General features: G+C 73.2%; 39 protein-coding genes (1 of these 39 cut by a window edge). 28 read left to right on the top strand and 11 right to left on the bottom strand.

The features are described from left to right. Positions 1-86: 86 nt before the first annotated feature. Positions 87-1295: a lytic transglycosylase domain-containing protein gene (locus tag OCU29_RS09215; protein ID WP_261819675.1), complete on the bottom strand. Its 1209-nt coding sequence runs from the start codon at positions 1293-1295 to the stop codon at positions 87-89. A gap of 309 nt (positions 1296-1604) precedes the next feature. Between OCU29_RS09215 and hemL the strand changes: the two genes are divergently transcribed. Genes hemL through ccsB form a run of 6 tightly spaced genes read left to right on the top strand, consistent with a single transcriptional unit; the run spans position 1605 to position 7569 of the window. Further along, the gene (gene hemL, locus OCU29_RS09210) at positions 1605-2939 is read left to right on the top strand and encodes a glutamate-1-semialdehyde 2,1-aminomutase (RefSeq protein ID WP_261819674.1); all 1335 of its coding nucleotides are present in this window, start codon (positions 1605-1607) and stop codon (positions 2937-2939) included. Then, the gene (locus tag OCU29_RS09205; protein ID WP_261819673.1) at positions 2936-3616 is read left to right on the top strand and encodes a histidine phosphatase family protein; all 681 of its coding nucleotides are present in this window, start codon (positions 2936-2938) and stop codon (positions 3614-3616) included. The genes hemL and OCU29_RS09205 overlap by 4 nt, the downstream gene beginning before the upstream one ends. Further along, on the top strand, positions 3613-4209 hold the full coding sequence (locus OCU29_RS09200; protein ID WP_261819672.1) for a TlpA disulfide reductase family protein: 597 nt from the start codon (positions 3613-3615) through the stop codon (positions 4207-4209). The genes OCU29_RS09205 and OCU29_RS09200 overlap by 4 nt, the downstream gene beginning before the upstream one ends. Continuing rightward, complete coding sequence (locus tag OCU29_RS09195) at positions 4206-4961, top strand: cytochrome c biogenesis CcdA family protein (RefSeq protein WP_261819671.1); 756 nt, start codon at positions 4206-4208, stop codon at positions 4959-4961. The genes OCU29_RS09200 and OCU29_RS09195 overlap by 4 nt, the downstream gene beginning before the upstream one ends. Next, positions 4958-6547: a cytochrome c biogenesis protein ResB gene (locus OCU29_RS09190; RefSeq protein WP_261819670.1), complete on the top strand. Its 1590-nt coding sequence runs from the start codon at positions 4958-4960 to the stop codon at positions 6545-6547. The genes OCU29_RS09195 and OCU29_RS09190 overlap by 4 nt, the downstream gene beginning before the upstream one ends. Then, entirely contained in the window at positions 6544-7569 is a 1026-nt protein-coding gene (ccsB, locus tag OCU29_RS09185; RefSeq protein WP_261819669.1) for a c-type cytochrome biogenesis protein CcsB, read from the top strand. The genes OCU29_RS09190 and ccsB overlap by 4 nt, the downstream gene beginning before the upstream one ends. 150 nt (positions 7570-7719) lie before the next feature. Here the strand turns inward: ccsB and OCU29_RS09180 are convergent, their stop codons facing one another. Then, positions 7720-7947, bottom strand: coding sequence for a hypothetical protein (locus OCU29_RS09180; RefSeq protein WP_261819668.1), 228 nt, complete (start codon positions 7945-7947; stop codon positions 7720-7722). A 44-nt stretch (positions 7948-7991) separates the two neighbouring features. Here OCU29_RS09180 and OCU29_RS09175 point away from each other — a divergent pair, with 44 nt between their 5' ends. Next, positions 7992-8252 carry a DUF4229 domain-containing protein gene (locus OCU29_RS09175; RefSeq protein WP_179614446.1) on the top strand — a complete coding sequence of 87 codons (261 nt, stop codon included), beginning with the start codon at positions 7992-7994 and terminating at the stop codon, positions 8250-8252. Positions 8253-8255: 3 nt separating this feature from the next. Here OCU29_RS09175 and OCU29_RS09170 read toward each other — a convergent pair whose 3' ends face one another. From OCU29_RS09170 to OCU29_RS09160, 3 genes are all read right to left on the bottom strand, one after another. Continuing rightward, a complete protein-coding gene (locus OCU29_RS09170; protein ID WP_258017105.1) occupies positions 8256-8390 on the bottom strand; it encodes a hypothetical protein in 135 nt (44 codons plus the stop codon). 104 nt (positions 8391-8494) lie between these two features. Then, positions 8495-9367 carry a 1,4-dihydroxy-2-naphthoate polyprenyltransferase gene (locus OCU29_RS09165; protein WP_261819667.1) on the bottom strand — a complete coding sequence of 291 codons (873 nt, stop codon included), beginning with the start codon at positions 9365-9367 and terminating at the stop codon, positions 8495-8497. A 29-nt stretch (positions 9368-9396) separates the two neighbouring features. Next, complete coding sequence (locus OCU29_RS09160; protein WP_261819666.1) at positions 9397-10683, bottom strand: MFS transporter; 1287 nt, start codon at positions 10681-10683, stop codon at positions 9397-9399. A 36-nt stretch (positions 10684-10719) separates the two neighbouring features. Here OCU29_RS09160 and OCU29_RS09155 point away from each other — a divergent pair, with 36 nt between their 5' ends. The 4 genes from OCU29_RS09155 to OCU29_RS09140 are packed head-to-tail and all read left to right on the top strand — an operon-like array spanning position 10720 to position 16265. Then, positions 10720-11766, top strand: a complete 1047-nt coding sequence (locus tag OCU29_RS09155; protein WP_261819665.1) for an AMP-binding protein — start codon at positions 10720-10722, stop codon at positions 11764-11766. Then, positions 11766-12737, top strand: coding sequence for an o-succinylbenzoate synthase (locus OCU29_RS09150; protein WP_261819664.1), 972 nt, complete (start codon positions 11766-11768; stop codon positions 12735-12737). Before OCU29_RS09155 ends, OCU29_RS09150 begins: the two co-directional genes overlap by 1 nt. Continuing rightward, positions 12730-14364: a 2-succinyl-5-enolpyruvyl-6-hydroxy-3-cyclohexene-1-carboxylic-acid synthase gene (gene menD, locus OCU29_RS09145; RefSeq protein WP_261819663.1), complete on the top strand. Its 1635-nt coding sequence runs from the start codon at positions 12730-12732 to the stop codon at positions 14362-14364. The genes OCU29_RS09150 and menD overlap by 8 nt, the downstream gene beginning before the upstream one ends. A gap of 38 nt (positions 14365-14402) precedes the next feature. Beyond that, positions 14403-16265, top strand: coding sequence for a Na+/H+ antiporter (locus OCU29_RS09140; RefSeq protein ID WP_261819662.1), 1863 nt, complete (start codon positions 14403-14405; stop codon positions 16263-16265). 18 nt (positions 16266-16283) lie between these two features. On the opposite strand, the gene OCU29_RS09135 is transcribed toward OCU29_RS09140, so the two are convergent. Together OCU29_RS09135 and OCU29_RS09130 are read right to left on the bottom strand one after the other, a co-directional pair. Then, positions 16284-17510, bottom strand: coding sequence for a cytochrome P450 (locus tag OCU29_RS09135; protein ID WP_261819661.1), 1227 nt, complete (start codon positions 17508-17510; stop codon positions 16284-16286). Further along, entirely contained in the window at positions 17507-18004 is a 498-nt protein-coding gene (locus tag OCU29_RS09130; RefSeq protein ID WP_306799015.1) for a GNAT family N-acetyltransferase, read from the bottom strand. Before OCU29_RS09130 ends, OCU29_RS09135 begins: the two co-directional genes overlap by 4 nt. Before the next feature lie 66 nt (positions 18005-18070). Here OCU29_RS09130 and OCU29_RS09125 point away from each other — a divergent pair, with 66 nt between their 5' ends. Continuing rightward, positions 18071-18715, top strand: coding sequence for an MBL fold metallo-hydrolase (locus OCU29_RS09125; RefSeq protein ID WP_261819660.1), 645 nt, complete (start codon positions 18071-18073; stop codon positions 18713-18715). Between the two features lie 150 nt (positions 18716-18865). On the opposite strand, the gene OCU29_RS09120 is transcribed toward OCU29_RS09125, so the two are convergent. Further along, positions 18866-20161, bottom strand: a complete 1296-nt coding sequence (locus OCU29_RS09120; RefSeq protein ID WP_261819659.1) for an isochorismate synthase MenF — start codon at positions 20159-20161, stop codon at positions 18866-18868. A 94-nt stretch (positions 20162-20255) separates the two neighbouring features. Next, positions 20256-21137, bottom strand: a complete 882-nt coding sequence (locus OCU29_RS09115; RefSeq protein WP_261819658.1) for a L,D-transpeptidase family protein — start codon at positions 21135-21137, stop codon at positions 20256-20258. Between the two features lie 128 nt (positions 21138-21265). Between OCU29_RS09115 and OCU29_RS09110 the strand changes: the two genes are divergently transcribed. The 16 genes from OCU29_RS09110 (at position 21266) to OCU29_RS09035 (ending at position 38990) form a co-directional block, all read left to right on the top strand. Continuing rightward, a complete protein-coding gene (locus tag OCU29_RS09110; protein WP_179614436.1) occupies positions 21266-21955 on the top strand; it encodes a demethylmenaquinone methyltransferase in 690 nt (229 codons plus the stop codon). Between the two features lie 207 nt (positions 21956-22162). Further along, a complete protein-coding gene (locus tag OCU29_RS09105) occupies positions 22163-22522 on the top strand; it encodes an NADH-quinone oxidoreductase subunit A (protein ID WP_179614435.1) in 360 nt (119 codons plus the stop codon). Positions 22523-22551: 29 nt separating this feature from the next. Next, a complete protein-coding gene (locus OCU29_RS09100) occupies positions 22552-23106 on the top strand; it encodes an NADH-quinone oxidoreductase subunit B family protein (RefSeq protein ID WP_179614434.1) in 555 nt (184 codons plus the stop codon). Beyond that, complete coding sequence (locus tag OCU29_RS09095) at positions 23103-23867, top strand: NADH-quinone oxidoreductase subunit C (RefSeq protein ID WP_179614433.1); 765 nt, start codon at positions 23103-23105, stop codon at positions 23865-23867. Before OCU29_RS09100 ends, OCU29_RS09095 begins: the two co-directional genes overlap by 4 nt. Continuing rightward, positions 23867-25240 carry an NADH-quinone oxidoreductase subunit D gene (locus OCU29_RS09090; protein WP_261819657.1) on the top strand — a complete coding sequence of 458 codons (1374 nt, stop codon included), beginning with the start codon at positions 23867-23869 and terminating at the stop codon, positions 25238-25240. The genes OCU29_RS09095 and OCU29_RS09090 overlap by 1 nt, the downstream gene beginning before the upstream one ends. After that, on the top strand, positions 25237-26043 hold the full coding sequence (gene nuoE / locus OCU29_RS09085) for an NADH-quinone oxidoreductase subunit NuoE (protein ID WP_179614431.1): 807 nt from the start codon (positions 25237-25239) through the stop codon (positions 26041-26043). The genes OCU29_RS09090 and nuoE overlap by 4 nt, the downstream gene beginning before the upstream one ends. A gap of 1 nt (position 26044) precedes the next feature. Further along, entirely contained in the window at positions 26045-27355 is a 1311-nt protein-coding gene (gene nuoF, locus OCU29_RS09080; RefSeq protein ID WP_179614430.1) for an NADH-quinone oxidoreductase subunit NuoF, read from the top strand. After that, positions 27352-29805 carry an NADH-quinone oxidoreductase subunit G gene (locus OCU29_RS09075; RefSeq protein WP_261819656.1) on the top strand — a complete coding sequence of 818 codons (2454 nt, stop codon included), beginning with the start codon at positions 27352-27354 and terminating at the stop codon, positions 29803-29805. Before nuoF ends, OCU29_RS09075 begins: the two co-directional genes overlap by 4 nt. Continuing rightward, positions 29802-31094 carry an NADH-quinone oxidoreductase subunit NuoH gene (gene nuoH / locus OCU29_RS09070; RefSeq protein ID WP_179614428.1) on the top strand — a complete coding sequence of 431 codons (1293 nt, stop codon included), beginning with the start codon at positions 29802-29804 and terminating at the stop codon, positions 31092-31094. Before OCU29_RS09075 ends, nuoH begins: the two co-directional genes overlap by 4 nt. Before the next feature lies 1 nt (position 31095). Next, positions 31096-31686 carry an NADH-quinone oxidoreductase subunit NuoI gene (gene nuoI, locus OCU29_RS09065; protein ID WP_179614427.1) on the top strand — a complete coding sequence of 197 codons (591 nt, stop codon included), beginning with the start codon at positions 31096-31098 and terminating at the stop codon, positions 31684-31686. After that, a complete protein-coding gene (locus OCU29_RS09060; RefSeq protein ID WP_261819655.1) occupies positions 31683-32549 on the top strand; it encodes an NADH-quinone oxidoreductase subunit J in 867 nt (288 codons plus the stop codon). The genes nuoI and OCU29_RS09060 overlap by 4 nt, the downstream gene beginning before the upstream one ends. Next, positions 32549-32851, top strand: coding sequence for an NADH-quinone oxidoreductase subunit NuoK (gene nuoK / locus OCU29_RS09055; RefSeq protein WP_179614425.1), 303 nt, complete (start codon positions 32549-32551; stop codon positions 32849-32851). Before OCU29_RS09060 ends, nuoK begins: the two co-directional genes overlap by 1 nt. Before the next feature lie 13 nt (positions 32852-32864). Then, on the top strand, positions 32865-34796 hold the full coding sequence (nuoL, locus tag OCU29_RS09050) for an NADH-quinone oxidoreductase subunit L (protein WP_261819654.1): 1932 nt from the start codon (positions 32865-32867) through the stop codon (positions 34794-34796). Further along, positions 34796-36385 (top strand): NADH-quinone oxidoreductase subunit M, encoded by a 1590-nt coding sequence (locus OCU29_RS09045; protein WP_261819653.1) that lies wholly within the window; start codon positions 34796-34798, stop codon positions 36383-36385. Before nuoL ends, OCU29_RS09045 begins: the two co-directional genes overlap by 1 nt. Further along, entirely contained in the window at positions 36385-37971 is a 1587-nt protein-coding gene (gene nuoN / locus OCU29_RS09040) for an NADH-quinone oxidoreductase subunit NuoN (protein WP_261819652.1), read from the top strand. Before OCU29_RS09045 ends, nuoN begins: the two co-directional genes overlap by 1 nt. Beyond that, positions 37968-38990 (top strand): polyprenyl synthetase family protein, encoded by a 1023-nt coding sequence (locus OCU29_RS09035; RefSeq protein ID WP_261819651.1) that lies wholly within the window; start codon positions 37968-37970, stop codon positions 38988-38990. Before nuoN ends, OCU29_RS09035 begins: the two co-directional genes overlap by 4 nt. A gap of 36 nt (positions 38991-39026) precedes the next feature. Here the strand turns inward: OCU29_RS09035 and rarD are convergent, their stop codons facing one another. Both rarD and OCU29_RS09025 read right to left on the bottom strand, forming a co-directional pair. After that, positions 39027-39935 carry an EamA family transporter RarD gene (rarD, locus tag OCU29_RS09030; protein WP_179614420.1) on the bottom strand — a complete coding sequence of 303 codons (909 nt, stop codon included), beginning with the start codon at positions 39933-39935 and terminating at the stop codon, positions 39027-39029. A 3-nt stretch (positions 39936-39938) separates the two neighbouring features. Beyond that, a protein-coding gene (locus OCU29_RS09025) for a 2-oxoacid:ferredoxin oxidoreductase subunit beta (protein WP_370463664.1) crosses the window boundary here: on the bottom strand, positions 39939-40791 show its 3' portion. Its footprint extends 278 nt past the window's final position; only the last 853 of its 1131 coding nucleotides appear in the window; the start codon falls outside the window, past its right edge — the gene reads right to left on this strand; the stop codon is at positions 39939-39941.

Genomic DNA, 40791 nt, shown 5'->3' with positions numbered 1-40791 from the left:
TGTAGCCCACGGCGCCCCCGCCGTAGAAGGTGGCGGCGTCGGGCTCGTTGATGGCCCCTCGCACGTGGTAGTGGGGGTGGGGGGGGCTACTTGCCCATGTAGTCCTTCACGCACTTGTCGAAGGGGTCGTTGCTGCTCAGGATGTTGTCGACGTAGCCGTCGAGGGTGCACTGCAGCACCGCCTGGGCGTAGCCGAGCACCTCGTCGACGACCGAGACGCTGGTCGAGGGCAGGGCCGGCAGCGTCGGGGTGGGCGCGCCGGGGATGCCCAGGCCGCCGCCGGAGCCGCCGTTGCCGCCGCCGACCGGGCCGCTGGGCTCGGCGGGGGAGGTGGGCTCGGGCTCGGGAGCCGGCTCGGAGGAGCCGCCGCCGGGAGGTGTGGCCGGCTGCTGCTGGCCGCCCTGCTGCGGGCTCTTGGTGGGCTTGGGCGGCTTGGGCGGGGTGTACGACGGGTCGGGCGCGAAGGTGGCGGCGGCCAGGGTGTTGGTGGGCACCGAGGTGTAGTCGCCGGACATGTAGGCGTCCATGATCGAGAGGACCAGGTCGACGTACTCGGTGGAGTTGTTGTAGCGGAAGACCGCCTTCTCCTGGCCCGCCGTGGTCGACAGGTCGTCCTCGCCGGAGCAGAGGTAGACGGCCGAGCCGAGCGCGGCGTCGTCGATGTCCTGGGGGTTGCGCTGGCCGTCGCCGTCGGCGTCGACGCCCACGACCGACCAGGTCGAGGGGATGAACTGCATCGGGCCGATGGCCCGGTCGAAGGTGGTGTCCTTGTCGAACTGGCCGGCGTCGGTGTCGCGGATCAGCGCGGTGCCGCGCTTGCCGTTGAGGGCGATGCCGTAGATGCCGGGGCGGGCGACGCCCTCGTCGTCGAGCACGTTGCCGCCGTAGCGGCCGTGGTCGGACTCGACGCGACCGATCGCCGCGACCAGCTGCCAGGTGATGTTGCAGGACTTGTCGGCCTCGTTGATGACCGTCTCGGCGCGCTGGTAGGCGGCCAGGGCGGCGGAGGGGATGTCGGCGTTGGAGGCGGTGGCCACGACGCGCTGGGCGTTCTTGCCGCGCAGGCCGGCGGCGACGACGTCGCCGGTCGACACGCTCGCGGGGGCCTCGATCGCCTCGGTCGGCACGCTGCTGCCGTCGGGCAGCGCGGAGACCTCGGGGGCCTCGACCTCCTCGGAGGCGTTGACCGTCGCGGGGGAGACCCCGACCAGGCTGGCGGTCACTGCCGCCGACAGCAGACCGAGCGGCACCAGGGCCGTCGCCTTCTGCAGGCGTCCCAAACGCTGTGCGGACATCGAGTCTTCTCCCCTTGGTTCTGCCGGTGGATCTGCTGATGGGCCGTGCTCCCTCAAGCACTCTGTGACCGACCTAACGATCCTCCCATACCGACGTTACGGGCACTGCCGTTCGCCGGAGGTGGGCCGGGAGGCCCGCGGCCCCCCGGTCCTCCACCATGCCCCCAGGTCAGCGGGCACAAACCAGCGTCCCGGACCGGCGCACGGCGTCGGGGGCCGCGCGTGGGCCGCAGTGGGCTGGACCACCCCCGCCCCGGCGCGGGCGGGCACCGGCGTGACGGGCTTGTGGGGCATGAGGACAATGGCCGGGTGAGCCAAGGTCTGCAGCCCGTGACGACCGACGCCTCGGCGGAGATGTTCCGCCGGGCCCACCGCGTGACCCCCGGTGGGGTGAACTCGCCGGTGCGCGCGTTCAACGCCGTCGGCGGCACCCCCCGCTTCATCCGCTCCGCGCAGGGCGCGTGGCTGCACGACGTCGACGGCAACGCCTACGTCGACCTGATCTGCTCGTGGGGCCCGATGCTGATGGGCCACGCCCACCCCGAGGTGCTCGAGGCGGTGCAGGCGGCGGTCGCGCGCGGCACGTCGTACGGCACCCCGACCGAGCCGGAGGTGGAGCTGGCCGAGGAGATCGTCGAGCGCACCTCGGTCGAGAAGGTCCGCTTCGTCTCCTCCGGCACCGAGGCCACCATGTCGGCGATCCGCCTGGCGCGCGGCTTCACCGGCCGTGACGTCGTGGTGAAGTTCGCCGGCTGCTACCACGGCCACGTCGACGCGCTGCTGGCCTCGGCCGGCTCGGGGCTGGCCACCTTCGCGGTGCCCGGCACCCCCGGCGTGCCGGCGTCCTCGACGGAGCTGACGCTGGTGCTGCCCTACAACGACCGGGCCGCGGTCGAGGCGGTCTTCGCCGAGCACGGCGACCGGATCGCCTGCCTGGTCACCGAGGCCGCCCCCGGCAACATGGGCGTGGTGCCGCCGGAGCCGGGCTTCAACGAGTTCCTGGCCGCGACCTGCGCGCGCCACGGCGCGCTGTTCGTCAGCGACGAGGTGATGACCGGCTTCCGGGCCTCGCGGCAGGGCCAGTGGGGCCTCGACGGGGCGGTCGAGGGCTGGCGCCCCGACCTGGTGACCTTCGGCAAGGTGATGGGCGGCGGCTTCCCGGCCGCGGCCTTCGGCGGTCGCGCCGACGTGATGGGCCACCTCTCGCCGGAGGGGCCGGTCTACCAGGCCGGCACGCTGTCGGGGAACCCCGTCGCCACCACCGCCGGCCTGGCCACGCTGCGGCTGGCCACCCCCGAGGTCTACGACCACCTGAACCGCACCGGCGAGACCATCAAGACCGCCGCCGCCGAGGCCCTCACGGCCGCCGGCGTCGCGCACACGATCCAGTCGACCGGCACCATGTTCTCCGTCTTCCTCGCCGAGGGCCCGGTGCGCGACTTCGACGACGCCTCGCGCACCGACACCGCGGCGTACGGCGCCTTCTTCCACGCCATGCTCGAGCGCGGTGTCTACCTGCCGCCCTCGGCGTACGAGGCCTGGTTCCTCTCCGCCGCCCACGACGACCGCGCCGTGCAGACCGTGCTCGACGCGCTGCCCGAGGCCGCCCGCGCGGCCGCCGCGACCGAGAGGCCCCAGCGATGACCGGCACCCCCGACACGATCGTCCACCTGCTGCGCCACGGCGAGGTGCACAACCCCGAGGGCGTGCTCTACGGCCGCCGCGACGGCTTCCACCTCTCCGACCTGGGCCGGCGGATGGCCGACCGCGTCGCCGAGCAGATCGGGCACCGCGACATCGTGCACGTGCGCTCCTCGCCGCTGGAGCGCGCCCAGGAGACCGGCCGCCCGCTCGCCGCGGCGCTCGGGCTCGACATCGTCACCGACGAGCGGGTCATCGAGTCGGCCAACGTCTTCGAGGGCGAGCAGTTCGGCCCCGGCAAGAACGCGCTGAAGAAGCCGTCGACCTGGCGGCACCTGTGGAACCCGTTCAAGCCGTCGTGGGGCGAGCCCTACAAGGAGATCGTCGAGCGGATGATGGCCGCGGTGCACGAGGCCCGCGAGGCGGCCACCGGCCACGAGGCCGTGCTGGTCTCCCACCAGCTGCCGATCTGGACGACCCGCCTGGCCGCCGAGGGCCGCTCCTTCCTGCACGACCCCCGCAAGCGCCAGTGCACGCTGTGCTCGCTGACCTCCTTCCACTTCGTCGGCGAGCGGCTCGCGCAGGTCTCGTACTCCGAGCCCGCGGGCGACCTGATCCCCACCGGGGACCGCTCCGCGCCGTTTTCGGCAGGCGGGGCCCCGGAGGAGAAGCGGCCTTGACCCCTCGCCCCCGCCGGGCCGCCCTCGCGGCGGCCCTGCTGCTGCCGCTCGCCGGCTGCTCGTCGCTGGCCGGCACCAACGACGCCGGCTACGTGCCCGGCGACGGCCAGGTCGTCGAGTACGAGGTCGGCGACCGCGAGGGCCCCATCGAGCTCTCCGGCGAGACCGTCGACGGCGGCCGCTACGACCTCGCCGAGCAGCGCGGCAAGGCGGTCGTGGTCAACGTGTGGTGGAGCGGCTGCGGGCCGTGCATCAAGGAGATGCCGATGCTCACCGAGGCCGCCGACGAGCTCGGCAACGACGTCGCCTTCGTCGGGATCAACATCCGCGACAACTCCGCGGCCGACGCGCAGGTCTTCGAGGACCGGCTCGGCGTCGACTACCCCTCGATCTACGCCCCCGACGGGCAGGCCCTGCTGGCCTTCCCCGGGCGCACCTCGCCCAAGGCGACCCCCTCGACGCTCGTGCTGGACCCCGAGGGCCGGGTGGCGTCGGTGATCAGCGGGGAGATCCCGTCGAAGACGACGCTGCTGACCCTGGTCGAGTCGGCCCAGGAGACGGCCCAGGAGTCGGGCCAGGAGTCGGGCCAGTGACCGACTGGCTCCAGCAGACCGCCTCGTCGGGCTCGCTGGCCCTCGCGGTGCCCGTGGCCGTGCTGGCCGGGCTGGTCTCGTTCTTCAGCCCCTGCGTGCTGCCGCTGCTGCCGGGCTACTTCTCCTACGCCACCGGCCTCTCGGGCGCCGACATCGCCGAGGGCCGCGGCAGCCGCGGCCGGATGGTCGCCGGCTCCGTGCTGTTCGTGGCCGGCTTCGGCGCGGTCTTCGTGACGCTCGGGGCGCTGGCGGGCTCGGTGAGCACCTGGCTACGCGTCAACCAGTCGACGCTGAGCTTCTGGCTGGGGCTGTTCACGATCGTGCTGGGCCTGACCTTCGTCGGGCTCGTCCCGTGGCTGCAGCGCGACCTGCGGGTGCACAAGGTGCCCGCGGTGGGCCTGGGCGCCGCCCCGGTGCTCGGCTTCCTCTTCGGCCTGGGCTGGACCCCCTGCATCGGCCCGACGCTGGGCGTGATCCTCGGGCTCGGCTACAGCGAGGGCACCGCCGGGCGCTCCGCGCTGCTGCTGGCCTTCTACACCCTGGGCCTCGGCGTGCCCTTCGTGCTCGCCGGGCTGCTGTGGCGCCGCGCCCTGGGCGCCTTCGCCTGGGTGCGCCGCCACCAGGCGTGGGTGACCCGCGCCGGCGGAGTGATGATGGTGGCGGTCGGGGTGCTGCTGGTCACCGGCTGGTGGGACTACGCGGTGACCTGGTTGCAGGGCGAGCTGGTCTCCGACTTCGAGGTGGCGATATGACCGACGCTCCTCCCGAGGTGCGCCCCGAGGGCCGCCGTACCGCCGGCGAGCTGACCCCGCGCGAGCTGGGCCGCTGGGCCTGGCGCCAGCTGACCTCGATGCGCACCGCGCTGATCCTGCTGCTGCTCCTGGCCCTGGCCGCCGTGCCGGGCTCGATCGTGCCGCAGCAGGGCGTCGACGCCCTCGCCGCGTCGCGCTGGCGCGAGGACCACCCGCGCCTGACCCCGGTCTACGAGTGGCTCGACCTCTTCGACGTCTACGGCTCGGTCTGGTTCGCGGCCATCTACGTGCTGCTGATGGTCAGCCTGGTGGGCTGCATCATCCCGCGCACCCTCGTCTACGCCCGCAACATCCGGGCGGTCCCGCCCGCGGCGCCGCGCAACCTGACCCGGCTGCCCGACCACGCGTCGTACGACAGCGACGAGGGGGTCGAGGAGGTCCTCGAGCAGGCGCGCGCCGAGCTGCGCCGCCGCCGCTACCGGTTGCGCCCCGCGGACCCCGACGGCCCCGGGGCCGGCGCCGTCTCCGCGGAGCGCGGCTACCTGCGCGAGGTCGGCAACCTGGTCTTCCACCTCTCGATCATCGTGGTGCTGGTGGGCTTCGCGATGGGCAGCCTGCTCGGGTACAAGGGCGGCGTGATCGTGCTGGTCGGCAACGGCTTCTCCAACAACCTGACCCAGTACGACGACTTCGTGCCCGGCTCCGCGTTCTCCGCCGACGAGATGGAGCCGTTCTCCTTCGACGTCGAGGACTTCGAGGTCGAGTGGCTCACCGAGGGCCGCGCCCAGGGCCAGGCCCGCAACTTCGTGGCCCAGCTGCGCTACCGCGAGGAGCCCGGCGCCGAGGAGCGGGACTACGCCCTGCGGGTCAACCACCCGCTGCAGATCGGCGACTCCGAGGTCTTCCTCGTCGGCCACGGCTACGCACCGGTGATCACGGTGCGCGACGCCGAGGGGAAGGTGGTGGCCAGCGGGCCGCGGATCTTCCTGCCCCAGGACCAGAGCTTCCTGTCCTTCGGCGTCATCAAGGCGCCCGCCGCCGAGCCCGACGGCCTCGGCCTCGAGGGGCTGTTCTACCCGACGTTCGTCAACATCGGCGGCGACCCGGTCAACGTCATGGGCGACACCCTCAACCCGGCGATCTCGATGCTGGTCTACCGCGGCGACCTGGGTCTCGACGACGGCACCTCGCAGTCGGTCTACATCCTCGAGAAGGACGGCACCGAGCAGGTGACGAAGGCCGACGGCAGCCCGCTGCGCGTCGACCTGCAGGTCGGGGCCACCCAGGAGCTGCCCGACGGGCTCGGCAGCGTCACGTTCGAGGGCGTCCAGCCGTGGGTGCGGGTGCAGGTCAGCCAGAGCCCCGGCAAGGTCGTGGCGCTCGTCGGCGTCGTGGCCGCCCTGCTCGGGCTGCTCGGGAGCCTGTTCATCCGGCCCCGCCGGGTCTGGGTGCGGGCGCGTCGCGAGGACGGGCGCACCGTGGTCGAGCTGGCCGCCCTGGACCGCTCCGGCGGCGGGGACGTGGCGTTGGTGCTCGCCGATATCGTGGAGGCGCTGCGACCCGCGGCGCAGAAGGAGCTGAGATGACCGACCCGTCCTGGGAGGCGTTGAGCCAGCAGGCCGTCGCCGCCGCCGGTGCCGTCTACTTCCTGGCGATGCTGTCGCACCTGGTGGAGTGGAGCCTGCTGCGCAAGGTGCCTGCCTCGGCCGAGGTCGCCCGCGTCTCGGCCGGTGCGGGTGGCGCCGTGGCCGCCGACGAGGCGGCGCCCACCGCCGGCCCCACCTCCGGCGACGTCGACGACGCCCACGAGCGCCGGGTGCTGATGGCCGGCCGCCTCGGGCTGCTGCTGACCTGGCTGGGCGCCGGCGTCCACCTGGTCGCCCTCGTGGGGCGCGGCATGGCCGCCGACCCCAACCGGGTGCCGTGGGGCAACATGTACGAGTTCACGCTCTCGGGCACGTTCGTGGTCGCCGCGCTCTACCTGGCCACCCGCCGCCGCTTCGGCCTCGGCTGGATGGCCCCCATCGTCGTCTCCACCGTGCTGGTGCTGATGATGGTCGCCGAGATCTGGCTCTACGCCCCGGTCTCGCCGCTCACCGAGGCGCTGAACTCGCCCTGGCTGGTCATCCACGTCGTCTCCGCCGTGATCGCCACCGGCGCCTTCACCCTCGGCGGGATCACCTCGGTGCTCTACCTGCTCAAGGAGCGCGCCCAGGCCAAGCACCCCGAGCGCACCACCGGCTACCTCGCCCGGGTGCCCGCACCCGCCGTGCTCGACCGGGTCTCCTACCGCATGCACGCCTTCGGCTTCCCGGTGTGGACCTTCGCGGTGCTCATCACCGGCCCGATCTGGGCGCACGAGGCGTGGGCGTCGTACTGGAACTGGGACCCCAAGGAGGTCTGGGCCTTCATCACCTGGGTCGTGTACGCCGCCTACCTGCACGCCCGCTCGACGGCCGGCTTCAAGGGCCGCAACGCCGCGATCATCGCCCTCGTCGGCCTGGCCACCCTGTGGTTCAACTTCATCGGGATCAACTTCTTCTCCAGCAGCTCCCAGCACTCCTACGCCGACGCCTCCAGCGCCGTCGTCTCCCCGCTCGAGCGCTGAGGCCGGCCGAGCAGTCACTTTCGAACCACCCACCGGTCACTTTCGAACCACCCACCGGTCACTTCTGCACCACCCAGCGGTCGCCGGGCGAGCGGGCGTGGTCCGCGACTGACTGGTCGATGGTGCAGAAGTGACCGCTCGGCCGGGCTGTCAGGTGGTGGGGGTGTCGGGGTCCTCGGGGTGGCGGCGCTTGCGCTCGAGGTCGCGCAGGAAGTCCTCGTCGTCGTCGGGGGCGACCATCCGCGGCTTCGGCTTGGGGCCGGGCAGCGGGCGGCGTACGCCCTGGGAGCCGCCGCCGGGCAGCCGACGCTGCATCAGGCGGATGGCCAGGTAGGTGACGACCGCGACGAACGCCACGACCAGCAGGAACTTCAGCACCCCTCCAATGTAGGCGCTCCCCGGTGACGACCTACCCTGGAGGGGTGAAGGAGTTCGCCGTCTACACCGCCCTGCGCATCCTGCTCTTCCTCGCCTCGCTGGGCGTGGTGAGCGGTCTCTGGCTGCTCGTGGCCGGTGAGGCCAACCTGCTCGGGGTCTTCGTGATCGCCTTCGTGCTCAGCGGGATCGGGTCCTACTTCCTGCTCAACGGCCCCCGCGAGGCGCTGGCGCGGCGCGTCGACGCCCGGGCCCGCGCGGCCGGGCAGCGCTTCGAGGAGCGCAAGGCGCGCGAGGACGTCGACTGAGGCTCAGCGCTTCCGGCGGTTCAGGTGCCGGTCGACCCGGCTCGAGGACTGGCCCAGCACCTTGCCCAGCAGCACGCTGCGCATGCGCCAGGCGGCGACGACGGCCACGATCACGAGGATGAGCAGCAGGAACTTCATGCCCCGAGCCTAGCCCGGTCGCCGTGGCGCGGGTGCCGGTCATCGACCGCTCGGTGGTTCAAGAGTGACCGGTCGCTGGTTCGAAAGTGACTGCTCGGCTGGCATCAGCGGACGAGCAGCGGCGCGGCGACCAGCACCGACCAGACCAGCTCGGCCGAGCCGGTGGCCTGCAGCACCGGGACGAGCCCCGGGCCGGTGGCGCCGCCGCCGACCACGCGCAGGCCCGGCAGGGCCGCGACCAGGAAGCCGAGGCCCAGCAGCGCCCACCAGGTCGTCAGCGCGGCCACGCCGAGCACGGCCAGCGCGGCGACCGCGACCAGGGCGGCGTACAGGGTGCGGGTGCGGGGGTCGCCGAGCAGCACCGCGAGGGTGCGCTTGCCGGCGAGGGTGTCGGTGGGGATGTCGCGCAGGTTGTTGACCACGAGGATCGCGCAGGCCAGGGCGCCGATGCCGACCGAGGCGGCCAGGGCGGCGGGCTCGAAGGTCTCGGTCTGCACGTAGGTGGTGCCGACGACCGCGACGAGGCCGAAGAAGACGAAGACCATCACCTCGCCCAGGCCCAGGTAGCCGTAGGGCCTGTCACCGCCGGTGTAGAACCAGGCGGCCAGCACGCTCACGGCGCCGACGGCGACCAGCCACCACGCGGTGGTGGCGGCGAGCACCAGGCCGGCCGCGGCCGCCACCGCGAAGGCAGCGAAGGCGGCGCGCTTGACCGCGGGCGCCGTGGCGGCGCCGGAGCCGACCAGGCGCATCGGGCCGACCCGGTCGTCGTCGGTGCCGCGCACGCCGTCGGAGTAGTCGTTGGCGTAGTTGACGCCGACCTGCAGCGCGAGGCTGACCACCAGGGCCAGCAGCGCCTTCCACCACACCGGCTGGTCGACGTACGCCGCGACGCCGGTGCCGGCGAGCACGGGGGCGACGGCGGCGGGCAGGGTGCGGGGGCGCGCACCGGCGAGCCACTGAGCGGGAGCGGTCACCGGACGATTCAACACCGCCCGCGCGGCCCTCAGCGGGCCGGGTCGAGCTCGTGGCGCTCGAGGAAGCGCTGCGCCATCCGCGCCGAGGGGTGGATGGCCACGGCGGCGACCAGGATGATCGCGGCGATCACCAGCCAGCCCTCGGTGCCCCAGCTCAGCGCCAGCCACGTGTAGGCGGCCGGGGCCCAGACGAACCCGAGGGTGCCGCCGAGGTTGCCGGCGCCCTGGTACTCGCCGCGGCGGTCGGGGTCGGACAGCTCGGACTCGAAGGCCCAGCTCGCCGCGGAGAGGAACAGCTCGGCGAAGGTGACCACGATGTGCCCGGCCCACATCAGCATGATCGTCTGCCAGCCGAGGGTGTCGCGGGTGACCATGGTGATGACGCACGCCATGACGAAGAACGCGCTGCTGATCCTGGCCGCCCGCAGCGCGGTCGGCAGGCCGCGCACCGTGCGGGCCACGGCCATCGGCAGCACGATGCACATCAGCGTGTTGGTGGCGAAGAGCGCCGCCAGCAGCACCCTGGGCGCGTCGGTCTCCGACATCAACCACAGCGGGATGACCGTGTGCAGCAGCACCTGGTTGGTCATCAGGACGCCGCTGAAGAACGAGGTGAGCAGGTAGCCGGGGTTGCGCAGGGCGCTCGGGACGGCCCGCGGGGCGTCCGCCTCGTCGACGGCGGCGGCGATCGCGGTCTCCAGCGGCGAGGGGCGCTCCTTGTGCGGGGCCTTCGGCAGCCGGGCGATCCAGTAGCCGTTGACCAGGCTCAGGGCCGCGGTCAGCAGCGGCAGCGCGGTGAGCAGGGTGTTGTGCTCGACGGCGAGCGCCATGAAGCCCACGCCCGCCCCGACGGTGAAGCCGAGATTGGTGGCGGCGTACATGTAGGCCTGCGAGCCGATCCGCTCGGCGCGCGGCAGCACGTCGAGCACGTAGGCGCCCCGGGCGGCGCCGCCGGTCGAGTTGACCACCTCGAGCACCACGCTGACGACCAGGAACGCCACGAAGCCGTCGATCCAGGGCCAGGTGGCGTACGCCGCCGCGGTGCCGACCGCGCCGATCGCCCACAGCCGCTGCGGGCCGATCCGGTCCGCCAGCTTGCCCGCCGGCACCGCGACCAGGAACGAGGCGACGCCCGCGACGGTGATGCCGACGCCGACCTGGGTCGGTGACAGGCCGACGACCCCCAGGAAGAAGGCGGCGCTGGCGGTGATGAACGCCCCGTCGCCGACCGCGAAGAGCACCGACTGGACCGACAGCTTGCCGGCCAGCGGGGTCGGCGGGACGAACTGGTCGAGGACGGCGGGGCGGGTCGGCACCGGAGGATGAGACCACGCCGGGCTAGCGTTCGTCGCATGGATATCGACCCCGGTGGCCCACGTCACGCGGTGGCGTCGCTGCGGGCCTGGTTGGGCTCCGTGGAGGAGCCCGCGCCGTGGGTCGTCGAGACGTCCGGCTCGACCGGGCGGCCCAAGCGGGTGCTGCTGCCCCGGGCCGCGGTGCTGGCCTCGGTGGAGGCCTCGGCGCGCCGCCTCGGGGCCACGGGCGCGTGGGTGCTTGCGCTCCCGGCGTCGTACGTCGCGGGGGTGCAGGTGGTCGCCCGGTCGCTGGTGGCCGGCCACGACCCGGTGCTGCTCGAGGAGCACGGCTCGCTCGCGGCCGCCGTCGCCGCGCTGCCCGCCGGGGTCGACGGCTTCGTCTCGCTGGTGCCGACCCAGCTGCACCGCGCGCTCGGCGACCGCGGCGACTCCGGCGACGCCGCGGCCCTGGCCTCGCTGCACACGGTGCTGCTGGGCGGCGGCCCCATCGACGCGTCGCTGCGCGAGCGCGCGGCGCGGGCGGGGGTGCGCGTGGTGGCGACGTACGGCTCGGCCGAGACAGCGGGCGGCTGCGTCTACGACGGCGTGCCGCTCGACGGAGTCGGGCTCGCGCTCGGCCCCGACGGGCGCATCCGGCTCGCCGGGCCGACCCTCTTCGCGGGGTACGACGGCGACCCGGCGCTGACCGCCGAGGTGCTGGTCGACGGGTGGTTCCTCACCTCCGACGCCGGTCGTCTCGACGACGACGGCAGGCTCCAGGTGCTCGGCCGGCTCGACGACGTCGTGGTCACCGGCGGCGTCAACGTGCCCGCCCCCGCGGTCGCCGCCCGGCTGCGCGAGCACCCGCGTGTCGAGGCCGCCGAGGTGCTGGGCGTGCCCGACGAGGAGTGGGGCCGGCGCCTGGTCGCGCTCGTGGTCGGCACCGACGGCCCGGTGCCGCTCGACGAGCTGCGCGCCTGGGTCGCCGACGCGCACCCGCGCTCCTGGGCGCCGCGCCACGTGGTCGACCTCCACGCCCTGCCGCTGCTCGCCAACGGCAAGCCCGACCGGGTCGCCCTGCAGGCCCTGGCCGAGGGAGCCTGATGGCCGGGCTGCAGGTCTTCTCGATCCCGATGCGCACCCGCTTCCGCGGCATCACCGTGCGCGAGGGCGTGCTGCTGCACGGCCCCGGCGGGTGGGGCGAGTGGTCGCCCTTCCTGGAGTACGACGACGCCGTCGCCGAGCCCTGGCTGCGCTGCGCCGAGGAGGCCGCCGCCGGTGACTGGCCGGCACCGCTGCGCGACCTGGTCCCGGTGAACGTGACCGTGCCGGCCGTCGACGCCGCGAGCGCCCACGAGATCGTGCGCCGCGGTGGCTGCCGCACCGCGAAGGTCAAGGTCGCCGAGCCGGGGCAGGGCGAGGCCGACGACCTGGCGCGGCTCGAGGCGGTGCGCGCCGCGCTCGACGCCGGCGGGCCTGGCGGCCGGGTGCGCATCGACGTCAACGGGCTCTGGGACGTCGACACCGCCGTGGCGTCGATCCCGCGCTACGACCGCGCCGCCGGCGGGCTCGAGTACGTCGAGCAGCCCTGCGCCGCGGTCGAGGACCTGGCGCTCGTACGCCGCCGCATCGACGTGCCGGTCGCCGCCGACGAGTCGATCCGCCGCGCCGCGGACCCCTACCGGGTGCGCGACCTCGAGGCCGCCGACATCGCCGTGCTCAAGGTGCAGCCGCTGGGCGGGGTGCGCGCCTGCCTGCGCATCGCCGAGGACATCGGCCTGCCCGTGGTGGTCTCCTCCGCGCTGGAGAGCTCGGTCGGGATCGCGGCCGGGGTCGCGCTGGCGGCCGCGCTGCCCGAGCTGCCGCACGCGTGCGGGCTGGCCACCGTGCAGCTGCTCACCGACGACGTGGCCACCCAGCCGCTGCTGCCCGTCGACGGGGCGCTGCGGGTCGCTCGCCCCGCGGTCGCACCGGCCGCCCTGGGGCGGCTGGCCGCCGACCCCGGGCGGGTCGCGCACTGGGAGGCGCGGCTGGCCCGGGTGCGCGGGGTGCGGGAGGATCGGCGCCGTGGCTGAGCCCGACGAGAACGACGCGACCCGCACCGCCCGCGCGGTGGTCGTGGCGCTGCTCGGCGCCGGGGTGCGCGAGGTGGTCGTCGCGCCCGGCTCGCGCAACGCGCCGCTGTCCTTCGCGGTCTGGGACGCCGCCGCCGCGGGGCTGCTGCGCCTGCACACCCGCATCGACGAGCGCTCCGCCGCGTTCCTGGCGCTCGGCCTCTCCCGCACCGGCGCGCCGGCCGCGGTCGTGAGCACCTCCGGCACCGCCGTGGCCAACCTGCACCCCGCGGTGCTCGAGGCCGCGCACGCCGGGGTGCCGCTGGTCGTGGTCACCGCCGACCGCCCCGCCCGGCTCTCGGGCACCGGCGCCAACCAGACCACCGAGCAGGTCGGGGTCTTCGGCCCGCTGGTCGAGACCCGCGACGTCGGCGCCGACCGGCCACCCGGCTGGCTCGCGCTGTGGCTCGAGGACGGGCCGGTGCACCTCAACGTGCGCCTCGACGAGCCGCTGCTGCCCGCCGGCCCCTGGGTGCTCGACGCCGACGAGCGGGCGGCCGTGACCGGCTCCGACCCCCAGGAGCGCTCCGGACCCCGCTGGCCCACCACCGACGCCCCCATCGACCCGGGCCCGCGCACCGTGGTGGTCGCCGGCGACGACGCCGGGCCGCCGCCCCGGCTGCTGGCGCAGGCGGCCGGGTGGCCGCTGCTGGCCGAGCCGTCCAGCGGCTCGCGCACCGGCTCCCACGCCCTGCGCGCCTACCGCCTGCTGCTCGAGACCGACCTGGGCCGCAGCATCGAGCGGGTCGTCGTGGCCGGGCACCCCACGCTCAGCCGGCCCGTGACCCGGCTGCTGGGCCGCGACGGCGTCGAGGTGCTGGCGGCCCCGGCCCGGGGCGTGTGGGCGGCCCGTCCCTTCGCCGTCGACGTCGAGCTCCCCGGCGCCGCGCCGCACCCCGACCAGCAGGCCACCGACCCCGGCTGGCTCGCGGCCTGGGTCGAGGCCGACCGCGCGGTCTCCCGCCGGCTCGACGCGCTGCTGGGCGCCGAGCCCGGCCTCACGCCGTACGACGTCGCGGGCGCGGTGGCGCGCGCCCTGCCGCCCGAGGGGCTGCTGCACGTGGGCGCCTCGAGCCCGATCCGCGACCTCGACCTGATGGTGCACGGCTGGCAGGTCGGCGCGCGCCGCAAGGTCGTGGCCAACCGGGGGTTGTCGGGCATCGACGGGGTCGTCTCGACCGCGATCGGCGCCGCCCTCGGACGTCCGTCGAGCAGCCGGGCCTTCGCGCTGGTCGGTGACGTGACGTTCCTGCACGACGCCAACGGGCTGGTGCTGGGCCCCGACGAGCCCGAGCCGGACCTGACGATCGTGGTGGTCAACGACGACGGCGGCTCGATCTTCTCGATGCTCGAGCAGGGCGCGCCCGCCCACGCCGACCGCTTCGAGCGGCTCTTCGCCACCCCGCACCGCGTCGACCTGGCCAGCCTGTGCGCGGCCACCCGCACCCCCCACTGGCGCGTCGAGAGCCTGCCCGAGCTCGAGCAGGCGCTGGCCTCGCCCAACGGCGGCATCGAGGTGGTCGAGGCCCGGGTGCGCCGCGACGACCGCCGGGCCCTCGACGAGCGGATCCGCGCGCTGCGCCCCTGAACCGAGCGTGGCCACCGCCCACCTGGGAGGATCTCCGGGTGGAGATCGCCCTGCTGCTCATCGCCCTGGCGCTCACCGTGCTCGTGGTCACCGCGGTGGCCGACCGGATCGAGGTGCCCGCGCCGCTGGTGCTGATCGTGGTGGGAGTGGCCGGGTCCTACCTCCCGGGCGTCCCCGAGATCACCCTCTCGCCCGAGGTGGTGCTGGTCGGGCTGCTGCCGCCGCTGCTCTACGCCGCGGCCATCCAGACGTCGCTGGTCGACTTCAACGCCAACCGGCGCTCGATCCTGCTGCTCTCGGTGGGGCTGGTCGTCTTCACCACCGTCGGGGTCGGGGTGCTGGTGCACGCCCTGCTGCCCGACATCGGCTGGCCCGCCGCGCTGGCGATCGGCGCCGTCGTCGCACCTCCCGACGCGGTCGCGGCGACCGCGGTGGGTCGGCGCATCGGCCTGCCGCGCCGCATCGTGACCATCCTCGAGGGCGAGTCGCTCTTCAACGACGCGACCGCCCTGGTCTCGCTGCGCACCGCCATCGCCGCCGGCGGCGCCGGCATCACCGCGGTGGGCGTGGGGCTCGACTTCGCGCTCGCCGCGGGCGGTGGCGTGGCCGTGGGGGCGCTGCTCTACCTGGTCATCGGCTGGGTACGCCGCCGCGTCGAGGACCCGCTCACCGACACCGCGATCTCGCTGGTCACCCCGTTCACGGCGTACGTCCTGGCCGAGGAGATCCAGGCCTCGGGCGTCATCGCGGTGGTCGTGGCCGGGCTGCTGCTGGGCCACCGGTCCCCGGTCCTGCAGACCGCCTCGTCGCGGATCGCGGAGCGGATGAACTGGCGCACCATCGCCTTCGTCCTCGAGAACGTCGTCTTCCTGCTCATCGGCCTGCAGGCCGCCCGCCTGGTCGAGGACGTCGGCCGCGGCGGGGTCGGCTGGGGCCGGGTGCTGCTGGTCTGCGGCGCCACCCTGGTCGCGGTGATCGTGCTGCGCGTCGTGTGGGTCTTCGGGGCCCGCTACGTGCTGCTGCGCCCCAGCGACGACGGGGCGACCCGGGTCAAGCCGTCGTGGCAGAACACGCTGCTGGTCGGCTGGGCCGGGATGCGCGGGGTCGTCACCCTGGCCGCCGCCTTCGTCATCCCCTCCGACGTCGAGCACCGCGAGGTGCTGCTGATGGTCGCGTTCACCGTCGTGGCCGGCACCCTGCTGCTCCAGGGGCTGACGCTGCCGTGGCTGGCCCGCCGGCTGCGGGTGCGGGCGCCGGACCCGATGGACGACGCCCTGGCGCGCGCGACCCTGCTGCAGCAGGCCTCCAAGGCCGGCTTCGCGGCGCTGGAGGAGCAGGAGTACGACGACCCCCACGGCGTCGTCGAGCTGATCCGCCAGCGCGTCGACCAGCGCAACTTCGCCGCCTGGGAGCGGCTGGGCACCACCCCGGGCCTGGAGACCCCCAGCGAGCTCTACGCCCGCGTGCGGCTGGCGATGATCGACGCCGAGCGCGAGCGGGTGCTCGAGATCCGTAGCTCGGGGCGCGTCGACTCCGTGGTGGTCGCCGAGGTGCTGGCGATGCTCGACGTCGAGGAGTCGCTGATCGACCGGGTGCTGCCCCAGCACGAGCAGGACGAGCCCGTGGGGCTGCGCGCCGCGACCCGAGACGAGTGCGAGCACCTGACCGCGACGTCGGTCGTGGAGACCAGCGACGCGGGCGTGTGCGTCGACTGCCTCGAGGCCGGCACCTCCTGGGTGGCGCTGCGCCAGTGCCTGGCGTGCGGCCACCTGGCCTGCTGCGACTCCTCACCGGCCCAGCACGCCTCCGCGCACTTCCGCGACACCGGCCACCCGGTCATGCAGTCGGCCGAGCCCGGCGAGCACTGGCGCTGGTGCTTCGTGCACCACCTCGCCACCTGAGGCCGACCTCCGGGGGGATCAGGTGGGCGTGAAGCGCAGCGGGAACGAGACCGCGCCGGTGTTGCCCGACGCGGGCAGCCACTCGCCGGGGCCGTCGCACTCCGCGTCGGGCATCCGGGCGGCCAGCAGCGGCAGCGCCACGGCCATGTCGACGCGGGCGACGTAGTGGCCCAGGCAGTGGTGGATGCCGGCACCGAAGCCGGTGTGCGGCGGCCGCTCGCCGCGGGCCGCGGCCTCGAGGTCGAGCCCCGTCGTCGTCATCGCGGCCGGGTCGGTGCCGGCCGCGTGGGAGAGCACCTGCACGACCCCGCCGGCGGGCACCACCAGCCCGTCACCGAGGTCGACGTCCTCGAGCGCCTCGCGGGTCACCCAGGTGACGGTGGGGTCGACCCGCATCACCTCCTCGACGCAGGCCGCGCCGAGGTCGGGCCGGGCGGCCAGCAGCCGCCACTGGTCGGGGTGGCGCAGCAGGGTGCGCACCGCGAGCCCGATCTGGTTGCGGGTGGTCTCCATGCCGGCGAAGACCAGGAAGACCAGGGCCACCGACAGCTCGTGGTCGCTCAGCCCGACCGTGCCCTCGGGCGGGGCGTCGGCGGCCTGCACCAGGGTGGTGAGGAAGTCGTCGCGCGGCGCCGTCCGGCGCTCGGCGACCACGTCGGCGAGGTAGCCGCTGAGCCCGTCGAGCGCGGCCTCGATGCGCGGCACCTGCGCGGCCACGTCGGTCGAGAACGATGCGCCCAGATCGTCGGCCCAGTGCGCGACCTGCGGCCAGTGGTCCTCGTCGAGGCCGAGCAGGCGGCAGATGATGCGGGCGGCGTACGGCTCGGCGAACTCCCCGACCAGCTCGACCCGGCCGCGGGCGGCGAAGCCGTCGACCAGCTCGTCGGCCAGCGCCGTGAAGGAGGGACGCATCGCCTCGATCGAGCGCTTGCGGAAGGCGGGCAGCAGCAGCCGCCGCACCCGGTCGTGGTCGTCGCCCTCGAGGCTGAGCAGGGTCTCGGCCCACCAGTCGTGGAAGAGCCCGGAGCGGATGCCGTTCTGCTCGGGCCAGCGCGCGTTGCCCTGCACGAAGCGCCGGTCGCGCAGCAGCGCCGCCCCCTCGCGGTGGCGCAGCACTGCGGCGCCGTACGGCGTGCGCGCCCACCAGGAGCGCTCGCGCGCGGCGTGCACCGCCTCGCCGTTGGTGTCGAACGCCGGGTCGGCCAGGTCGAGCCAGGGCACCTCGGCGGCGCCGTGGGCGCTCACCGGCGCACCATCCGCAGGTGCCGGCCGTGGTCGTCGGAGTCGTCGACCGCCCCGTCGAGCACGAAGCCGTGCCGCTCGTAGAAGCCGGTGGCGCGCTCGTTCCCGGCCAGCACCCACAGGTACGCCGCCCGGTCGCCGACCGCCGCCTCCAGCAGCCGGTGCCCCAGCCCGGTGCCCCAGCAGCGGGCCCGCACGTAGAGCGCGGTGAGCTCGAGCCCGGGCAGGGCCGGGTCGTCGTCGCGGGCCGGCAGGGCCGAGGCGAAGCCGACCAGCCCGCTCGCGTCCTCGGCCAGCCACACCACGGGGGCATCCGGCGCCTGCGCGCGGGCCGTCAGGATCTCGCGCCACATCTCGACCCGCTCGGGCAGCGCGGCGCGGCGCTCCTCGAGCAGCCGCTGGGGCATTAGCCCGGTGTAGGCGTCGTCCCAGGCGTCGACGTGCAGGCCGCCCAGCGCCTCGGCGTCGGCGACGGTCGCGGCGCGCAAGGAGGTCACCGCAGCATCGTAGGCAGCGTCGCCGGTGTCGCCGTCGCCGACGGCGGCGCGGCTACGGTGGACGGCATGCGGATCACCAAGTTCGGCCACTCCTGTGTGCGCGTCGAGCACGGCGGCACCGCGCTGGTGCTCGACCCCGGCGCCTTCACCCCCGACGCGGCCCAGGCCGTCGACGGCGCGGCCGGGGTGCTGGTCACCCACGAGCACGCCGACCACTGGACCGCCGACGCGCTGCGGGCCGCCGACGCCCCGATCTGGACCATCGCGGCGGTCGCCGAGCAGATCCGCGAGCAGGCCCCGGACCTGGCCGAGCGGGTCACCGTGGTCGCGCCGGGCCAGTCCCTCGAGGTCGCCGGCCTCCCGGTGCAGGTGGTGGGGGAGAAGCACGCGGTGATCCACCCCGAGCTGCCGCACTTCGACAACTCCGGCTACGTGCTGACCTGCGGCGACCAGCGGGTCTACCACCCCGGCGACGCCCTCACCGGCCCCGGCGAGCCGGTCGACGTGCTGCTGGCCCCCGTCTGCGCCCCCTGGATGGCGGTCGCCGACGGCATCGAGTTCGCCCGCTCCGTGGCCGCCCCGCGGGTGCTCGCCATCCACGACAAGGTCTACTCCGACCTGGCCCTGGGCATCGTCGACCAGCACTTCGGCCGCTTCCTGGGCCAGGACGGCCTGGAGTTCGTCCGCCGCCCCGACGGCGCCGACCTCTAGCCGACCCGGCCCAAATCTCACGCCGACCCGGCCCAAATCTCGCGCTGACCCGGCTCGAATCTCGCGCTGACCCGGCCCGGACCAGCCTGAGCAGGTTCGGGCCGGCTCGACGCGAAGTTCGCGCCGGGTCGGGGTGAGATGTGCGCCGGGTCAGCCGGAGAGGGAGTCGCGCACCGGCACGAACTTGGCCTGCGCCTCGGCGAGCTCGGCCTCCGGGTCGGAGTCGGCGACGATGCCGCAGCCGGCGAAGAGCCGCACGCTGCGGCCCTCGACCGAGCCGGAGCGCAGGGCGATGCCCCACTCGCCGTCGCCGCTGGCGTCCATCCACCCGACGGGACCGGCGTAGCGACCCCGGTCCATCCGCTCGATCTCGGTGATCAGGTCGGTGGCCGCGGCGGTGGGGGTGCCGCCGACGGCCGCCGAGGGGTGCAGCGCCTCGGCGAGGTCGAGGGAGGAGACGGTCTGCGCGTCGTGCACCACCCCGGCCACGTCGGTGGCCAGGTGCATGACGTTGGGCAGGTGCAGCACGAACGGGGCCTCGGGCACGTTCATCGAGGAGCAGTGCGGCTCGAGGGAGTCGGCGACCGAGCGCACGGCGTACTCGTGCTCCTCGAGGTCCTTCGACGAGCGGGCCAGGGTGGCGGCCAGCGCCAGGTCGCGCTCGTCGTCGCCGGTGCGGCGGATGGTGCCGGCCAGCACCCGCGAGGTCACCAGCCCGCGCTCGCGGCGCACCAGCATCTCGGGGGTCGCGCCGAACATGCCGTCGACATGGAAGGTCCAGCACATCGGGTACGCCGCCGCGAGACGCTGCAGCGGCCACCGGACGTCGACGTCCTCGTCGGCCGTGGCCACCAGGTCGCGCGCCAGCACGACCTTCTCGAGGTCGCCGCCACCGATGCGAGCCACCGCGTCGGCGACCGCCGACATCCACTCCTCGGAGTTCAGCGAGCCGTCGGCGAAGGTGATGCCGGCCGGGGCGTCGGGGGCCGCGGCGGGGGAGAGGTGCGAGTCGAGCGGCTCGATGCTGCCGCGGCCCACGACCGTCACCCAGGCGCGGTCGCCGCGGCGGCCCACCGCGACCGAGGGCACCTGGAGCACCGAATGGCCGGGCTCGTCGGCGAAGGCGAACGTGCCGAAGCAGACCAGGCCGGTGCCGGGCTCCTCGACCTCGTCGCGCACCACCGCGCGGGCGGTGGTCTCCTCCCACCACTTCGCGGCGTCGCTGAAGCGGGCCGGGCCCTGGGTGCGCACGACGGCGGCGCACCCCCAGCCGACCAGGCCCTCGCCGCGGCGCAGCCAGCTGACCGGGTGATCGGACGGCAGGAGGTCGAGCAGCGAGCCCAGGGCGTCGAGGCGGGCGACGTCGACGGCCACGGTGCGCGCCACCAGGGGTGCCTCCACGGCCGAGGGGGCGCCCTGGCTCCCGGGGCTCGCGCTGGTCGTCACGGGGTCGAGGGTACTCAGCGCCCGGCGCCGACCCGAGCCCGCGTGGGCGACCTCACGCGGGCCGAGTCCGTGCGCCACGGGTCGTGGGGCGGCCTCAGCTGCGGTGCACCACGACCCGGTCGCCGACGCTCACCTGGTCGTAGATGGCGGCGAGGGCGTCGTAGTCGCGGATGTTGACGCAGCCGTGCGAGGCGCCGGCGTAGCCGAGGGCGGCGAAGTCGGAGGAGTAGTGCACGGCCTGGCCGCCGGAGAAGAACATCGAGAACGGCATCGCGGATCCGTAGAGGTTCGAGACGTGGTCGCGGTCCATGCGCAGCACCGAGAAGAGGCCCTCGCGGGTGGGGGTGGCGGCGCCGCCGAAGCGCGCGTCGAGGGTGGCGCGCACCTGGCCGTCGACGACGAGGGACAGCGTGGCGGTGGTCTTGTCGATGCACAGCGCGGTGCCGACCAGGCACCGCGGGTCCAGCGCCGCTGCGGACGCCGCGACCACGCGCTCGGGGTGCAGCTCGTCGGTGGTCGGCTGGCGGGTCATCGCCAGCAGCCGATCGAGGGTGCGTCGGTCGACCTCGCCGGTCACCGGGATCTCGCGCTTGGCCTGGAAGCCGCGCACCGAGGCGACCGTGACGTCGCCGTAGAAGCCGGTCACCCCGGCCGAGAACCAGCCGATCTGGGCGAGCCGGGCCTGCAGGTCGCGCACGTCCTCGCCCTGCCCGCCGGGGCCCATCAGCGCCGGGCCGGGCACCATCGCCGGCTCGATCGGCGCGGGGGCGGGTGCCACCGGCTGCCGGACGGGCCGGGCCGGCCGCGCCGGGCGGGCCGGGGCCCGGACCGGTGCGGGGTCGGCCGCCACCGCGGGCGCCCGGCCCACGGCGTCGTCGCCGAGCCAGCGCTCCTGGGCCAGCCCGGCGCCGTACGCCGTCGCGGGCAGCAGGAGCGCGAGCACGAGCAGGAGCGCGAAGCGGGTCAGGTGCGTCATCAGGAGGTCCTCGTCGGGTGCAGCGGGACGGCCGGGGCCGTCGGGTCTCACCAGGGAGACGCACGGGCGCGGCGGTTGGTTGCGTGCCGCCGGTGAGCGGCTTCGGCACCGGCCTCTACGCTGCGCCTGTGGCCCGTGCAGACCTGGACAAGCAGCCGACCGACGTACGACGCATGTTCGACGCCGTCGCCAAGCGCTACGACGTGACCAACGACGTGCTCTCCCTGGGCCAGGACCGGCGCTGGCGCACCGAGGTCCTCGAGGCCGTGGCCCCGGTGCCGGGCGAGCGGATCCTCGACCTGGCGGCCGGCACCGGCACCTCCAGCGCGCCCTTCCACGACCGCGGCGCCACCGTGGTGCCCTGCGACTTCTCGCTGGGCATGCTGCGCGTGGGCAAGCAGGCGCGCCCGCACCTGCCCTTCACCGCCGGCGACGGCACCCGCCTGCCCTTCGCCGACGACACCTTCGACGCGGTCACGATCTCCTTCGGGCTGCGCAACATCGTCGACCCGGCGGCCGGCCTGGCCGAGATGCGCCGCGTGACCCGGCCCGGCGGGCGCCTGGTGGTCTGCGAGTTCAGCCACCCGACCTGGTCGCCGTTCCGCACCCTGTACGTCGAGTACCTGATGAAGGCGCTGCCGCCGGTGGCCCGCGCGGTCTCGTCGTCGCCCGACGCCTACGTCTACCTCGCCGAGTCGATCCGCGCCTGGCCCGACCAGGCCGGGCTGGCCGACCTCGTCGCCGGGGCCGGCTGGAGCGGCGTGGAGTGGAAGAACCTCTCGGGTGGCATCGTCGCCCTGCACCGCGCGACCGCCTGAGCGCGCGCCGGAGTCCCCCTCGAATTAAGTAACACTGACGTGCGTTAAATGCGCAGGTCAGGGCCCGATCCCGGCCCGCGGCACGCACCCACCCCCCGGGTCGCCACCCGTGCGGGGGAGTGGCAGACTGTGCGCCACGCCACTAGTGATTCGGTTCACAAGGTCACAACCCGGGCTGCGTGGCGCACGTAGGAGGAAGGGATCGCGATGGAGCTCTACACCCCGGTGCTGGTGCTGGCCGCGCTGGCCGCCGGCTTCGCCGTCTTCTCGGTGGGCGTCAGCACGCTCACCGGACCCAAGCGCTACAACCGCGCCAAGCTCGACTCCTACGAGTGCGGCATCGACCCCACCCCGCAGCCGGTCGGCGGCGGGCGGGTGCCGGTGAAGTTCTACACGGTCGCGATGACCTTCATCATCTTCGACGTCGAGATCATGTTCCTGGTGCCGTGGGCCGTCCACTTCGACGCCCTGGGTGGCTTCGGCCTGCTCGCCGTCGTCCTGTTCCTGGTCAACATCACCGTCGCCTACGCCTACGAGTGGCGTCGCGGCGGGCTCGACTGGGACTGACCGGACCACATCTGCGAAAGGACCCAGCCATGGGTATCGAGGAGAAGCTCCCCAGCGGCGTCCTGCTGACGACCGTCGAGGGCGTGGCCGGCTACATGCGCAAGGCCTCGTTCTGGCCCGCGACGTTCGGCCTGGCCTGCTGCGCCATCGAGATGATGACCAGCGGCGGCCCGAAGTACGACATGGCCCGCTTCGGCATGGAGGTCTTCCGCGCGAGCCCGCGCCAGGCCGACCTGATGATCGTCGCCGGGCGCGTGAGCCAGAAGATGGCCCCGGTCCTGCGCCAGATCTACGACCAGATGGCCGAGCCCAAGTGGGTCCTGGCGATGGGCGTGTGCGCCAGCTCCGGCGGCATGTTCAACAACTACGCGATCGTGCAGGGCGTCGACCACGTCGTGCCCGTCGACATGTACCTGCCCGGCTGCCCGCCGCGGCCCGAGATGCTCATCGACGCGATCCTCAAGCTGCACGACCAGGTCCAGTCGACCAAGCTCGGGGCCAACCGCCTCGCGCAGATCGAGGAGCTCGAGAACGAGCGCCTCACCGCGCTGCCGACCTCCGAGATGAAGGGCCTGCTGCGGTGAGCGACGACAAGGACGTCACGACGGCGACCCCCGACGGGCCCGAGCAGACCCCCGGCAAGCCGGCGGTGGAGCAGTCGCCCGAGAACCTGCCCTCCGCCCCCGGCCAGGTCCACCAGGTCGGCCAGCGCCACGGGATGTTCGGCGTGCGCGGCACCGGTGACACCAGCGGCTACGGCGGCCTCGTCTCGGCCGTCACCTACCCCGCGCCGAGCAGCCGTCCCTTCGGCGGCTGGTTCGACGAGGTCGCCGACGCCCTCGAGGCCGCGACCCGCTCGGCCGGGCTCGAGCAGGCCGTCGGCAGCGTCGTGGTGCACCGCGGCGAGATCACCTTCCACGTGCGCCGCGAGGACCTCCTCGACGTCGCGCGGCTGCTGCGCGACGACGAGGCGCTGCGCTTCGAGCTGTGCTCGAGCGTCTCCGGCGTGCACTACCCCGACGACACCGGGCGGGAGCTGCACGTGGTGATGCACCTGCTCTCGATGACCCACAACCGCCGGATCCGCGTCGAGGCCACCGCCCCCGACGCCGACCCGCACGTGCCCTCGGTGGTCGCGGTCTACCCGACCGCCGACTGGCACGAGCGCGAGACCTACGACATGTTCGGGATCGTCTTCGACGGCCACCCCGGGCTCACGCGCATCCTCATGCCCGACGACTGGCCGGGCCACCCCCAGCGCAAGGACTACCCGCTGGGTGGCATCCCCGTGGAGTACAAGGGCGGCACCGTGCCGCCTCCCGACCAGCGGAGGTCGTACAACTGATGGCTGCCAACACCGGAACCAACACCAGCACGGGCGCCGGCGAGCAGGACCTCTACGCCGGCACCCAGGAGACCTCCGAGGGGCGCGTCTTCACCGTCTCCGGCCAGGACTGGGACTCCATCACCGAGGGGCTCGAGGAGGGCGCCGAGGAGCGCGTCGTCGTCAACATGGGCCCCCAGCACCCCTCGACCCACGGCGTGCTGCGCCTGATCCTCGAGCTCGAGGGCGAGACGGTCACCGAGGCCCGCTGCGGCATCGGCTACCTGCACACCGGCATCGAGAAGAACATGGAGTTCCGCTCCTGGACGCAGGGCGTCACGTTCTGCACCCGGATGGACTACCTCTCCCCGTTCTACAACGAGATGACCTACGTGCTCGGCGTCGAGCGGCTTCTCGACATCGAGGCCGACGTGCCCGAGAAGGCGCAGGTCATGCGGGTGCTCCTGATGGAGCTCAACCGTCTCTCCTCCCACCTGGTCGCGATCGCCACCGGCGGCATGGAGCTCGGCGCGCTGACCGTGATGACGATCGGCTTCCGCGAGCGCGAGCTGGTGCTCGACCTCTTCGAGCTGATCACCGGCCTGCGGATGAACCACGCCTTCATCCGCCCCGGCGGCGTCGCCCAGGACCTGCCTCCCGGCGCCCTCGACGAGATCCGCGGCTTCATCGACCTGATGCGCAAGCGCCTGCCCGAGTACGCCGCGCTGTGCAACGCCAACCCGATCTTCAGGGGCCGCCTCGAGGGCGTGGGCCACCTCGACCTCGAGGGCTGCCTGGCGCTGGGCCTGACCGGTCCGCCGCTGCGCGCCACCGGCTACCCCTGGGACCTGCGCAAGTCCGAGCCGTACTGCGGCTACGAGACCTACGACTTCGACGTGCAGACCTGGGACACCGCCGACGCCTACGGCCGCTTCCGGGTGCGCCTGGCCGAGATGTGGGAGTCGCTGAAGATCGTCGAGCAGGCCGCCGAGCGCCTCGCCGGCCTCGAGGGCGCTCCCGTCATGGTCGCCGACAAGAAGGTCGCCTGGCCCAGCCAGCTCTCGATCGGCTCCGACGGCATGGGCAACAGCCTCGACCACATCCGCCACATCATGGGCGAGTCGATGGAGGGCCTGATCCACCACTTCAAGCTGGTCACCGAGGGCTTCCGGGTCCCGACCGGCCAGGCCTACGTGCCCGTGGAGTCGCCGCGCGGCGAGCTCGGCGCACACGTCGTCTCCGACGGCGGCACCCGACCCTTCCGGGCGCACTTCCGCGACCCGTCGTTCACCAACCTGCAGGCGACGTCCGTGATGAGCGAGGGCGGCATGGTCGCCGACGTCATCGTGGCGATCGCCTCGATCGACCCCGTGATGGGAGGCGTCGACCGATGACGCTGTCGCAGACGACCCTCGACGAGCTGCGCGAGATCGCCGGCCGCTACCCCGAGGCCCGCTCCGGCCTCCTGCCGATGCTGCACCTGGTGCAGTCCACCGAGGGCCGGGTGACCCCCGAGGGCATCGAGGCGTGCGCCGAGATCCTCGACATCTCCGCGGCCGAGGTCAGCGGTGTCGCGACCTTCTACACGATGTACAAGCGCCGCCCCGTCGGCGACTACCACGTCGGGGTCTGCACCAACACGCTGTGCGCGGTGATGGGCGGCGACCAGATCTTCGAGCGGCTCAAGGACCACCTCGACGTCGGCAACGACGAGACCACCGCCGACGTGCCGGGCCAGAAGAACATCACCCTCGAGCACGTCGAGTGCAACGCAGCCTGCGACTACGCGCCGGTGATGATGGTCAACTGGGAGTTCATGGACAACATGACCCCCGACTCGGCGGTCGCCCTGGTCGACGACCTGCGCGCCGGCAAGGAGGTCACCTCGACCCGTGGCCCGCGCGTGTGCACCTGGCGCGAGGCCGAGCGCGTGCTCGCCGGCTTCCCCGACGGGCGCGCCGACGAGGGCCCCGCCGCGGGCCCCGCCTCGCTGGTGGGTCTCGAGATCGCCCACGAGCGCGGCTGGAGCGCCCCCTCGGCGCAGGCCTCGGGCGCCACCGGCACCGAGCCCACCGCCGACGGCGAGGGCGCCGAGGCCGCGCGTCGTACCGACGCCTCCGAGGAGGCCGAGTCGGCCGCCGTCGAGGCGGAGAGCGGCAGCGACCAGACCGCCGCGGAGAAGAAGGAGGCGAACTGACGTGGTCGACACCCTGACCCCGGTCCTCACCGCCAACTGGGGCGCCGAGCGCTCCTGGACCCTGGCGTCCTACGAGGAGCACGGCGGCTACGCCGGGCTGCGCACCGCCCTGGGCATGGCCCCCGACGACGTGATCGCCGCCGTCAAGGACTCCGGTCTGCGCGGGCGCGGCGGCGCGGGCTTCCCCACCGGCATGAAGTGGGGCTTCATCCCGCAGGACAACCCCAAGCCCAAGTACCTCGTGGTCAACGCCGACGAGTCCGAGCCGGGCACCTGCAAGGACATCCCGCTGATGATGGCCAGCCCCCACACGCTGGTCGAGGGCGTCATCATCAGCTCCTTCGCCATCCGCGCCAACAAGGCCTTCATCTACATCCGCGGCGAGGTGCTCCACGTCATCCGCCGGGTCCAGGCGGCCGTGGCCGAGGCGTACGCCGCCGGCCACCTCGGCACCGACATCCACGGCAGCGGCTACGACCTCGACATCGTGGTCCACGCCGGCGCCGGCGCCTACATCTGTGGCGAGGAGACCGCGCTGCTCGAGGGCCTCGAGGGCCGTCGCGGCCAGCCCCGCCTGCGCCCGCCGTTCCCCGCCGTGGCCGGGCTCTACGCCAGCCCCACGGTCATCAACAACGTCGAGTCGATCGCCTCGGTGCCCTCGATCATCGCCCACGGCGCCGACTGGTTCGCCTCCATGGGCACCGAGAAGTCCAAGGGCTTCGGCATCTTCTCGCTCTCGGGCCACGTCGCCCGGCCCGGTCAGTACGAGGCCCCGCTGGGCATCACGCTGCGCGAGCTGATCGACCTGGCCGGCGGCATGCGCGCCGGCCACGAGCTGAAGTTCTGGACCCCCGGCGGCTCCTCGACCCCGATGCTGACCGCCGAGCACCTCGACCTGCCGCTCGACTTCGAGGGGATGGCCGAGGCCGGCAGCATGCTCGGCACCCGCGCCCTGCAGCTCTTCGACGAGACCACCTGCGTGGTGCGCGCGGTGCTGCGCTGGACCGAGTTCTACAAGCACGAGTCCTGCGGCAAGTGCACCCCGTGCCGCGAGGGCACCTGGTGGCTGGTGCAGACCCTGGCCCGACTGGAGAAGGGGGAGGGCCGCGAGGAGGACCTCGACCTGCTCCTCGACCAGTGCGACAACATCCTGGGCCGCTCGTTCTGCGCGCTCGGCGACGGTGCCACCAGCCCGATCTCGAGCTCGATCAAGTTCTTCCGCGACGAGTACCTCGCCCACCTCGAGCACGGGGGCTGCCCCTTCGACCCCGCGGCCTCGACCGTCTTCGCCACCGCTGGAGCCCAGGCATGACAACCACCCCCGAGAGGACCTCGGCCGAGGTCGAGCTGGTCCAGGTGACCATCGACGGCATCGAGGTCAGCGTCCCCAAGGACACCCTGGTGATCCGGGCCGCCGAGCAGGTCGGCGTGCAGATCCCGCGCTTCTGCGACCACCCGCTGCTCGAGCCGGTCGGCGCCTGCCGCCAGTGCCTGGTCGACGTCCCCGACGCCGGCAACGGCCGCGGCTTCCCCAAGCCGCAGGCCTCCTGCACCCTGCCGGTCGCGCCGGGCATGGTCGTCAACACCCAGGCCACCAGCGAGGTCGCCGACAAGGCCCAGCAGGGCGTCATGGAGTTCCTGCTGGTCAACCACCCGCTCGACTGCCCGGTCTGCGACAAGGGCGGCGAGTGCCCCCTGCAGAACCAGGCGATGTCCAACGGGCGCGGCGAGTCGCGCTTCACCGCCTCCGGCGGCGTCAAGCGCACCTTCCCCAAGCCGATCAACCTCTCCCCGCAGGTGCTGCTCGACCGCGAGCGCTGCATCGTGTGCCAGCGCTGCACCCGCTTCGCCGAGGAGATCGCCGGCGACCCGTTCATCGCGCTGGTCGAGCGCGGCGCCCAGCAGCAGATCGGCATCGCCGAGTCGGCGCCGTTCCTGTCCTACTTCTCCGGCAACACCATCCAGATCTGCCCGGTGGGGGCGCTGACCTCGGAGTCCTACCGGTTCCGCTCGCGCCCCTTCGACCTGGTCTCCACCCCCAGCGTCGCCGAGCACGACGCCTGCGGCTCCGCGATCCGCGTCGACCACCGTCGCGGCAAGGTGATGCGTCGCCTGGCCGGCAACGACCCCGAGGTCAACGAGGAGTGGATCACCGACAAGGACCGCTTCGCCTTCACCTACGCCCACCTCGAGGACCGGCTGGGCTACCCGCAGGTGCGCGACCGCGTCGAGGACGGCGGCGACGGCTCGCTGCGCCCGGCCTCGTGGCCCGAGGCCTTCGCCGTGGCCGCGCGCGGGCTGGCCGCCGCCGGCTCGTCGGCGGTGCTGACCGGTGGCCGGATGAGCACCGAGGACGCCTACGCCTACGCCAAGCTGGCGCGGGTCACGCTCGGCACCAACGACATCGACTTCCGCGCCCGCCCGCACTCGGCGGAGGAGGAGCAGTTCCTCGCCGCCCACGTCGCCCTCGGCGCCCCCGAGGGCGGCGGGGTCACCTACGCCGACCTGGAGTCGGCGGCCACGGTGGTGCTGGCCGGGCTCGAACCCGAGGACGAGGCCGGCGCGGTCTTCCTGCGCCTGCGCCGCGCGGCCAAGCACGGCACCCGCGTGCTCGCGGTTGCGCCGTACCTGACCCGCGGGCTCGCCAAGCTCTCCGCCCACCTGGTGCCCACCGCCCCCGGCGCCGAGGCCGGCGCGCTCGCCGCGATGGTCGAGCACGCCGAGCACGGCGTCGACGCCACCACCGTGGTGCTGGTCGGCGAGCGCCTGGCGACCTCGCCCGGCGCGCTCACCGCGGCCGCCGACCTGGCCGCCCGCACCGGCGCCCGACTGGCCTGGGTGCCGCGTCGCGCCGGTGACCGCGGTGCGGTCGAGGCCGGCTGCCTGCCCGGCCTGCTGCCCGGCGCCCGGCCGGTGGCCGACGCGGCCGCCCGCGTCGACGCCGCCGCCTCGTGGGGCGTCGCCTCGCTGCCCGAGACGCCCGGACGTGACGCCGACGCGATCGTCGCCGCCGTGGTCGCCGGCGAGGTCGGTGGCCTGGTCGTCGGCGGGGTCGACCCCGCCGACACCACCGACCCGGCCGCGACCCGCGCCGCCCTCGAGGCCGCCTCCTTCGTGGTCGCCCTCGAGCTGCGCGAGACCGAGGTGACCCGGGTCGCCGACGTGGTGTTCCCCGTCGCCGCCGCCGTCGAGAAGGCCGGCACGTTCGTCAACTGGGAGGGGCGGGTGCGTCCCTTCGAGGCCGTGCTGCCCAGCCCCTCGTCGCTGCCGGACCTGCGGGTGCTCGCCGGCATCTCCGAGGAGCTCGCGGCCGCCGGCCACGGTGCCGCCCTCGGCTTCCGCACCGTCGACGAGGTCCGCGCCGAGATGGCCGACCTCGGCGCCTGGGACGGCGACCGGGCCGCGATGCACTCCGACCCGCTCTCGGACCCCACCGGGGCCGCCCCGGGCGAGGGCGTCGCCCTCTCGACCTGGAAGCAGCTCATCGACGACGGCGCCATGCAGGCCGGCGACAAGCACCTCGCCGCCACCGCCCGGCCGGCCGTGGCCCGCCTCAGCCCCGCGACGTACGCCGCCGCCTCCCTGTCGGGCGGCTCGGTCACGGTCGTGGGCGACCGCGGTGAGCTGACGCTGCCCGTGGAGCAGGTGCCCGGCATGGTCGACGACGTCGTGTGGGTGCCGTCCGCGTCCTTCGGGACCTCCGTGCTCGAACGCCTGGCCTCGCCGGGCAGCCGCGTGAGCCTGAAGGGAGCCTCGCTGTGAACGAACTGCCCCTCTTCGGCCAGGACGTCTGGTGGCTGGTGCTGGTCAAGGCCGTGCTCATCTTCGTCGTGCTGGTGCTGCTGACGCTGTTCAACATCTGGTGGGAGCGGCGCGTCGTGGCGCGCATGCAGCACCGCATCGGCCCCAATGTGCACGGCCCCTTCGGCCTGCTGCAGTCGTTGGCCGACGGTGTGAAGTTGGCGCTGAAGGAGGACATCATCCCCAAGGCGGCCGACAAGGTCGTCTTCGTCCTCGCCCCGGTGCTGGTGGTCATCCCGGCCTTCGTCACCTTCTCGGTGATCCCCTTCGGCCCCGAGGTCACGATGTTCGGCGAGCGCACCCCGCTCCAGCTGACCGACATGCCCGTCGCGGTCCTCTTCGTGATGGCCATCGCCTCGATCGGCATCTACGGCATCGTGCTCGGCGGCTGGTCCAGCGGGTCGACGTACTCGTTGCTGGGCGGCCTGCGCTCGAGCGCGCAGATGATCTCCTACGAGGTCGCGATGGGTCTCGCGCTCGTCGCGGTGTTCCTCTACGCCGGCTCGCTGTCGACCTCCGAGATCGTCGCGGCCCAGGAGGACTGGTGGTTCGGCGCGATCCTGTTCCCCTCCTTCGTGATCTACGTGATCTCGATGATCGGTGAGACCAACCGCGCGCCCTTCGACCTCCCCGAGGCCGAGGGCGAGCTGGTCGGCGGCTTCCACACCGAGTACTCCTCGCTGAAGTTCGCGCTGTTCTTCCTCGGCGAGTACATCAACATGGCGACCGTCTCGGCGCTGGCCACGACGCTGTTCCTCGGCGGCTGGCGCGCCCCGTTCTGGATCGACGAAATCTGGGCCGGCGCCAACGAGGGCTACGTGCCGCTGATCTGGTTCTTCGGCAAGATGCTGCTCTTCATCTTCTTCTTCATCTGGCTGCGCGGGACCCTGCCGCGGATGCGCTACGACCAGTTCATGGACCTGGGCTGGAAGGTGCTGATCCCGGCCGCGCTGGTCTGGGTGGTCCTGGTCGCGACCATGCGCTACGTCTCGACCGCCTACGAGCTGGGCACCCAGGAGATCCTCATCGGCGGTGGCGTCCTGCTGGCGCTGATCCTCGTGTGGGGCTTCTTCGGCCCCGACGAGTCGGCCGACGAGCAGGTCGTGGACGACCACACCGCGCCCACCGGCGCCTACCCCGTCCCGCCGATGCCGAGCGGGGGTGCCGTGCGCGGCGCCGCCGCCCCGCTCACGTTCCCGACGTCCCGCACGCAGGCCACCGTGTCCCACGGTGCCCCCGAGGAGAGCTGACATGGCAGAGTCCCCCGGCGCCAAGAGCATGAAGGAGCAGTTCTGGGACCCCATCGCGGGTTTCGGGGTCACGTTCCGCACCATGTTCCGCAAGGTCGTCACCGAGCAGTACCCCTTCGAGAAGCTGCCCACCGCGCCGCGCTTCCACGGCCGTCACCAGCTCAACCGCTGGCCCGACGGGCTGGAGAAGTGCGTCGGGTGCGAGCTGTGCGCCTGGGCGTGCCCCGCCGACGCGATCTACGTCGAGGGCGCCTCGAACAGCGACGAGCCGGGTGCCGAAGAGGGCTCGGGCCGGTTCAGCCCCGGTGAGCGGTACGGCCGCGTCTACCAGATCAACTACCTGCGCTGCATCCTGTGCGGGCTGTGCATCGAGGCGTGCCCGACCCGGGCGCTGACGATGACCAACGAGTACGAGCTGGCCGACTCCACCCGCGAGTCGCTGATCTACGAGAAGTCCGACCTGCTCGCGCCGCTGCTGCCGGGCATGGAGCAGCCGCCGCACGCGATGCTGCTGGGTGACGACGAGACCGACTACTACCGCGGCCAGTACGCCGCGCCGGCGCCGGGCACCACCGGGGAGGGCGCCCAGTGATCGCCTTCTGGGTGCTCTCGCCCCTCATCGTCCTCGCCGCGCTCGGCGTGGTGCTGGTGCGCCGTGCGGTGCACTCGGCGCTGCTGCTGGCCGTGGTGATGATCAGCCTCGCGGTGCTCTACCTGACCCTCGACGCGCCGTTCCTCTTCGCGGTGCAGATCATCGTCTACACCGGCGCGATCCTGATGCTGTTCCTCTTCGTGCTGATGCTGGTCGGCGTCGACGCGGCCGACTCGGTCGTCGAGACGATCCGCGGCCAGCGGGTGCTCTCGATCCTCGGCGGGCTGGTCATGGGCCTGCTGCTGGTCGTGGTGGTCGCCCAGATCTCGCTCGGCACCGTGGTCGGGATGGGCGTGGCCAACTCCGGCGGCAACATCGAGGGCCTGGCCGACCTGCTGTTCTCGCGCTACGTGCTGGCCTTCGAGGCCACCGCCGCACTGCTGATCACCGCCGCCCTCGGCGCGATGCTGCTCGCCCACCGCGAGCGCCTCGAGCCCAAGGAGGGCCAGCGCGCGATGGCGACGCGCCGCATGCAGGAGTACGCCGCCACCGGTCGCCACCTCGGGCCGCTGCCCTCGCCGGGCGTCTACGCCCGCCACAACGCGGTCGACACCCCGGCGCTGCTGCCCGACGGCACCCCGGCCGAGGACTCGGTCTCGCGGGTGCTCAGCGCCCGCGGCACGGTGCGCTCGGCGCCGGCGCTGGCCGACGACATCGAGGAGGTGCAGCGCACCCTCGACGGCGTCCGCGGCATCTCCGGCGGCTCCGGCAGCGCGGCCGACACCTCCGCCGGTGCCGGTCACAACACCGAGAACCCCGAGACCCGCCCGCAGGGCGCCGACCGCCCCGAGGGAGACGAGTGATGGACGACGTCACCCCCTACATCGTGCTCAGCACGATCCTGTTCACGATCGGCTCGGTCGGCGTGCTCACGCGCCGCAACGCCATCGTGGTGTTCATGTGCGTCGAGCTGATGCTGAACGCCTGCAACCTCGCGCTGGTGGCCTTCGCCAAGCAGCACGGCAACCTCGACGGGCAGGTCGCGGCCTTCTTCGTGATGGTCGTCGCCGCCGCCGAGGTCGTGGTCGGGCTCGCCATCATCATGACCATCTTCCGGACCCGTCGCTCGGCCTCGGTCGACGACGCGAGCCTGCTGAAGTACTAGGAGCCCGCCGCAGATGTTTCTCTTGTCCGAGGGTGGCGCGTCCATCCCCGTGGTCGACCCCGTGGGCGCCGACGGCGTCTTCTCGCTGCTGTGGCTGGTGATCGCGCTGCCGCTGGCCGGCGCCGCGATCCTGCTCCTGGGCGGGCGCCGCACCGATGCGTGGGGCCACTGGCTCGGCACGCTGACCGCGGTCGGCTCCTTCGTGCTCAGCCTGGTCCTCTTCGTCTCGCTGACCGGCCGCGAGGAGGGTGAGCGCCAGGTCGTCCAGCACCTCTACGACTGGATGCGCGTGGGCGACCTGACGGTCTCCCTCGACCTGCTGCTCGACCCGCTGTCGGTGCTGTTCCTGCTGCTGATCACCGGCGTCGGCTCGCTGATCCACGTCTACTCGATCGGCTACATGGAGCACGACCCGCGCCGTCGCCGCTTCTTCGCCTACCTCAACCTGTTCGTCGCGGCCATGCTGATGCTGGTGCTGAGCGAGAACTACCTCGGCCTGTTCCTGGGCTGGGAGGGCGTGGGCCTGGCCTCCTACCTGCTCATCGGCTTCTGGCAGCACAAGCCCTCGGCGGCCGCCGCGGCCAAGAAGGCCTTCGTGGTCAACCGCGTCGGCGACATCGGCCTGAGCCTGGGCATCGCGCTGTTCTTCGTCACCTTCGGCTCCACCAGCTTCACCGTCATCAGCGCGAACGCCTCCGGCGCCAGCGACGGGGTCCTGACCGTGCTGGGCCTGCTGCTGCTGCTCGCCGCCTGCGGCAAGTCGGCGCAGGTGCCGCTGCAGTCGTGGCTGCTCGACGCGATGGAGGGCCCGACCCCGGTCTCCGCCCTCATCCACGCCGCCACCATGGTCACCGCCGGCGTCTACCTGGTGGTGCGCTCCAACTTCGTCTTCGAGCTGGCGCCGCACGCGCAGACCGCCGTGGTCGTGGTCGCCACCGTGACGCTGCTGTGGGGTGCGGTCATCGGTTGCGCCAAGGACGACATCAAGAAGGCGCTCGCCGGCTCCACGATGAGCCAGATCGGCTACATGATGCTGGCCGCCGGCCTGGGGGTCTACGGCTACGCGTTCGCGATCTTCCACCTCATCACCCACGGCTTCTTCAAGGCCAACATGTTCCTGGGTGCGGGCTCGGTCATGCACGGCATGAACGACGACGTCGACATGCGTCGCTACGGCGCGCTGCGCAAGGCCATGCCGGTCACCTTCCTGACCTTCGCCATGGGCTACCTGGCGATCATCGGCTTCCCGCTGTTCTCCGGCTTCTGGTCCAAGGACAAGATCATCGAGACCGCGCTCATCGAGAGCCCGGTCGCGGGCGTCGGCGCGCTCATCGGCGCCGGTGTCACCGGCTTCTACATGACCCGGCTGATGCTGATGACGTTCTTCGGCGAGAAGCGCTGGAAGGACGACGTGCACCCGCACGAGTCGCCCTCGGTGATGACCGTGCCGCTCATCGTGCTCGCCGCGCTGTCGGTGCTCGGCGGCGTGCTCTACCTCGGCCACTGGATCGTCGACTGGCTCTCGCCGGTCGTGGGCACCGCCCCCGAGCACGAGCCGCCGGTCCCGGCGATCGTGATCACGCTGCTGGTCCTGGCCGTCGTGGCCGTCGGTGTCGCCACCGCCTGGTTCCTCGTCGGCAAGCGCCCGGTGCCGGTCACCGCGCCGCAGGACGTGTCGTTCGCGACCCGTGCGGCCCGCGCCGACCTCTACGGCGACACGATCAACGAGACCCTGGTGATCAACCCCGGCCGGCACGCCACCGCGGGGCTCACCCGCGGTGACCGCAGCCTGGTCGACGGGCTGTTCACCGGCTCGGCAGGGGTCACCGCCGCGCTCGGTGGCCAGCTGCGCAAGCTCCAGAACGGTTTCGTGCGCTCCTACGCCCTCTCCGTCGTCGGCGGGGTCGTCCTCGTCCTCGGCGCGCTCCTGGTGGTGAACCTGTGATGTCCGACGTCCCCTGGCTCAGCCTCCTCGTCCTGGTGCCCCTCGTGGGCGCGGTCGCGGTGCCCTTCCTGCGCGGCTCGGCCGCGCTGACCAAGCAGGTCGGCCTCGGCGTCTCGCTGGCCACCCTCGCGCTCGCCGTGGCGGTCGCGCTGCAGTACGACGTCGACGGCGGCATGCAGCTGAGCGAGACCCACGACTGGATCAGCGCCTTCGGCGTGCACTACGCGCTGGGCGTCGACGGCCTCGGCCTGCTGCTGGTCCTGCTGACCGCGGTGCTGGTCCCCGTCGTGCTGCTGGCCTCCTGGCGTGACGACGAGGGCTACCTCGACGGCGGTGCCCAGGGCTCCCCGGCCGGGTTCGTGGCCTGGACCCTCGCGCTCGAGGCGCTGTCGCTGGCGGTCTTCCTGGCCACCGACGTCTTCCTCTTCTACGTGGTCTTCGAGGCCACGCTGATCCCGGCCTACTTCCTGATCGGCGGCTTCGGCCGGGTCGGGCGCAGCGCGGCCGCGGTGAAGTTCCTGATGTTCCAGCTCGCCGGCGGTCTGGTGCTGCTCGGTGGCGTCATCGGCCTCTACGTCGTCTCCGCCCAGCAGGGCACGCCGTCGTACCTGCTCTCGGACCTCACCGAGCTCGACATGTCGACCTCGGCCGGGCGCTGGCTCTTCGCCGCCTTCTTCATCGCCTTCGCGATCAAGGCGCCGCTGTTCCCGGTGCACACCTGGCTGGCCGACACCACCGAGAAGGCCACCCCCGGCACCGCGGTGCTGCTGGTCTGCGTGCTCGACAAGATCGGCACCTTCGGCATGCTGCGCTTCTGCCTGGGGCTCTTCCCCGAGGCCTCGCAGTGGGCCACCCCGCTGGTCGTGGTGCTCGCGCTGGTCTCGATCGTCTACGGCGCGCTGGTGGCCATCGGCCAGGACGACCTGATGCGCCTGATCGGCCTGACCTCGCTGAGCCACTTCGGCTTCATCACCCTGGGCATCTTCGTCTTCTCCAGCCAGGGCGGCACCGGCTCGATCCTCTACATGGTCAACCACGGCCTGGGCACCGCTGCGCTCTTCCTGGTCGCCGGCTACGTGGTGGCCCGCCGCGGCACCGCCTCGATCCGCGAGATGGGTGGGGCCGAGAAGGTCACGCCGGTCCTCGCCGGGCTGTTCCTCGTCGCCGGCCTGGCGGCGCTCGGCCTGCCGGGCCTGAGCACCTTCGTCTCCGAGATGCTCGTCATCATCGCCGCCTTCGACTACGCCTGGTACGTCGGTGCGGTCGCGGTGACCGGCATCGTGCTGGCCGCGATCTACGCGCTGTGGATGTACCAGCGCACGATGACCGGCCCGACCGTCGAGCCGGTGCCCGGCACCGTGCGCGAGAGCCGCGACCTCACCACCCGCGAGCTGGTCGCCGTCGCCCCGCTCTTCGTGGGCCTGGTGCTCTTCGGCTTCTACCCGATGCCGCTGATGGAGGCGGCCGACCCCTACGTCGGCGACCTGCTCAGCCAGGTGGGCGTCACTGACGACCCGCCGGAGGTCGGCGCGGACGCGCACAGCGACGCCGGCTCCGACTCCGACACCGCCGAGGAGGGCGAGAACTGATGGGCGAGTTCACCAAGCCGGTGATGGAGTACGGCAGCATCTGGCCGCTCTTCGTCGTCTTCGGCGTGGCCTGCCTGGGCGTCCTCGCCGAGGCGTTCCTGCCCCGGGGGCGCCGCCACACCACCCAGCTGGTGCTGGCCGTCGCCGGCCTGGTGGCCGCGCTGGCGGGCACCGTGTGGATCGGCACGGACCTCGAGGTCACCGAGGGCGGGGCCGCCCGCGGCCTCTTCGGCGCCGCCGGCGCCGTCGCCGTCGACGGTCCGACGGTCTTCCTGTGGGGCATGCTGCTGGTCTTCGCGCTGACGGGGGTCGCGCTCTTCGCCGAGCGCCGCCTCGAGAGCGGGGTCTCGGCCTTCGCCGGCCAGGCCGCCGCGCTGCCGGGCACCGAGGCCGAGCGCCGCACCCAGGCGCTCGACCACAGCGAGGTCTACCCGCTGCTGATGTTCGCGGTCACCGGCATGATGCTCTTCCCGGCCGCCGCCGACCTGCTGACGCTGTTCGTGGCCCTCGAGGTCCTCTCGCTGCCCCTCTACCTGCTCGCCGGACTGGCCCGACGCCGCCGGCTGCTGAGCCAGGAGGCCGCGCTGAAGTACTTCCTGCTCGGCGCCTTCTCCTCGGGCTTCTTCCTCTACGGCGTCGCGCTGGTCTACGGCTTCGCCGGCTCGATGGACTTCGCGGCGATCGACGAGGCGGTGCGCAACGACACCGCCAACCGCGGCCTGCTGCTGGTCGGCATCGGGATGCTGATGGTCGGCCTGCTCTTCAAGGTCGGCGCGGTGCCCTTCCAGGCCTGGACCCCCGACGTCTACCAGGGCGCGCCCACCGCGGTGACCGCCTTCATGGCCGCCGGCACCAAGATCGCCGCCTTCGGCGCGATCCTGCGCCTGCTCTACGTCGCCTTCGGGGCCGAGCGCTGGTCGTGGCAGCCGATGATGTGGGTCATCGCGATCCTGACCATGCTGGTCGGCGCCGTGCTCGCGATCGTGCAGACCGACGTCAAGCGGATGCTGGCCTACTCGGCGATCGCGCACACCGGCTTCCTGCTCACCGGCGTCCTGGGCGTCCAGGGCGCGGGCGAGCTGGCCGAGGGCCAGGTCACCTCGCTGCAGTCGGTGATGTTCTACCTGCTCACCTACAGCTTCGCGACCGTCGGCGCGTTCGCCGTCGTCACGCTGGTGCGCGACTCCTCGGGCGAGGCCACCGCCATGGCCCGCTGGGCCGGCCTGGGGGCGCGCTCCCCGCTCGTCGCGGGTGCGTTCGCCTTCTTCCTGCTCTCGATGGCCGGCATCCCGCTGACCGCCGGGTTCACCGGCAAGTGGGCCGTGTTCACCGTGGCCCTGTCGGCGGGTGCCTGGCCGGTCGTGCTGGTCGCGATCGCCGCCAGCGTGCTGTCGGTGTTCTTCTACGTCCGGCTGATCCGCGTCATGTACTTCGCGGTGCCCGAGGGGGAGGTCGCCTCGGTGACCACCCCGTCGGCGCTGACGACCGCGGTCATCGTCGTCGGTGTCGTCGGCACCCTGGCGCTCGGCGTGCTGCCGGGCCCGGTGCTCGACCTCGCCGCCGATGCCGGACAATTCATCAGGTGAGCTCGACCCCGCCCCTGGCCAACCTCGCCCTGCCCGTCACCGACGAGGCCCTGGCTGCGCGCCTGCAGCAGCGCCTCGACACCATCGAGGAGCTGCTCGCGGGCCACGTCCAGGGCCGCACGAAGTACGTCTCGGAGGCCGCCGCGCACCTCATGTCGGCCGGCGGCAAGCGGTTCCGGCCGCTGCTGGTGCTGCTGGCCGCCGAGACGGGGCCCGAGCCGGGCTGCGACGACGTGCTGACCGCGGCCTGCGTCGTGGAGATCACCCACGTCGGCTCGCTCTACCACGACGACGTGATGGACGAGGCCGACCTGCGCCGCGGCGCGGACTCGGCCAATGCCCGCTGGGACAACCTCGTGGCCATCCTCACCGGCGACTTCCTCTTCGCCCGCTCCTCCGAGCTGACCGCCCGCCTGGGCGCCGACGCCGTGCGCATCCAGGCCGAGACGTTCACCCGGCTGGTCGAGGGCCAGATCCTCGAGACCGTGACGCCCGGGCCCGACGAGGACCCGCTGCAGCACTACCTCGACGTGGTGGCCGGCAAGACCGGCTCGCTGATCGCCACCTCCGCGCGCTACGGCGCCCGCTTCAGCGGCGCCCCGCGCGAGGTCGAGGAGGCCCTGGCGGCGTACGGCGAGATCGTCGGGGCGGCCTTCCAGCTCTCCGACGACATCCTCGACATCGCCTCCGAGACCGACGAGTCCGGCAAGACCCCCGGCACCGACCTGCGCGAGGGCGTGCCGACGCTGCCGGTGCTGATGGCCCGCGCCGCCGGCGCCGGGTCGAGCGACCCCGCCGACGTACGCCTGCTCGAGCTGCTCGACGCCGACCTCACCGACGACGCGCTGCTGGCCGAGACCCTCGGCCTGCTGCGCGCCCACCCGGCGATGGAGCAGGCCCGGGCCTACGTCGTGGAGCAGGCCCAGGCGGCCAAGGCCCACCTCGACGTGGTGCCCGCCGGGCCCGTGCGCGAGGCCCTGGAGGCCTTCGCCGACCTCGTGGCCGTCCGCACCGGCTGAGCCCCGCCGCGGCCCCGGCAGCGCGTCGACAGCGCGTCAGCCGACGCTGGCGGCGACGGTCAGCCGCAGCTGGCGGCGCCGGTGACGCAGCGCCTCGAAGGTGAAGACCGCCAGGGCGACCCACACCAGCACGAAGCCGACCCACCGCGCGGTCGGCATGTCCTCGCGGAAGTAGAGGACGCCGAGCAGGAACTGCAGCGTCGGCGTGAGGTACTGCAGCAGCCCGATGGTGGTCAGCGGGATGCGGGTCGCGGCGGCGCCGAAGCACAGCAGCGGCACCGCGGTGACGACGCCGGTGGTGGTCAGCAGCAGGGCGTGGCCCACCCCGTTGCTGCCGAACTCGGCGGCCCCGCTGGAGCCCAGGACGGCCAGGTAGGCCAGGGCGACGGGGGTGACGAAGAGGGTCTCGAGCGTCAGGCTGGGCACCGCGCCGGCGTTGGCGGTCTTCTTCAGCAGCCCGTAGGTGCCGAAGGACAGTGCGAGGGCCAGCGCCACCCAGGGCGGTCGCCCGTAGCCGATCGTCAGGACCACCACGGCGGCCGCGGCCACGGCCAGGGCGACCACCTGCAGGCGCCGCATCCGCTCGCCGAGCAGCAGCACGCCCATCAGCACCGTGACGAGCGGGTTGATGTAGTAGCCCAGCGCGGTCTCCACGACCCGGTCGTGGGTCACGCCGTAGATGTAGACGCCCCAGTTGGTGGTGATCGTGGCCGCCGCGGCGACCAGCAGCAGGGTGCGGCGGCGGTCGGCAAGCAGCGCCCGCAGCGCCGCCAGCTGGCTCAGCGCGACCACCACGACGGCCATCGTGACCGCCGACCAGACCACCCGGTGCCCCAGCATCTCCAGCGAGCCGGCCGGCTCGAGCAGCGGGAAGTAGAGCGGGAAGGCTCCCCACATCAGGTAGGCCGCTGCCCCCAGGAGGACACCGCGGCGGGACTCGGCCAAGGACTAGACGACCGTCCAGGTGTCGGCGCCGGTGATGAGGGCGCTGAGGCGCTCGGCCGGGTCGGCGTCGCTGGTCGCGCCGGCGGTGGCCAGCTGGGCGCGGGCCTGGTCGTCGTACGTCGCCCGCTCGACCTGGCGGAAGATCCCGATCGGGCTGGTGTTCAGGTAGCCGGCGTCGGTCAGGCGGCTGATCGCGAACGCCACCGAGGGGTCGGGGTTGTGGGCGTCGTGGACCAGCAGGTCGGCCTCGGCGACCTGGTCGGGGCCGTCGCCGACCTCGACGACGCGCACGCCGCCGGTGGCCGGGTCGTGGGCCACGCCCTTGGTGGCCCGCCCGTCCTCGGTCGGGACGCCGAAGGTGATCGGCTCGCCGTGCACCAGCGGGATGATCGCGTCGGCCTTGGTGTCGCGGTCCTTGATGGCGTCGAAGGCGCCGTCGTTGAAGATCGGGCAGTTCTGGTAGATCTCGACCAGGGACGTGCCGCGGTGCGCGGCGGCCGCGGCCAGCACCTCGGTGAGGTGCTTGCGGTCGGAGTCGATGGTGCGGGCCACGAAGCTCGCCTCGGCCCCGAGCGCCAGCGACACCGGGTTGAAGGGGTGGTCGACCGAGCCCATCGGGGTCGACTTGGTGACCTTGCCGGCCTCGGAGGTGGGGGAGTACTGGCCCTTGGTCAGGCCGTAGATCCGGTTGTTGAACAGCAGGATCGTCATGTTGACGTTGCGGCGCAGCGCGTGGATCAGGTGGTTGCCGCCGATGGAGAGCGCGTCGCCGTCACCGGTGACGACCCACACCGACAGGTCCTCGCGGGCCGTGGCGATGCCGGTGGCGATCGACGGCGCCCGGCCGTGGATCGAG

It is taken from the genome of Nocardioides sp. OK12, assembly GCF_024341885.1.
In the GTDB taxonomy this organism is placed as follows: domain Bacteria; phylum Actinomycetota; class Actinomycetes; order Propionibacteriales; family Nocardioidaceae; genus Nocardioides; species Nocardioides marinisabuli.
Note: the sequence above shows the minus strand (reverse complement) of the source record. Positions and strands in the feature narration are given on the sequence as shown.

Bases quoted from the DNA above. Each gene is read 5' to 3' on its own strand.
- OCU29_RS09215 (WP_261819675.1), bottom strand. From the start codon at position 1,295: ATGTCCGCACAGCGTTTGGGACGCCTGCAGAAGGCGACGGCCCTGGTG.
- OCU29_RS09205 (WP_261819673.1), top strand. From the start codon at position 2,936: ATGACCGGCACCCCCGACACGATCGTCCACCTGCTGCGCCACGGCGAG.
- OCU29_RS09190 (WP_261819670.1), top strand. From the start codon at position 4,958: ATGACCGACGCTCCTCCCGAGGTGCGCCCCGAGGGCCGCCGTACCGCC.
- ccsB (WP_261819669.1), top strand. From the start codon at position 6,544: ATGACCGACCCGTCCTGGGAGGCGTTGAGCCAGCAGGCCGTCGCCGCC.
- OCU29_RS09170 (WP_258017105.1), bottom strand. From the start codon at position 8,390: ATGAAGTTCCTGCTGCTCATCCTCGTGATCGTGGCCGTCGTCGCCGCC.
- OCU29_RS09155 (WP_261819665.1), top strand. From the start codon at position 10,720: ATGGATATCGACCCCGGTGGCCCACGTCACGCGGTGGCGTCGCTGCGG.
- OCU29_RS09150 (WP_261819664.1), top strand. From the start codon at position 11,766: ATGGCCGGGCTGCAGGTCTTCTCGATCCCGATGCGCACCCGCTTCCGC.
- OCU29_RS09125 (WP_261819660.1), top strand. From the start codon at position 18,071: ATGCGGATCACCAAGTTCGGCCACTCCTGTGTGCGCGTCGAGCACGGC.
- OCU29_RS09115 (WP_261819658.1), bottom strand. From the start codon at position 21,137: ATGACGCACCTGACCCGCTTCGCGCTCCTGCTCGTGCTCGCGCTCCTG.
- OCU29_RS09105 (WP_179614435.1), top strand. From the start codon at position 22,163: ATGGAGCTCTACACCCCGGTGCTGGTGCTGGCCGCGCTGGCCGCCGGC.
- OCU29_RS09100 (WP_179614434.1), top strand. From the start codon at position 22,552: ATGGGTATCGAGGAGAAGCTCCCCAGCGGCGTCCTGCTGACGACCGTC.
- OCU29_RS09090 (WP_261819657.1), top strand. From the start codon at position 23,867: ATGGCTGCCAACACCGGAACCAACACCAGCACGGGCGCCGGCGAGCAG.
- nuoE (WP_179614431.1), top strand. From the start codon at position 25,237: ATGACGCTGTCGCAGACGACCCTCGACGAGCTGCGCGAGATCGCCGGC.
- OCU29_RS09075 (WP_261819656.1), top strand. From the start codon at position 27,352: ATGACAACCACCCCCGAGAGGACCTCGGCCGAGGTCGAGCTGGTCCAG.
- nuoI (WP_179614427.1), top strand. From the start codon at position 31,096: ATGGCAGAGTCCCCCGGCGCCAAGAGCATGAAGGAGCAGTTCTGGGAC.
- nuoK (WP_179614425.1), top strand. From the start codon at position 32,549: ATGGACGACGTCACCCCCTACATCGTGCTCAGCACGATCCTGTTCACG.
- nuoL (WP_261819654.1), top strand. From the start codon at position 32,865: ATGTTTCTCTTGTCCGAGGGTGGCGCGTCCATCCCCGTGGTCGACCCC.
- OCU29_RS09045 (WP_261819653.1), top strand. From the start codon at position 34,796: ATGTCCGACGTCCCCTGGCTCAGCCTCCTCGTCCTGGTGCCCCTCGTG.
- nuoN (WP_261819652.1), top strand. From the start codon at position 36,385: ATGGGCGAGTTCACCAAGCCGGTGATGGAGTACGGCAGCATCTGGCCG.